This is a genomic window from Pseudomonas spartinae, from assembly GCF_965197125.1.
Lineage (GTDB): Bacteria > Pseudomonadota > Gammaproteobacteria > Pseudomonadales > Pseudomonadaceae > Aquipseudomonas > Aquipseudomonas composti_A.
This window is the reverse complement of the sequence record NZ_CBDAMB010000007.1, coordinates 56329-110477: the sequence shown is the minus strand read 5'-3', so window position 1 is coordinate 110477 and position 54149 is coordinate 56329. Positions and strand designations below refer to the sequence as shown.

The following is a 54149-nucleotide window of genomic DNA, read 5'->3' as shown; positions in this document are numbered from 1 at the left end:
GATGCCGCCGATGCTCAGCAAAACCCCGCCGGTAACCCCCTGTTGCACCGATAACCCGGACGAAGTGAGCAGCTTGGGCGTCCAGCTCATGATGAAGTAGAAGCCGAACATCACCAGGAAGAACAGCAGCCAGATCAGCAAGGTACTGCGCAGCATGCCCGGCTCGAGCAGTCGCAGTACCGGATTGCCACTGCTCCCAGCCACCTGAACGGGACGAGTTGGCAAGGCACTCAGGCTCGGCTGGTGCAGGCGCGCAGCCAGAGCATTGACGCGTTGCAAGGCGTTACGTGGTTGCTTGCTCAGGAGAAAGTCCAGCGACTCCGGTAGCCACAGCAGCACCAGCGGGATAGCCGCGAAGGTGATCAGCCCGCCGGCCAGGAACACCGAGCGCCAGCCCCAGTGCGACAGCAACCAGACAGCCAATAGACCACCGAGCGTCGCCCCCAGGGCATAGCCGGTTGATTGCAGGCTGACCGCCAGACCGCGCCAGCGCGCGCAGGCATATTCACTGGCGATGACATTGCTGCAGGCCAGGATGCCGCCGATGCCCAGGCCGGTGAGGCCGCGCAGCAGCGCCAATTGCATAGGCGATTGACTCAGCGAAGACAGCACCATGCCGGTACCGGACAGCATCAGGCACAGCAGAATCAGCGCACGCCGACCAACGCGATCGGCCCAGGGCGCGAGCAACAGCGAGCCCAACGCCATGCCGAGCAAACCGGCGCTGAGCAACATGCCCAGCTCGGCACCGCTCAGCGACCATTGCGCCGTCACGGACGAGGCGGTGAAGGCCATGACCAGCACATCGAAGCCATCGATCATGTTGAGCACCACGCACACGGCGATGGCCAGCCACTGAAAACCACGCATCGGGCCATGATCGACGATCTGACGCAGATCGCTCATCGCGCACCAGCCCAGCCGGATACCGGCAGTCGTGCGCCCAGGGAGCAGAATGAGGAAGACAGCCAGGCACCGCCTGCCGTAAGGAAGAAGGCATGAGTCATCAGCGCAAACCCTTGATTGTTCTTATCGGGAAACCACTGATGCGAAGCTCGCAGAGATGGATCCAAAGAACAATTCACCAGCACCTTGGCAGCGACAGATCGAACCGCCTAAAAACGCACCAAAGCCTTATGGATAGCGGCTTTTGACCTAAACAATGGAAGGCAATATTGTGTTCGATGATCGAACACCGGAACTTTACAGAGTCAAACCAGGCATATTTGGATCCATAAACTGACCAAAATGCACTTCGGACCAGGTTCCCGGCCAGGGTCGCTTCAGCCCAGTCGCCTCAACAGTTCAGTGCAATCCTGTGCATGCAGCTCGGTCAGCTCCGGCCAGGGATTGTCCGGCAGGTTGACCAGCACGCCACGCGCGCCTGCAGCCTGGGCGCATTCCAGATCGAAGCGATAGTCGCCGACCATCACCAGTTCGCGCGGCGCCACGCTCCAGCGCTCGGCCAGATGCAGCAGGCCGCCCGGATGCGGTTTGGGCGGCGCCTCGTCACGGCCGAGGACATCCGCCTTGGCGAAGCAGTCATCCAGGCCGATGGCCTGCAGCGTCAGCAAGGCCAGCTCATGCGCGTTGCGCGTGAGGATACCGAGCTGGCAGCCACGCTCGCTCAGCGCGCGCACCAGTTCGACCGCACCGGGCGCCGGGCGCGAAGCCACCGCCAGCTCGCGTTCATGCTCGAGCAACCAGGCATGCTTGGCCGCCGCCTCGTCTGCCGGCAGTGCCGCCAGGTGATGGAGGATGTCGTCCTCCTGCGGGATGCCCAGCGCCCGTTTGATGGCCGGGAAGTCGTGCACCGCCAGGGTCAGGGTGCCGTCCATGTCGAACACCCAGTGGCGCGCTTCGCGCAACGCCTTCATTTCCAGTCCTCGCGCACACGCGTCAGACCTTCCTGGGCGGTCGAAGCCACCAGCTCGCCCTGACGGTTGTAGATGCTGGCGCGAGAAAAGCCACGGGCGTTGCCGGCCCAGGGGCTGTCCATGGCGTACAGCAGCCAGTCGTCCATGCGCAGATCCCGGTGGAACCACAGCGAATGGTCGAGGCTGGCCACCTGCATGAACTTCTGGAACACCGACACGCCATGCGGCTGCATCGACGTGGTGAGCAGGTTGAAGTCGCTGGCGTAGGCCAGCAGGTACTTGTGCAGTTGTGGGTCGTCCGCCAGTTCGCCCGCCGCACGGAACCACACGTACTTCACCGGCTCGCAAGGCTGCGGGGCGAAGGGATTGATCAGGGTGACCGGACGAATTTCGATGGGCTTGTCGCTGACCGCGCGCTCACGCATGCGCTCGGGAATCATCGACGCCACCATGCGCGCCAACTCGGTCTCCGACTTCAGGCCCTCGGGGCCTGGCACGTCCGGCATCTGGCTCTGGTGGTGAAAACCTTCCTCGTCGTATTGGAACGACGCGCTGCAGAAGAAGATCGGCTTGCCCTTCTGCACAGCCACCACGCGACGGGTGCTGAAGCTGCCACCATCGCGGGTGCGCTCGACCTGATAGACCACCGGCAGGCTGGCATCGCCCGGGCGCAGGAAGTAGCCGTGCATGGAGTGCACATGGCGCGCCTCTTCGACCGTCTGGCTAGCCGCGGAAACGCACTGGCCGAGCACCTGACCGCCAAACAGCTGGCGAAAACCGAGATCCTGGCTACGGCCACGGAACAGGTTTTCCTCGATCTGCTCCAGGCTGAGCAGCGCTACCAGATCATCGAGCACCTGAGTCATGGGGTGTGGTCTCCTTGCACGGGGGTATACGCAATTGCGGGTAGGCCGGTAGCGACGTCAGGCGTTCATCCCACACGGCGCGGCCAAGGGTGAAATGGTAAAGGCTTTGCCAGCCATTGTCGGCATCTCCGAGCAATTCGCGCAGAGCGTCGTCGAAATAGCAGCCAATCCCCGTCCCGGAAAGCCCCGCTGCCTCGGCCTCCAGATAGAGTAACTGGCCAATCTGGCCACATTCCCAGTAGAGCCTGGGATAACGCCAGTTGCCATTGGCAACGGCGCGCTCCAGCCGCGCCAGCATGGCCAAGGCGACGCAGCCGTCGGCGGCGATGTCCTGGCCGCAGCTGAGAAAGCCCGCCAGCCCCCGGGCATCACCTTCGAGCAAGCGATACAGCGGCAGCTCGTCGTCGACCCGCTGCCACAGGTAATCCTCGCGCAGTGGCTGCACGCCGCTGCCCGTGCGATCCAGCCAGTAAAGGCCGGGCGCCAGGCCCTGCACACGGTGGACGAACAGCAGCAGGTCGACCTCGCTCGGGTCGCCGCTCACGGCGAACGGCACCGGCGATTGCGCCGGCATCAGGCGGCGCAACCAGGCCAGCAGCAGGTCGGCCTGGATGCCGCTGCGCCCGTCCATGGCCTGCGCGCTGCGCCGGCGATGCAGGATGGGCCGCAGCGGCAGGCCGGGGTTGTCGGCGTGAACACCGGCCGTCTCCACACTCCAGAGCGCACGCGGGCGGGCTGGCGCGCGGCACAGGTCATGCACGCGCTGCAGTTCCGGCCACTGCCGATAGTCGCGCGACAGACGATTCGGCGTGCCGATGCGCTGCAGCTGCACCAACCCCGTCAGCAGCGTCTCGGGCAGCGCGAACTCCATCGCCTGCGCCGGGCCGATCCACAGCAGGCAGTCGCCGTGTTCGGCTTCGTGGAACCCTTCACCATCGAGCCCCAGCAGGCCATCCAGGCGTGCTTCGGCCACGCCATGCAGCATCCGTACTTGCCAACCCTGAACACTGGCGGCGATGGCCAGCGCCGCCACGGCATGACCGAGATCGTGCTGGCAATAACGGTAAGCGCGCTCGCCGTACTTCCAGGCCTCGCGCCAGGCGATGCTGCTCAGGCCGAGGAGAAAACCACCCGGCGGCAGGCTATTCGCCAGCGTCTGGCCCAGCGCCGCCGGCAGCTCGCAGCGCACCTCCAGGGCATGGATATCCGGCGCGTAGTGGGCCAGCACGCCATCGTCGCCGACCACGCCCGGCGCCAATAGCAGATAAGCCTCGGTAGGGTGCAGGTTGCCCGATGACGGGTTGACCCGCAGCGCCCAACGATTGCCCCCGGCCTCCTTCCAGGCGGAAATGGCCAGGCTGTCGTACAGCAGCTGCGAGACGCTGACGCGATCCAGGGCTGCGGGCGCCGTCTGCGGCCCGGCGAATACCCTGTCGTAGGCGGGCCCCTCCTCCAGCGGACGGTGGTACAGCTCGATCAGTCGCGCGCCCTGGTAGCGGCGAAATGGCGCTGGCTGGGTCGCCCAGTCCAGCTGCCCCGGCCCGGGTGCGAAGCGCTCGGGCGCGTGTTTGCTGAGCTGGTGATAGGTGAGCACGTCCGTCATGGCTGCGCTTCCCATTGCTCGCGGCGGATGCGGTAGAGCACGTGCGGCTGCAGGGGATGACCGGCCGGCACCCGTGGATGGAGAAAATCACCACGCTCGTCGCGCTGCATACCGATGCTGCGCATCACCGCCTGCGACGGCAGATTGGCCGGCACGGTGAAACTCAACACCTCATCCAGCCCAAGCCGTTCGAACGCCACGGCCAGTGCGGCGCGCGCGGCCTCGCTGGCGTAACCCTGACGCCAGTGGGCACGCGCTAGGCGCCAGCCGATTTCCACCGCAGGCACGAACGGCGCATCGAAGCTGACCTGCGCCAGACCGGTGACACCGATCAGTTCGCCAGTATCACGCCGCTCCAGCGCCCAGAAGCCAAACCCGTGCTCAGCGAAATGCGCTGTTATGCGCGCCAGCAACTGCGCGCTCTGCTCGGCATCCAGTGGCGCCGGGAAATGCCGCATCACCTCGGTGTCGGCATTGAGCGCGGCCAGCGCCGGCAGGTCACTGTCGCGCCAGGCGCGCAGCAACAGGCGCTGAGTGGAGGTTTCGATCAGGGGCATGGCGATTGTCTCGACGGGCTGCGACCATAGTGATTCGATTCGATGAGCACCCATTGTATGCCGCTACCGCTGGTCTACCACGAGGATTACAGCCCGCCCTTTCCCACCGGGCATCGTTTCCCCATGGAAAAATTCCGCCTGCTGCGCGATCACCTGGTGGACAGCGGCCTGACCAGCGATGCCCAGTTGCAACGCCCCGAACTGTGTCCGGCAGAGATTCTCGCCCTGGTTCACTGCCCGGACTACATCGCCCGCTACATGGCTGGCGAACTCTCCTACGACGATCAGCGCCGCCTCGGTCTGCCCTGGAGCGATGCGCTAGCACAGCGCACCGTGCGCGCCGTGGGCGGCTCGCTGCTGACCGCCGAACTGGCGCTGCGTTACGGCCTGGCCTGCCACCTGGCCGGCGGCACGCACCATGCGCACTACGACTTCCCCTCGGGTTTCTGCATCTTCAACGACCTGGCGGTGATCGCCCGCTACCTGCTCGAAGCCGGCCGCGTGCAGCGCGTGCTGATCTTCGATTGCGACGTGCACCAGGGCGACGGTACCGCACGGCTGCTGGAAAACGAGCCGGATGCGATCACTGTGTCACTGCACTGCGAACAGAATTTCCCGGCGCGCAAGGCGCAGAGCGACTGGGACATCCCCCTGCCTCGCGGCATGGGCGACGCCGACTACCTGAAAGTGGTGGACGACACGCTGAACTACCTGCTGCCAATCTACCAGCCGGATCTGGTGCTCTACGACGCCGGCGTCGACGTGCACAAGGATGACGCTCTGGGCTACCTGCAACTGACCGACGCCGGCCTGGCCGCACGCGACGAAGCCGTACTGCAGCACTGCCTGGGCCGCGACATTCCAGTGCTGGGGGTGATCGGCGGCGGCTACTCCAAGGATCACGCCGCCCTCGCCCGCCGCCACGGCATCCTCCATCACAGCGCAGCGAAGGTCTGGGCCGCGCGCGGCTTGAGTTGACGAGCACGCCTGACGACACCTCGGCATAATCGGGTTTTGTCACTGCATGGAAATAGCCTCATGGACGATTCATTCGAGCTGAACAAGGCCAACTGGAACGAACGCGCGGCTCTGCACGCCGCCTCACCCGACTATCAGGTGCAGAAATTCATCGACTCGGCCGAACACCTGTCCGATGTCGTGCGCTTCGACCTGCCTCGCCTTGGCGACATCCGCGGGCTGGAAGCGCTCCATCTGCAATGCCATATCGGCACCGACACCCTGTCGCTGGCTCGCCTGGGCGCGCGCCTCACCGGCCTGGATTTTTCCTGCGCCTCGCTGGAGCAGGCACGCCGCCTGGCTGAGGCCTGCCAGCAGGGCATCCAGTTCGTCGAAGCCTCGGTCTACGAGGCAGCACAAAAGCTCGGTGAGCAGCGCTACGAGCTGCTCTACACGAGCATAGGCGCCCTCAACTGGCTACCCCGCATCGATGATTGGGCGCAGAACGTCGCAACCCTGCTCAAGCCCGGTGGGCGGCTGTTTCTGCGCGAAGCGCATCCCATTCTGCTGAGCCTGGATGAGAGCTGCGAGGATGAACTGCGCATTGCCCATCCGTACTTCGAACACCGCGAGCCCCAGGTCTGGGACGACGAGCAGACTTACGTGCAAACCGACGCGAAGCTGACCGCCACCCTGACCCACGAATGGAATCACGGCCTGGGGGAAATCATCTCGGCCCTGCTGCGCCATGGCCTGACGCTTACCGCGCTGGAAGAGCACGACAGCGTGCCCTGGGAAGCCCTGCCCGGACAGATGAAGCTGGGCGCAGACGGCGAATGGCGCCTGCGCTCACGGCCCGAGCGCCTGCCGCTGAGCTACACGCTGCAGGCGGTGAAGAGCCGCTGACGGCGCGCGCTGCTCAGCCAGCCAGCACCTTGTCCAGGGCCTGCTCCAGCGTCGCCACGCTGCGCTCGATATGGCCCAGCTTGTCCAGCCCGAACAGGCCCAGGCGGAAGGTCTGGAAGTCCGCCGGTTCGTCGCATTGCAGCGGCACGCCGGCGGCGATCTGCAGGCCGATGGCGGCGAACTTGGCGCCGCTCTTGATCTGCGCATCGTCGGTGTAGCAGACCACCACGCCGGGGGCCTCGAAGCCCTTGGCCGCGACACTCTTGAAGCCACGCGCGGCCAGCAGTGCGCGCACCCGATCACCGAGCGCCTGCTGCTGCTCACGCACCTTGGCGAAACCAAGCGCCTTGGCCTCCAGCATGGCATCGCGGAAGCGCGCCAGAGCGTCGCTGGGCATGGTGGCGTGGTAGGCGTGGCCGCCCTGTTCGTAGGCCTGCATGATCTGCAGCCATTTTTTCAGGTCACAGGCGAAGCTGCTGCTCTGGGTCGCCTCGACGCGCGCCTGCGCCGCCTCGCTCAGCATCACCAGGGCACAGCACGGCGAGGCGCTCCAGCCCTTCTGCGGGGCGCTGATCAGCACGTCGATGCCACAGGCCTGCATGTCCACCCAGAGGGTGCCGGAGGCGATGCAGTCGAGCACGAACAGGCCACCGACCGCGTGCACCGCGTCGCTCACCGCGCGCAGGTAGTCGTCCGGCAGGATCATTCCCGAGGAGGTTTCCACGTGCGGGGCGAACACCACCTGTGGTTTCTCCGCGGCGATGGTCGCCAGCACTTCGTCCAGCGGCGCCGGGGCGAAGGCAGCCTGCGGGCCTTCGGCCACCGGGCGCGCCTTGAGCACGAGGGACTCGGCGGGAATCCGGCCCATGTCGAAGATCTGCGTCCAGCGGTAGCTGAACCAGCCGTTGCGGATCACCAGGCACTTCTGATCGGTCGCCAACTGCCGCGCCACCGCCTCCATGCCATAGGTGCCGCTGCCCGGCACCACCGCCACGGCATGGGCGTTGTAGACCTGCTTCAGGGTGGCAGAGATGTCGCGCATCACCCCCTGGAAGGACTGCGACATATGGTTCAGCGAGCGGTCGGTGTAGACCACCGAATATTCGATCAGGCCATCGGGATCGATGTCGGGGCAGATCTGGGACATAACGGACTCCAGGCAGGAAGATAGCTCCAGAACCTGCCCTAACCCCGGGCAAATGACAAGGCCAGGGCACGGTCGGGTAGAATGCCCAGCCGTTTCCTGACCGTCCTGCCGCCATGACCACAGCCAGTCCGACCAACGCTCCTCACGTCGCCATCATCGGCGGTGGTCCTGCCGGCCTGATGGCCGCCGAAGTACTGGCGCAAGGCGGCGTACGCGTCGAGCTGTTCGACGCCATGCCCTCGGTGGGGCGCAAGTTCCTGCTGGCCGGCGTCGGCGGCATGAACATCACCCACTCCGAAGCCAAGGCCGCCTTCATCGCTCGCTACGGCGAACGCCAGGCAGAAGTCGCGAAGCTGCTGCAGGACTTCGACGCCGACGCCCTGCGCGCCTGGATCCATGGCCTGGGCATCGACACCTTCGTCGGCACCTCCGGCCGCGTGTTCCCCAGCGACATGAAGGCCGCGCCGCTGCTGCGTGCCTGGCTGCGCCGCCTGCGCGAACTGGGTGTGACCCTCCATACGCGCAGCCGCTGGATGGGCTGGAACGCCGACGGCAGCCTGCGTATCACCAGCGTGGACGGCGAGCGCGCCCTGGCCACCGATGCCTGCCTGCTGGCCCTGGGCGGCGGCAGTTGGGCGCGGCTGGGCTCCGACGGCGCCTGGGTGCCACTACTGCAAGCCAAGGGCATCGAGGTAGCGGCGCTGAAGCCGAGCAACTGCGGTTTCGAGGTGGCCGGCTGGAGCCAATACCTGCGCGAGAAATTCGCCGGTGCGCCGCTGAAGAACGTCGCCCTGGCCCTGCCCGACCAGCCCGCTCGCGTCGGCGAATTCGTGCTGACCGCAGGCGGCATCGAAGGCAGCTTGGTGTACGCCTTTTCCGCCGAGATCCGCTGCGCCATCGAAACCGATGGCCAGGCCGTGATCCACCTCGACCTGCTGCCACAGATGCCACTGGCCAAGCTGCAACAGGCGCTAGGCAAGCCGCGCGGCAAGCACTCGATGGCCAAGCACCTGCACCGTCAGGCCGGACTCGACGGGGTGAAGGCCGCGCTGCTGCGCGAGCTGGCGCCCGCCGGAGCCTTCGCCGATCCGGCCGCGCTGGCGCCCTGGATCAAGGCGCTGCCGATTACCCTGCTGCGCACCCGTCCGCTGGACGAGGCGATCAGCAGTGCCGGCGGCGTGCCCTTCGCGGCCCTGGATGACGGTCTGATGCTCAAGGCGCTACCGGGCGTGTTCTGCGCAGGCGAGATGCTCGACTGGGAGGCGCCGACCGGCGGTTACCTGCTCACCGCCTGCTTCGCCAGTGGCCGGGTTGCGGCGCAGGGTATGCTGGACTGGCTCCAGGGCAGCGTGAAAAAGCGCTGAAAAACCCTGTGATGCCGCGCAGGCTGCGACTATGCTCAACCCCAGCGCTCCCCACACAGGTAACCTTGTGCCGTGATTCCTCTGCTGGTCTGCGATGACTCCAACATGGCGCGCAAGCAATTGATCCGCGCCCTGCCGGCTGAATGGCCGGTATCCCTCAGCCAAGCCAGCAATGGCGAAGAAGCGCTGGCGGCAATCCGTCAGGGCCTGGGCCAGGTCATGCTGCTCGACCTGACCATGCCGGTGCTCGACGGCTACCAGACCCTGGCCGCCTTGCGTGCCGAAGGACTCAACAGCCAGGTCATCGTGGTCTCCGGCGACGTGCAGGAAGAAGCCGTGCGCCGGGTGCGCGAGCTGGGTGCCCTGGCCTTCATCAAGAAACCTGCCGACCCCGAGATCCTGCGCCAGACGCTGATCGAGCTGGGCCTGTTCAATCCGCAGGGCACAGCCGTGGCGCAGGCTCAGGCAGCGGCATTGTCGGACCTGAAAATCAGCTTCCGCGACGCCCTGCGCGAAGTCAGCAACGTCGCCATGGGGCGCGCCGCCGCGCTGCTGGCCAAGGTGCTGGGCGTTTTCGTGCAGCTGCCGGTGCCGCAGGTGAACATTTTCGAAGTCAGCGAACTGCACATGACCCTGCTCGACGCCCAACGCGGTGAGCGCTTCAGTGCCATCTGCCAGGGTTTCATCGGCGAAGCCATCGCCGGTGAAGCCCTGCTGCTGTTCCATGATTCGGAAGTGAACGACATGGCCCGCCTGCTCGGCTGGCAACCGAAGAACGAAGCAGAGACCTCGGAGATGTTGCTGGACCTGGCCAGCATCCTCATCGGCGCCTGCCTGGCCGGTATCGCCGAACAGCTCGACCTGCGTTTCTCCCAGGGCCACCCGCAACTGCTCGGCCAGCACGCCAGCCTCGACCAGATCATCCAGGTCAACCGCCAGCGCTGGCGCAAGACCCTGGCCGTGGAAATCAGCTACAGCCTGGAGGGCCACGCCATCCATTTCGATCTGCTGCTGTTGTTCACCGAAGATTCGATCAAACGCCTGACCGGCAAGATCGGCTACCTGATGGAGTAAGGCGATGCCCGCGCAGATCGATATCAAGGAAGTCCATTGGCTGCTCGACATCGTGCAGTGCATCGACGTTGGCGTGGTGGTGCTCGACCGCCAGTACCACGTCGAAGTGTGGAACGCCTTCATGGAAAACCACTCCGGGCTCGGCCCGGACCAGGTGCAGGGACGCTCGCTGTTCGAGCTGTTCCCCGACATTGATCGTCCCTGGCTGGAGCGCAAGGTGGAAAGCGTGGTGCAACTGGGCACCCGCGCCTTCAGCCTGTGGCAACAGCGCCCCTACCTGATGCGCTTCAAGAGCTACCAGCCGATCACCGGCCAGGCTGACTTCATGTACCAGAACGTGACCCTGCTGCCGCTGGCCGGCCAGCCAGTGGAACACGTGTGCCTGGTGATCTATGACATGACCGCAGCGGCCGTGGCGGCGCAGATGCAATCTACGAGTTGAGACTGTCGTAGCCCGGATGCAATCCGGGTCAGGCTGAATACAATGCTCCCCCATTGCATCCAGGCTACGGCGCCAAGGAAAGGGATTTACATGCTGCGCAGCATCGAACTGAAAACCTTCGTCCCGGCACGGGACTTCGCCCTGAGCAAGGACTTCTACCAGGCGATGGGTTTTCGACCAGGCTGGTCGGACGAACAGATGGCCTACTTCAGCCATGGCGAGCACTGCGCCTTCCTGCTGCAGAACTTCTACGTGAAAGAACAGGCGGAGAACTTCGTCATGCACCTGTTGGTGGAAGAAGTCGATGCCTGGTGGGAGCAGATTCAGTCAGCGCGCCTTGACGAGCGTTTCGGTACGCGCCTGATACCGCCACAGGAGCAACCCTGGGGCATGCGCGAGTTCATGGTGTTCGACCCCAGCGGCGTGCTCTGGCGCATAGCGCAGAACATCTGAGCATCATTGGCGGACCAGCTTGGCGTTGTCCGCCCTATGCCCTGTCGCGGCTAAAGCCCCTCCCACAGGTAGAGCGTCTGTGATGTGGGAGCGCCCGCTCTAGCCGCGCGCTTTTCCGACAACTACTTCTTGCCGCCCTTGGGCTTGCTGCCGAAGCTCGGTACCTTGCGCACCGCCTTCGCCTTGGGCTTGGCGTCGTCGTCCTCGAACCAGCGGCCGAGGTGAATATTGCCCTTGCCGGCCGGCTTGGCCGCGCCCGGGATCAGCTTCTGCTTGGGCTTCTTCGGTTTTTTCAGCACCTGGCCACCCACCGCAGTCAGCGGCACGCGGTGATCGGGGATGAAGTCCGGCTCATCGACACGTTTGATCAACTGCTGGGTCAGGTTCTCGATGGCTGCCAGCTGATCCACCTCGTCGGCGCAGACCAGGGAGATCGCCTCCCCCGTGCTGCCGGCGCGACCGGTACGGCCGATGCGGTGCACGTAGTCCTCGGCGTTGATCGGCAGGTCGAGGTTGACCACCAGCGGCAGGTCATCGATATCCAGGCCACGCGCAGCCACGTCGGTGGCCACCAGAATCTGCACCTCGCCGGCCTTGAACCGCTCCAACGCGCGCAGACGGCTCGGCTGCGGCTTGTCGCCGTGAATCGAATCAGCCGCCACGCCCATGGCCAGCAGCTCCTGTTCGAGTTGATCGACCCCCTTGCGCGTCTTGGCGAACACCAGCACCTGGCTCCAGCGCTTTTCCCGCAGCAGGTGCAGAAACAGCTCGCTCTTGCGCTTCTTGTCCACCGGAATCAGCCATTGTCTGACGGTCTTGGCGGCAGCATTGCGCGGGCTGACTTCCACCGACAGCGGGTCGCGCAGCAGCTCGCCGGCCATCTGCCGGATGGCATCGGAGAAGGTGGCGGAGAACAGCAGGGTCTGGCGTTTTTTCGGCAGCGCGCTGAACAGCTCGTCCAGCTCACGGGCGAAGCCCAGGTCGAGCATGCGGTCGGCTTCATCGAGCACCAGGGTCTGCAGCTGGGAGAACTTCACGGCGTTCTGCCGATACAGGTCGAGCAGACGGCCCGGCGTGGCCACCAGCACGTCGACGCCCTTGCGCAGCTTCATCATCTGCGGGTTGATGCTGACCCCGCCGTACACCGCGTAGCTGGTCAGCGGCAGATGCTGGCCGTAGCTCAGAAAGCTCTGCAGCACCTGCTCGGCCAGTTCGCGGGTCGGCGTCAGCACCAGCGCACGCACGCTGTTGCCGGCGACCTGCGGGCCTTCCAGGGTCAGGCGCTGCAGCAGCGGCAGGGCGAAACCGGCGGTCTTGCCGGTGCCGGTCTGCGCCGCCGCCATCAGGTCGCGGCCCTTGAGCACGGCGGGAATGGCCTGGCTCTGTACCGGCGTCGGGGTCTGGTAGTCGAGATCGGCGAGGGTACGCAGCAGCGGCTCGATCAAACCGAGGGAGGCGAAGGTCATGGGGCAACCAGAATGGCAATGGAAACAGTCGCGCAGTTTACCCGTTCACACTCGCCGTAGGAGCGGCTTCAGCCGCGAAATTCCCGAGGTCTGTGCCAGGACAAAACAGTGGGTGGGGCTTTAGCCGCGATAATGGCTCGCCGCTACGACTGCATAAATGCAGAAGGTACAGCGGTAACCTCAGGTAGCCCGGATGAAATCCGGGGCCATTGCCACCGCCTCCCCGGATTGCATCCGGGCTACCAACCCGTAGGAGGGGCTTTAGCCGCGACAACAGGTTCGAGGCAAACTCAGCTGGCAGTGGCCAGCAGCGCCCGCACCTTGGCCGCCGAAAGGCTCTGCAGCTGGCAGAGAAAGGCATGATCGGCCTGGTGCCGGCCATGGCGCTCGCGTAACAAACCGAACAGATGCAAGGTCAGGTTCGCCGCCATCTCGGCATCGGCCAGGGCGCGGTGGGCGCGGCCGGTGTCCGGCAGACCGGCCCAGGTGTTGAGGTTGCCCAGTTTGTGGCTCGGCGCCTCTGGCAGCAGCCGCCGCGACAGCAGCAGCGAGCAGGCGAAGGGCTGCGCACGACGACGGCGCACACGCGCCAGCTCAGCGTCCCAGAACTTCTGGTCGAAGGAAGCGTTATGCGCCAGCAGTGGCCGCTCACCGATGAAGTCGGCCACCTCGTGCATCACCTGATCCGACGGCGGCGCCTTGCGCAGCATGGCATTGCTGATGCCGGTGAGCTGCTCGATGAACGGCGGTACCCAGGCACCGCTGTTCATCAGGCTCTGATAGCGATCGACGATACGCCCGTCTTCGATGATGGCCACACCGATTTCGGTGGCGCGCGCCTGGGTTGGCGAGACGCCGGTGGTTTCGAAGTCGATGACGGCGATGGATTCCACGTAAAACCTCAGAACTTTTGAAAAAGTCGTCGCGAGCGCAGGCAGGTCGTGCCGGGCCTGCGCACAGCAAGCGCAGTGTATTGAAAACCATGAGCCTTGCGAGCACCGCCAACGTGCGAGATTCCAGGCGCAGCGCTTACAAGGGCTCAGTCATTGCGCAACAACAGATCGCCCTCGATGGGCACGTACAGACTGGCCGCGCGGATCAGCGACTGCGCCGTCAGCCCAGGCGCGCCGAAGGCGATAGCTTCCACACCCTGGCTGCGCACGCGCTCGAGCAGCAGGTCGAAGTCACCGTCGCCGGAAGCCAGGACGATCTCATCGACCCGGCCGATGGCGTCGAGCACATCGATGGTGATACCGACATCCCAGTCGCCCTTGGCCGAACCGTCGCTGCGCTGGATGTAGGGCTTGAGCTTCACGGTGAAGCCGAGCTTGCGCAGGATCTGCTGGAACTGCTGCTGCTTGGCATCGCCACGGTCGATGGCATAGGCGTAGGCCTCGACGATCACGCCACGGCGGCTGACCTCGGCCCAGAGCACGCTGTAGTCGAAGTGGCAGCCGTAGACCTGGCGCACCGTGTAGTAGAGGTTCTGCACATCGGCGAATACGGCGATCTTCTTCACCGGGAGTCCTCGGGGAGCAACGAAGGCGCCAGTATGCCAGAGCTGGGCGGCAGGCGCGCCCGGGGCTAGCCCGAGCGCAGCGCAGCCCCTATCCTTGCCGCCATGACGCCTCTACAACAGCTGTGCCAGCGCAATCTCGACCTGCTCCAGCGCCTGGATATCGCCCATCGTCTGGTCGAGCATGAGCCGGTACTGGACTATCCCACCGCCCACGCCGTGCGCCAGCGCTTCGGCCTGCGCGGCGTGGAGAGCAAGAGCCTGTTCCTGCGCACGGGGGCGCAGCGCTACGCCATGCTGGTCACCCTCGAAGGCGCTCGCGCCGACTGGTCGCGGCTCAAGGCGCTGCTCGGCAGTCGCCCGCGCATTGCCAGCGACGAGGAGCTGAGCGAGCACACCGGGTGCGTCCCGATGTGCGCCTGCCCGTTCGGCCATGACGCCAGCATCACCCTGCTGATCGACCGCGCGGTGCTGGCCTGCGACTTTCTGCTGTGTTCACCCGGCCCACCCGAGCTGACCCTGGAAGTGCCCGGCGGCGAACTGCCACGTTTGCTCGGCGCCCTGCCCAACAGCCAGCTGGAGTACCCTTGAGCCCATTCGACTGCCCTGGCGCACGGCCTCAGCGGCCACGCCCCGATACTTGGTAACCTGCCGATGAACCCACTTTCCATCATCCGTGATGCCTGGTTTTTCTCCAGCCACAACCTGGCGGCGATTGCCCGCCTGACCCTGCCGCTGCTACTCATCGAGGCCGTCGCCCAGGCGATACTCGCTGCCCAGCTCGGCGAAGACGCCAACCCGGCCTACGGGGTCCTGCTCGGCATCCTCTTCTACCCGCTGTATGCCGCGCCGTTGATTCTCTTCCTGCATGCGCGCAGCAACGGCCAGACGCCGGGCAGCGCGCAGCTGTTCGCGGCAGGCCTGCAGTTGTGGCCGAGCTTCGCTCTGATGACCGGGCTGAGCACTCTGGCGATCATGCTCGGCCTGTCGCTGTTCATCGTGCCGGGCATCTGGATCATGATGCGCCTGGCGTTCTCCGAACTGATCCTGGTGCTGCGCCAGGAGCCACCGCTGCGCGCACTGCAGGCCAGTTTCACCATGACCGAAGGACGTTTCTGGCCGGTGTTCGCCTGCCTGGTCAACGTGCTGGTGCCGCTGTGGCTGCTCGACTGGTGGACGCTGCCGAGCCAGAGCGACACCCTGCTGTGGGTGCTGCATCAGACCGGCAACGGCTTCCTGCAACTGTTCGCCATCGTGGTGCTGTTTCGCCTGTACATGCTGCTCGAACCGCAGCAAACGGCGAATAGCGAAAACAGCGACTAGGCTTGCAGCTTTGGCCAGAGCACGGAGAGCGTCATGAGCGACACCAACCCCAGCATCCTGTCCCACGTATCCATCGGCAGCAACGACTTCGACGCCGCCAGCGCTTTCTACGCCAAGGTGCTGGCCACTCTGGGTTGCCGAGAGATCATGCGTCACCCCGGTGCCGTGGCGTTCGGCCGCGAATACCCGGAGTTCTGGGTGCAGACGCCGATAAACGGCCAGCCGGCGACACTCGGCAACGGCTGTCATTTCGGCTTCGTCGCCGCGGACAAGGCTTCGGTGCATGCCTTTCACGAAGCGGCGCTGGCCGCCGGGGGCCAGGATGAAGGCCAGCCAGGGCCGCGCCCGGACTATGGCGAGCCCTACTATGGCTGCTTCGTCAGGGACCTCGACGGCCACAAGATCGAGGCGGCCTTCTGGGACATGGAGCTGATGCTGGCCGGTGCAGCGCAGCACAACCACGGCTGAGACGCGGTGCGCCTACTGGTGCGCCACCACCGGCTGATAGCGCAACGCGGCGTTGGCGATCCAGCCCTCACGCAGCAAGGTATCGAGCGCAGCGGCCAACTCCGGCATGCGCTCCAGGCGCTTGCGTGAGAAGCCGATATAGAGTTCGGTACGCGCCTGGGGTTGGTAGGCGGCCTTGACGATACGCCCGGCCAGCTTGGGGTCGAGCAGGGAATAGTCAACCTGGCAGTCGGTGCCGACCAGAGCATCGATGCGGCCAAGCGCGAGCATTTCCAGCAGTTGCTGCTCGTTGCTGACACCGACCTTGTCCAGCGCCTTGTCGCTGTCGAACGGCTGGAAATACACCGACTCCAGCACATAGCCGATACGCAGCCCGCGCAGCGACGCATAGTCGTTCAAGAGCGTGGCCAGCGCCGGGCTGGCGTAGAAACGCGGCGCGCAGGCGTAGTACGGCGCATCCAGGTAGCGGATATAGCGCTCACGTTCGGCGGTCTTGGCCAGGCCGGTCATCATGTCCGCGGAGCCTTGCTCCAACGCAGCCAGGCCCCGTGCCCACGGCGCCCGCCTTACCTCGAAACGCATACCGGTGCGGCGTGACAGCTCGTTGAGCAGATCGATGTCCAACCCCTGCAGATGGCCATCTTCCTTGAGCATGCGAAACGGTGGCCAGAGGTCGGTCATCACTCGCAGCGGCTGCACCTCATCGGCCCGGCACAGAGGCGCCAGCACCAGCAGGATGAACAGCCAGGCACGCATCAGATGCGACCCTGGTTTCGCGGCCTCAGGCCGGACAGCCGTGGCAGCAGCACACGTTCGAACAGCCTGGGGAAGAAACGCGCCAGCACCCGCGCTCGCCAGTCGACATTCGACAGCACCAGCAGTCGGCGACGCTTGAGCGCGCCCTGGTAGATGGCGTCCGCTACGTCCTGTGGCGAGGCCACCTTGCCCATCGCCAGCGGCGGCTGCGCCGCCACCGAACCGTCGCCGACCAGGGCGTTCTTACGCAGATCGGTGGCAGTAAAGCCGGGGCACACCAGCATCACGTTCACCCCCGAACCCTTGAGCTCGTAACGCAGGGTCTCGAACAGCCCATGCAGCGCGTGCTTGCTGGCGTTGTAGGCACTGCGATAGAGCAAGGGCGCGATACCCGACAGCGAGCTGAGCACGATGATCTGGCCACGCCGGGCGATCAGGCTGGGCAAGGCTGCCTGAGTGCAATGCAGGGCGCCGAAATAGTTGACCGCCATGACCCGCTGGAAGACCTCCAGGCTGGTCTCGGCGAAGGTGCTGCGGTGGGTGATGCCGGCATTGTTGACCAACACGTCGATGCCACCGAATCGTTCGACCGCCAGCGCCACGGCGCGCTGCACCGCCTCGGCGTCGGCGACGTCACAGAGCAGGCCGAGCGACTCGGCGTTGTGATGATCGGCCAGATGCTGCACCAGACTGTCCAGCGCGGCCTGATTGAGGTCGAGGATCACCAGCCGCGCACCCGCCTGCGCCATGCGCATGGCCAGCGCCCGACCAATGCCGGCACAGCCGCCGGTGATCAGCACCACCTTGCGGTCGAATACCTTGTTGGCAAATACCTTGCGATACATGCACGGCTCCCGGAAGCCAAGTGTTGGAAGTACCGTCAGCCTTGATCTGCCATAGCGACCGACGGCGCGGCTTGTCGAACCTTTCGGCATGGTACTGCAGCCCCTTGCCGCTGTCCTTGCTGGCGAACGGTGCGGCGAAACGAGTGCGGCGACAATGCCGCGCACATGCCTGGGCCGATCCGGCGCACTCGGGTATTCTCGGCCTCCTTCCAGCATAGTCGTCCGTTTCGCCATGTCTCTGCCTCGCCCTCTTCGCCTGCTCCTGCTCATTGCGCTGCTTACGCTCGCCATGCTGCTGGCGTTGACCTATGCCCTGACCTGGCGTCCGCCACCCCGGGAAGAGGCGGCCGTGTCATGCAACGGCCAGGTCGCACCGCTGCAACCCGGCCAGGCACTCAAGGTGATGACCTGGAACGTGCAGTACCTGGCTGGCAAACGTCATGTGTTCTGGTACGACCTGCCCGGCGGCGATGGCCCGGACGAACGCCCGAGCAGCGAGGACCTGGCCCTGACGCTGGATGAAGTGGTGCGTGTGCTGCGTGACGAACAACCGGACGTTGTGCTGCTGCAGGAGCTGCATGACAACGCCAAGGCCAGTGACTATCAGGACCAGCTGGGCCTGTTGCAGGCGCGCCTGGGCGACCTCTACCCTTGCAGCACCCAGGCGTTCTACTGGAAGGCCGGCTTCGTTCCGCATCCGCGCATCCTTGGCAGCGTCGGCATGAAACTCGGCACCCTCAGCCGCTTCCAGATCGCCCGCGCCGAACGCCTGCAACTGCCCATGCCGGAAAGCGACCTGCTGCGCCGCCAGTTCCAGCTCAAGCGCGCGTTGCTGGTCAGTTACCTGCCGATTCGCGGCGGTGACGAACTGGTGGCCATCAACACCCACTTCGATGCCTTCGCCCAAGGCACGGATACCATGCAGCGCCAGGTGGAAATGACCGACGCTCTGCTCCAGCAACTGCAGAACGACGACAAGACTTGGGTGCTGGGCGGCGATCTCAACCTGCTGCCGCCCGGCCAGTTCCAGCGTCTGCCAGAGGCCCAGCGCAGCTGGTACGCACCTGACAGTGAGCTGCAGGCCTTGGCCCGCCGCTATCCGATGATCCCCAGCCTGCAACAGGCCAGCGGTGAGGACCAGGCCAGCTGGTATACCCATTACCCCAACGACCCGGCGGCCAGTGGCCCGGATCGTACCCTCGACTACCTGCTATACAGCCCACGCCTGACGCCGCTCACCAGCCTGGTTCGTCAGCGCGACACCCTGAGCATTTCCGATCATTTGCCGGTGATCGGTCGCTTCTTCCTGCCGAACCAGGAATGAAGCGCGCAGGACTGGACAAGTCCGCCGGGGCTTGCCCATGCTCCCCGAGCACCACTCGATAACAACGACAAGACGGCGAAGAGCCGCGGTACACGGATGCCAACACGCTGCTGCCTGATGTTCATCGCCCTGCTATGGCTGCACGCCGCCCATGCCGCCGAGGCCGAGCGCCGCGTTCACGTGGGTTACTACGAGTTTCCGCCCTACTCCTACACCGACGAGCAAGGCCTGCCCAGCGGCTCGGGCCTGGAGCTGGCCACGCGCCTGCTCGAGGAGGCGGGATACCAGGCGGATTTTCGCTCCTACCCCGGCGCGCGCCTGTACAGCGGGCTGCTCGATGGCAGCATCGCGCTCTGGCTCGGCGCCTCAGGCAAACCGGAGCTGGCCGAACACACCCTCGAAAGCAAGCACCTGCTGGGCGATATCAGCCTCAACCTGTACTTTCGCCCCGACACGCCCACACCGCGCATTCCACAAGACCTGCAGGATCGCGGGGTGATCCTGATCAATGGCTACAGCTATTGGCAGGGCGTCAACCAGTGGCTGCGGGACCCGGCGCGCAACATCACCCTTCACCGCACCTCCAACCACGCCTCGGCCCTGGAAATGCTCCAGCGCCGCCGCGGCGACTACCTGCTGGACTACCAGGCCCCCATCGACCAGGCCAAGCGCACACTCGACATGGGTGAACTGCCCTTCGTCGAGTTGCAGCGCTTGTCGCTGCGGCTGATCTACTCCCGCCACGCGCCTGGAGCCGAGCATCTGCGTGACGACCTCGACCGTGTTTATCAAAGGCTGAAGGATGCCGGCGAGGATCTGTGGCTGTACTGATCCGAGATATCGGCAGCTCTCCAGGGCACGGGTTCAGTCCACCCCTTGCCCGAGCATCACGCCGTTGACGACCTTGCCGTACAGGTTCACACCATCATCGGCGTGGTACTTGTCGCGGGTTTTCTCGATCGAGCCGTCGATCAACCGAGGGTCCTGCGGGCGCTCGTGGCTGTTCATGTAGGCCGCCACATGCCAGGCATCGGCATCGCTGAGCGTACCGCCCTTGCCCAGCGGCATGTTGTGGCGGATAAAGCCGGCAGCGGTGTTGATACGATGCATGCCCGCCCCCCAGTTGTAGGAGTCCTTGCCCCATAGCGGCGGCAGGACATAGTCCTTGCCGACTTTCTGCCCCTCACCGTTATCACCATGGCAAACCGCGCATTGCTGCTGATAGACCTGCTCGCCACGGGCCAGGTCATAGCCCCCCGCCGGTTCCTGCACCACTGGATACAGCCGCCCCGGTAGCGCCTTGCCCACCGGTGCACCGGTCGCCAGCCAGTACGAATAGGCCGTGATGGCGTTGATGATGTGGCTGTCCACCGCTGGCGCGGTGCCGTTCATGCTGAACTGGAAGCAGCCCTGGATGCGTTCGGCGAAGCTGTTGACCTTGTCGTTCTTCTTTCGATAAGCCGGATACATGGTGTAGGCACCCCACAACGGCGCCGAGTTTGCCTTGCGCCCCTGATCCAGGTGGCAGTTGGTGCAGTTCATGCCATTGCCGACATACTCACCGGCCTGGTTGCGGGTATCGACGAAGATCGCTCGCCCCTCACGTACCAGCTGGCCGAATCCATCGTTGGGCAGGTCTTGCTCATGCGGAGGCTGAAACCACTCGCTGTGTTCGGCCTTGACCGGCGCTGCGGGTAGCTGACTCTGGTCTTCCATGGCGATGCTCGCTGCATGAGCGGTGGCAGCGCTGGCCAGGCCAAACGCGAACGGGATCAGGTGTTTCATCGGGCACCTCCGGCAGGCAGGCCGGCAAAGTAGTCGGACACGGCTTGGATTTCTTCTTCGTTCAGGACCTTGGCGATATGCCCCATCAGGTCGCTTGGATCATTGCGGCGCACGCCCTTCTGCCAGTCGTGCAACTGATTGGCCAGGTACGCAGCAGGCTGCCCGGCCAGGGGTGGAAAGGTCTTGCCAACGCCGACACCTCCCGGTCCATGACAGGACACGCACTCGGGAATATTGCGCTCCCAGGCGCCACGCAAAGCCAGGCGCGCACCGAGGTCGCCTGCCGCTGCGGCACGGTTGGGTCTTGCGTACTGAGCCGCTGGTAACGCAGCGAAGAACCGCGTCACGGACTGGATGTCCTGATCACTCAGCCCGGCCGCGAATTGCTGCATGAAGGGATTGGAGCGCTTGCCAGCCTTGAAGTCATAAAGCTGCTTGGCCAGGTAGTCGGCAGATTGCCCAGCCAGGCGTGGAAAACCAGCAGCCGCCACGCCCATCAGGGCATCGCCGTGACACGCCGTGCAAGTCAGCATCACCTGGCTGACGCCGCCTTGCTGCGCAAGCGGCAGCGGCTCGAAAGCGAACACGCTGGACGTCAACACCACACACAGCCCTAGCAGAGATAAACGAGAGGCTCTCATTGGCATCCTCTTCAATAGTTGTTATCAGGCTTTCCAGATGCACAGCCAAGGCTGTGCACCGTCACTCAGGGCTTGGCAGAGCCCATGATGGTTTCCAGCATGTCCGGACGCGGCGCACCGTTCTGCTGCTGCAGACGGCCCGCATCATCGAGGTAGTAGATGGCCGGCGTCGCGGAGGCGCCCATTTCGCCCATCAGCTCCATGTTGGCGCTCAGTTGCTCCGTGATCTTTTCGGGGATCTTGCCCAGTGGTTTGAGCGTGCTTTCGCGCCCGGCCGATTCATGCTCGCCGAGCGCCTTGCGCTGATCGCTGGCAGCGAGCAGCGCCGCCGCCTTGCCAGGGCTGTCCGGGCGCAGCATGCCGACCATGACGTGGCGTACCTGCACACGCCCGGCCTCGACCCAAGGCCGCGCCTGACGCCAGAACATGTTGCAGTAAGGGCAGTTGGGGTCGGAGAACATGTAAACGACGCGTGGCGCCTTGTCGTCGCCGTCAGCGATCCAGGTGCTGCCTTGCAACTGCTGCCACATCTCCTGACCCAGCGGCTGATAGACCAGGCGCTCCAGCGGCGCCTTGGTCAGGTCCTCACCCTTGGCATCGAGCAAGGTACCGATCAGCACATGCTCACCATCGCCCGTCAGGTACAGCGCCAGCCCCTGGCCGTTGTAGCGCGCAGCATAGCCCTTGAGTCCACCAGGCGCGTCGAAGCTACCCACTACCTTGGCCCCACGGCCTTCGACAGCCTTGATCGCCGCAGGCAGCTCAGCGGCCTGGGCCAGTGGCGTCAGCAACAAGCCGAGCAAGGCTAGAGACTTGATTGAGTTCATGATCATTGGTCCGTCTTCAGGGTTTCCAGGGCCCGGGCCAGGCTGGCGCGGGACAGTTCACCGAGGTGGCTGCCAACCTGGCGACCCTCGGCGTCGTAGAACAAGGTGGTGGGCAGCGCCCGTGAGCCGACCAGTTGCCCGAGGCGGCCGCCACTGTCGAGCAGCACGTTGTCCAGTTGCAGCGCCTGGCTAGTGAGAAAGGCACTGACCTCTCCAGCACCCTCGCCCTGGTTGGCGAAGACGAAGGTCACACCCGGATGCTCACGCTGCGCCTCGGCCAGTACCGGCATCTCCCGCCGGCAAGGCGGGCACCAGGTCGCCCAGAGATTGATCACCATGGGTTGGCCAAGCTGTTCGCGCAGCACCACCGACTGCCCCTGGACATCGCGCAGGGCCAGTTCCGGCAGCCGCGTGCCCTGCTCCAGCGTGTGCAGCACCAGGCTGCCCATGCCCCAGATCAGTAGCCCCGTGGCCATGCCACCGCCCAGTGCCACACGCAACTGCGCGTGACGCCACAGATACCAGGCGCCCAGCAGCCCTGCCGCCAGCACACCGCCCCAGGCGATGAAGCCGCCATCGCGGATGTCGATCACGCGCCAGGGCGTCTCCTGATAGTGCTCGTAATACAGCGCGACGAAAGCCAGGCGCGCGCCCAGCAAGGCGGCCAGCAACAGGCGAAAGATCAGTTTTTCCGGATTGACCTGGCGCTTGCGCCCCAGCCACCAGCCGACCAGGGTCGCCAGCAGCAGGCTCAGCAACAGCAATACATGGCCGACGCCCAGCGCCAGCGGACCTACACCTATCGTCAACATCAGCCACGCTCCATCGTGCTATCCCAGACCCGCAAAAACTGCTGTGCATCCGCCTCGCCGGTGATGCGTTGCTGGCGTCGCTCCTCGCCGTCCGGGCCGATCAGCAGCAGGGTCGGCGGCCCCAGTACCTGATAACGGCTGAGCAGTTCACGGCTTGCCGCCCCCGGCGCGGTGACGTCCAGACGCAGCTTGCGCGCATCGGCCAGGCGCGCCTGCACCTCGGTGTTGCCGAATACCTCGCGCTCCATGACCTTGCACGACACGCACCAGTCCGCGTAGTAGTCCACCAGTACCCATTGTCCCTGCGCTTTGGCTGCATCCAGTTCGCGCTGCAGGTGTTCGCTCTCGCGCACGTCGACGAAGCTGGCCGTGCGTACCTCGGCTTGGGGCGCAGCGACAGCAGTGAACACCCCCAGCGGACGTAGCGGATCGCTGCCGCCAGCCGCCGCGCCCAGCAGCATCGCCACGCCCCACAATCCGAGTAACGCCGCGCCGGCATGGGCCAGCGCACGCTGCGCCTGTAGCTGAGCGGCCAGGTGCACGAGGCTGCTGGCCGCCAGGATCAACCAGGCACCACTCAGCGCCAGCCAGATCGACTCGGCCAGCAGTGGCCGCAGCAGGTACAGCGCCGTGGCCAGGAAGAGAAAACCGAACACCGCCTTGACCCGCTCCATCCACAGCCCCGGCTTGGGCAGCAGGCGATTGCCCAGCGTTACCAGCAGCACCAGTGGCGTACCGATGCCCAGCCCCAGCGCGAACAGCACCAGGCCGCCCTGCAACAGGTCGCCACTCTGCCCGATGAACAGCAAGGCAGCCGCCAGCGGTGCGGTCATGCAGGGGCCGACCAGCAGACCAGAAAGCACGCCGAGCAAACCGGCCCCCACCAGGCTACCGCCCTGCTGCCCGCGTCCGACCCGCTCCAGGCGATCGCGCAACGCAGCCGGCAATTGCAACTCGAAGAAACCGAACATCGGCAGCGCCAACAGCACGAACAGCGTCGCGAACGAGCCAATCAACCAGGGTTGCTGCAACAGACTCTGCAGATTGGCGCCGAGCGCTGCCGCCAGTACGCCGAGCAGCGCATAGACCAGCGCCATGCTCAGCGCATAAGTACCCGCCAGGGCAAAGCCACGTGATGGCGAAGCGCGGCTACCCACCACGATACCCGCGAGTATCGGCAGCATCGGCAGTGAACAAGGGGTGAATGCCAGCAGCAGGCCCAGGCCGAAGAACACTGCCATGCTCAGCCACAGCGCCTGCTGCTGCAGACCATCGAGCAAAGCCAGGTCATCGGCCCGACCGGCTTCGTCGGTGCCAGCACCACCAAGATCGAGCATCCGGGTTTGCGGTGGGTAACACAGGCCAGCATCGGCACAGCCCTGCCATTGCACCTCGATACGCCCGCGCGCCTCGGCTGGCAGGGTCAGTTGCAGGCGCTCGCGATAGATCTGCGAGGCGCCGAAATACTCGTCCTCATGAGCCAGGCCTGGCGGTAGCTCTGGCGCCTGTTCATCGCTCAGGCCAGTGAACTTGAGCCGTTGCTGATACAGGTAGTAACCCGGTGCTATGTCCCAGCTCAGCGTCGTTTCACCTTCGCTTTGCTGCTGCACGTCGAGCACGAATGCCTGCTCGGCAGCGAGAAAATTATCGCCCGAGCGCAGGCCGTCGATGGGCAGCGAGGCAAACGCAGCGCTACAGAACAGACTAAGGAGAACAACGAGCGAACGCATGACGGCACCGCACAACTGAGGAGATGTCGAGGATGCCAAAGTGCAATTAACAGCCGATTAACAGCCCGCCAATCAGCGCCAATAATCCTGCCTTAATCGCGATGAGCGATACTGTCGACTCGCCCTCTGCCGCCACTACCGCCCATGCATGTTCTGCTTACCGAAGACAACTCGCTGATCGCCAGCGGCGTGATCGCCGGCCTGCAAGCCCAGGGGTTCACCGTCGCCCATGCTGCCAGTGCGGCGGCGGCGCAAAGCCTGTTGCAGCACAGCCATTTCGACCTGCTGATTCTCGACCTCGGCCTGCCCGACGAAGACGGCCTGGCCTTGCTGCAACGTCTGCGCCGCGACGGCATGGTGCTGCCGGTCCTGGTCCTGACCGCACGCGACGCCATCGCCGAGCGGGTTGCTGGTCTGCAGGCCGGCGCCGACGACTACCTGACCAAACCCTTCGATCTTCGCGAGCTGGCTGCCCGCCTGCACGCCCTGCTGCGTCGCGCCGCAGGCCGGACCACGCACCTGATCGATCACGGGCCATTGCAGTACGACCCGACCACCTGTGCGGTGAGTCTTTGCGGCCAGCCCATCGATCTTTCGCGCCGCGAACAGGCGCTGTTGCAGGCGTTGCTGCAGAATCCGGGGCGCATCCTCAGCAGCGAACACCTCAAGGACTCGGTCTACGGCCTCGATGACGAGGTCGAGAGCAACGCCCTCAACGTGCATATCCATCACCTGCGGCGAAAACTCGGCAACGGCATCGTCGAAACGGTGCGCGGCCTGGGCTATCGCCTCGGCCCTGCCGGACATGAGGAGCAGCAGCCATGACCTTGCGCCTGCGCCTGACCCTCGGCCTTGGCGCCGCCTTCGTCCTGCTCTGGTCGCTGGCCGCGACCTGGATGCTTTATGACTTGCGCAACCAGCTAATGCAGTCACTCGACGAACGCCTGGCCGCCTCCGCGCGCATGGTTGCGGGTTTGCTGGTGCAACTACCGCAGGCACGCACGGCCAATGATGGCGTGCCACATCTGAGCGCAGAGCAGTTGGGTATTCCCAACGGCCTGGCCTGCCAGATCAGCTCGCTGCGCGGCGAGGTACTGGCGCGCAGCCATTCGACACCGGACGACCTGCTTGACGCGGGTCAGAAAGGTTTTCGCGACCAGATCATCGGTGACCGCCCCTGGCGCAGCTTCACCCTGATCCAAGGTGATCTGCGCATCACCACGGCCGATCGCCTGGATGAGCGTGCCACGCTGAAACGCTCGATTCTACTGGCTGCGGCGCTGCCCGTCGTGGTCGCCCTGCTCGGTAGCCTGGCCTTGCTGTGGATCGGGCTCGGTCGCGGCCTGGCGCCACTGGAACGAATCCGCGCCGCACTCGCCGGGCGCAGCGCCAATACCAGCGAGCCGCTGCCCTTGACCGGTCTATCGGAAGAACTGGCGCCCCTGGTCGAGGCGCAGAACCAACTGTTCCAACGCATCGGCGACACCCTGGAGCGCGAGCGCAGGCTGACCGACGACGCCGCACACGAACTGCGCAGCCCGCTGACGGCAGTGAAAACCCACCTGCAAGTGGCGGCGATGACCGAGGGCGACAACGCACGCACGGCCATCGCCATGGCCGAACAGGGCGCCGACCGCCTGCAACGCATCCTCGAGCAGTTGCTGATGCTGGCACGGGTCGAGGGCAACCTGCCGTTCGATGAAGGCCTGCCCTGCCGACCGTTGCAGATCGCTCGTCAGGCTATCGCCGATGCCACGCAGAAAACCGGTGCGGCCATCGAGCTGAGCTGCGCCGACGATCTGCCCGAACGCTGCCTGGCGATGCCACCGGCCCTGGCCATCGCGGCATTGCGCAATCTGCTGGAAAACGCCCGCCGCCATACCAAAGCAGGAACCTCGGTGTCTCTGCACATAGCCCTTGATGGCCCGCATGGCGTGCTGTTCAAGGTACGCGACCAGGGACCGGGCATTACCCCTGAACGCCTGCAGCGCTTCACCGAACGCTTCTGGCGCAGCGCCGACAGCGATGGCAGCGGCCTCGGCCTTTCCATCGTCAAGGCCATCGCCGAACGTTGCGGCTGCACCCTGCAGTTCATCGCCCATGGCGATGGCCTGGAAGTGCAACTGGGCGCAGCGCTACGCCGCGAAACACCCTGAGCCCTCACTTGCGCGGCTTGGCCCGCGCAGTGGGTTCGGCAATCAAGGGATCGTCTGGCCAGTAGTGCTTCGGATACCGACCTTTCAAATCCTTTTTCACATCGATGTAAGTGTTGGCCCAGAAACTGGCCAGATCCTGGGTCACCTGTACCGGCCGGCGCGCCGGTGACAGCAGGTGCAGCTTGAGGCCAAGACGCCCACCAGCGATGCGTGGTGTGGCGGCTAGGCCGAACAGCTCTTGCAGGCGCACGGCGAGTACCGGCGGGTGTTCCGTGTAGTCGATGGTGATGCGCGAGCCGGACGGCACACCCAGCGCACGCGGCGCCAGCTCGTCGAGGCGTTGCGGCAGCGGCCAGGGCAACAGCGTCTGCAGGATCGAAGGCAGGTCGAGGTTGGCGAAGTGGCTGAGGCGATTGACCTTGCCCAGAAACGGCGTCAGCCACTGTTCCAGGCTGGCCAGCAGCGCGGCATCGGACAAATCCGGCCATTCGCTCTGCCCCTGCTGCTCGATGTCCAGCTCACGCAGCAGCGCCACCCGCGCCTGCCACTGACGCAGCTCGGGCGTCCACGGCAGCAGTTCCAGGCCCTTGCGTCGTACCAGGCCGACCAGGGCGCGACCCCGCGCTTCTTCGTCCAGCGCGGCCAGCGCCTGGCGCTCGAGTACCAGTTCGCCGACCTTGCGCTGACGCTCGGCGCGCAGCACGCCTTCGCGTTCGTCCCAGTCGAGCACCTCCAGTACCTCGACCTGCTCGGCCAGCTCACCCGCGAACAGCGCCGGGTCGAGATCGACGGCCAGGTAGATGCGTTCTTCGCGTTGGCCCTGGCGGCTGCCCAGATCGGCCACCACCAGCCATTCATGCTTCATCAATGCGTCGGCTTCGCCGAACTGCGCCGCGCGACCATTGGCCAGGCGATAGTCAGCGCCACCGGCGCGGCGCTGCTGGGCGATGCGATCCGGATAAGCAAAGGCCAGCAGGCAGCCGAGCCAGCGCGGATGCTCGGGCTCGCTTACCGCCTGACCGATCGGCCGGCCTCTCAGCAGCCCCCCAAATTGCCGGGCCAACTGCCGCGCGCGCTGCACGCCACCTTGGGCATTGCGCCCGGCGCGGCTTTCGCCACTGAGCAGGGCCAGGCGGCTGTGCAGATCGGCGCCACCGCCGCGCAGAATGTCGCGCTCCGAGAGCAACGCCGCCAGGTCGCTGGCCAACGCACCAAGGCCCAGCGCCTGGCCGCGTAGCAGCAGATGGGCGATACGCGGATGGCTGGGCAGCTCGGCCATGGCCTGGCCATGGACGTTGAGCGCGCCACGCTCGTCCAGCGCACCGAGACGGGCCAGCAGGTCGACGGCCTGGGCGTATGCCGCAGGCGGTGGCACGTCGAGCCAGCACAGCTCCTGCGGCGTCACGCCCCAGCGCAGCAGTTGCAGGGCCAGCCCGGCCAGATCGGCCGCGAGGATTTCCGCGCCGGAATAGGCGCTGAGCTGTTCATGTTGCGCTTGCGACCACAGCCGATAGCAGGCGCCGGGCTCAAGACGGCCGGCTCGGCCAGCGCGTTGAGTGGCGGAGGCGCGGGAGATGCGCTGGGTGTCGAGACGGGTCATGCCGCTGGCCGGATCGAAACGCGGCACCCGTGCCAGGCCGGCATCGATCACCACGCGCACGCCGTCGATGGTCAGGCTGGTCTCGGCGATATTGGTAGCCAACACCACCTTGCGCTTGCCGGCCGGAGCCGGCTCGATGGCCGCGCGCTGGGCAGTCAGCTCCAGTTCGCCATGCAGCGGGCAGAGCAGGATGTCATCGCGCCCCGCCAGGAGCTCGCCCAGTTGCTCGGCCACGCGGCGAATCTCGGCCTGGCCCGGCAGGAACACCAGCAGGCTGCCAGGCTCGTCGGCCAGCGCCTGCTGCACCGTCTGCAGCACGCGCGGCTCGATCCATTCCCCTGGCTGGAACGGCGCGCCCCAGCGGATATCCACCGGGAACATGCGCCCTTCGCTGCGCAGCACCGGCGCCTCGCCGAGCAGCGCGGCCAGGCGCTCGCCCTCCAGCGTGGCCGACATCAGCAGCACCTTGAGCGGCGCCTCACCGCTGTCGGCCGCACGGAACATGGCGCGGCCGTTGAGCGTCAGCGCCAGGGCCAGGTCGGCATCGAGACTGCGCTCATGGAATTCGTCGAAAATCACCAGGCCGACGCCATCCAGCGCCGGGTCATCCTGCAGGCGGCGGGCGAGGATGCCCTCGGTGACCACCTCGATGCGCGTGTTCGGCCCCACCTTGCTGTCCAGACGAATGCGGTAGCCGACCGTCTCACCGACCCGTTCGCCCAGCTCGCTGGCCAGGCGCTCGGCCGCAGCGCGCGCAGCCAGGCGACGCGGTTCGAGCATGAGGATGGTTTGCCCGGCCAGCCAGGGCGCATCGAGCAGCGCCAGGGGCACACGGGTGGTCTTGCCGGCGCCGGGCGGCGCCTCCAGTACAACTTCGTGACGCTCGGCCAGGGCGTCGCGCAAGGCAGGTAACAGGATGTCGATTGGCAGGCTGTTCATCATTTCTCCACAACAGGCCGCCGATTATAGCGGCGAACCGCCAGCCGACTTGCCGGTCTGAAACAGCGGGCAGCAGTTTTGCAATCATCGCCTTGCTATAGTTGCGCCACTTTATTTATGGAGGTGCCCATGCGCACGAAATCCCGCGTCATCGCCGGCGTTGTCGCCGCCACCCTGCTCGCTCAACTGACCGCCTGCGGCTCGATCTTCTATCCGGATCGTCGGGGTCAGATCGAAGGCAGGATCGACCCGGTGATCGCCGGGGCCAACGCCATCGGCATCCTGTTCTACGTGATTCCGGGGCTGATCGCCTTCGCCGTGGACTTCGCCACCGGTGCCATCTACCTGCCCGAAGGCCAGAGCGCCCAGGTCGACCCGCAACAGCTCAAGCAACTGATCGACGCAGACGGCAAAGTCGACCAGTACGCGCTGAAAACCCTGATCGAAACCAGCACCGGCCACCAGCTGCCACTCGACGATCCGCGCCTGATCCAGCACAGCGGCAGCAGCGAGCAACTGGCCGCGTACGGCCTGCGTCCGGCGGCCTGAGTCGATGCACAACCCGCAGCATGCCAGGCTGATGCGCCTGGCCACCCGCGCCGCGCTGGGCGTGGCGCTGACACTGGTGCTGGCCAAGGCGATTGCCTGGTGGCTCAGTGGTTCGGTCAGCCTGCTGGCCGGCCTCACCGATTCGCTGCTCGACAGCGCCGCCTCGCTGATCAACCTGATCGCCGTGCACTTCGCGCTACGTCCGGCCGACGAGGATCACCGCTACGGCCACGGCAAGGCCGAAGCCCTGGCAGGGCTGGGCCAGGCGTTGTTCATCGGCGTCAGCGCCGTGCTCATTGGTCTGCAGGGCATCGAGCGCCTGCAGTCGCCACAGCCGCTGGAAGGCGAAGGTGTCGGCATCGCCGTCATGCTGCTGTCGCTGGCACTGACCGGCGCCCTGCTGGTGTTCCAGCGCAAGGTGGTGCGCGAGACCGGCTCCACCGCGATTCACGCCGACTCGCTGCACTACCGCTCCGACATCCTGCTCAATAGCAGCATCCTCCTTGCATTGCTGCTGACCCAATTCGGCTGGCTGCAGATGGATGCGATCTTCGCCATCGGTATCGCCTTCTACATCTTCTGGAGTGCCATCAGCATCGTGCGTGGCGCGGTGGCCGTGCTGATGGACGAGGAGCTGCCCAGTGAAACCACGCAGCACATGTACGCACTGGCCAATGCCGTACCTGGGGTACTCGGCTCCCATGACCTGCGCACCCGCATTTCCGGTACACGCTGGTTCGTCCAGTTGCACCTGGAACTGCCAGGCGAGATGAGCCTGTCCGACGCGCATGCACACTGCGAGGCGGTGGAAAAGTCGATCCATGAGCACTACCCGCGCGCCGAAGTGCTGGTGCACGCCGACCCGCAGGAAGTCGTCCAGCACTGAGCGCAACGCCCTTCCCCGCCTTCCGATCCTCGCGCCACAGAAACTCCAGGCAATAAAAAAGGGGCCTTGCGGCCCCCTTGGGGAATCTGTCCGGTACTGGCGATGTTGTCGCCGCTTTCGTCGCCCGCCTGGTTGGGCAGTGCGGACCCGGGTGCCGGTGCGATCCGGTAGGACCGTCGGCGCCGGCTCACCTGGTTGGGCGAGGCCGGTAGGACTTGTCGTCCGGGCCGTGAAACTGAGAGAAAGCTTACGCCCGCCGCACCGAAATAAGATTGCTAATATTGCTTACAAATTTACCAATTGCGCAATTTAAAGCTAAAGGAGCACTATCTAGCGCAATCAAATAATGAGCCAACCAGAAAATGGACAAACTCGACCGCTACGACCTGAATATTCTCGCCGAATTGCAGCGCAATGCTGCCCTGTCCAACCAGGAGCTGGCCGAACGCATCGGTCTGTCCCCCTCGCCCTGCTCACGTCGGGTCAAACAGCTGGAAGACGACGGCTACATTACTGGCCAGGTGGCTCTGCTCGACCGCAAGAAGCTCGGCCTGAGCCTGACCGCCTACGTGCTGATCGGCATGGACCGGCACACCCCGGAGCGCTTCGAGCACTTTCAGGATGAAATCCGCAAATGCCCGGAAGTACTGGAGTGCTGCCTGGTGACCGGGATGGACGCAGACTATCAGCTCAAGGTGGTGGTACCGGACATGGACCACTACCAGAAACTGCTACTGGGCACCCTGACCCGTATCGACGGTGTCTCCAGCGTGCGTTCGAGCTTCGTGCTGCAGCAGATTCTGTCCAGTACGCAGTTGCCATTGCAGCACCTGCGCGACTGAAAGTCGCAGGTTGAGGCGGATCATGCCGCGCACCAGGTCAGGGCGCGTATAATTTCCGCCCTGCGCTTGCCGTACGAACTACGAGGCACCATGGAAACCGAACAATTTGAAGCCCTGATGATGTACGTCCTGGTGGGCGGCCTGATGCTGTTCATGTTCTTCATCATCTGGGACCTCGCGAAGAAGTCCAAGGCAGGCCGCCTCGGCACCGCCATCCTGTTCCTTGGCTTGGGCCTGTGCTTGTTCGCCTTCCTTGCCAAGCCGATCATCACCTATATCATCGAGACCGCGCGCGGCATTCACGGCTGACTGCCCGGCCAACGCGACATATCCGTTCGATGCCAGGTCGCCCAGATGCGGCCTGCAGTCCACTCAAGGAGCTACACATGAGCGCCGCCAATCTGGTGATGCAAAGCTATGGACGCTGCTGCGCCAGCCCGGATTTCTTCGACAGTTTCTACCGCCACTTCCTCGCCAGCTCGCCGCTGATCCGCGAGAAATTCGTCGACACCGACATGACCGCGCAGAAGCAGTTGCTGCGCCAGGGCATCATGAATCTGGTGATGCACGCCCGCGGCATGTCCGACACCAAGCTGCGTGCCCTCGGCGAATCCCACTCGCGCCAGCATCTGGACATCCGCCCGGAACTCTACGACCTGTGGCTCGACGCGCTGCTGCTGACCGTCAGCGAACACGACAAGGAATGCGACGCCGATGTGCGTCAGGCCTGGCGTGAAGTGCTGAACAAAGGTATCGCCGTGATCAAGGCCGGTTATTGACTCAGGTCATGTTCGCCAGGGCCGCCCCTGCGACAAAACGCCTGAGTTCAATCCAGCCTGGCCGGCTCCTCGCGCCATTGGCCGGGCTGCAGCCCATCCAGACGCCAGGGGCCGATGGCCACGCGCACCAGGCGTAGCGTGGGCAAACCGACTGCGGCCGTCATGCGCCGCACCTGACGGTTGCGTCCCTCGCGAATCACCAGCTCCAACCAGGCGGTCGGCACGTTCTTGCGAAAGCGTACCGGCGGGTTGCGTTCCCACAGTTCAAGTTCGTCCAGACGCCGCGCCTCGGCCGGCAGGGTCGGACCGTCATTGAGCGTCACGCCCTCGCGCAACTGCCGCAGCTGCGCCTCGCTCGGCTCGCCCTCCACCTGCACCCAGTAAGTCTTCGGCAACTTGTGTTTGGGGTCGGCGATACGCGCCTGCAGACGGCCATCGTTGGTCAGCAGGAGCAGGCCCTCACTGTCACGATCCAGGCGCCCGGCCGGATAAACACCAGGCACCTCGACGAAGTCCTTGAGCGTCGCGCGGCCCTGATCGTCGTTGAACTGCGTGAGCACGTCGAACGGTTTGTTCAGCAGCAGCAGGCGGGGCTGTGCAGGCGGCGCCTTGGCCACGCGACGGGGAGCGGCTGGACGGCGATTGGCAGGGGAACGAGGGCGTGACATGCAACGGGCTTCGCTGGAACCGGGCCGCGCAGTGTAACCCACGATAAGCGCCGCTGATGGTGCTTCCACGTCCAGCCAGAGCGACTAAGCTGCTGGTTCTACCCTGCGATCAGGAGCCACCGATGAGCAACAACGCCGAACTCGCCACCTTCACCGGCTGGGCCGCCACCACGCCCAAGGCGCCATTGGAACGCCTGAGCTACGATCCCGGCCCGCTCGGCGCCGAAGAGGTGGAGGTGGCGGTGGAGTACTGCGGCATCTGCCACTCCGACCAGTCGATGATCGACAACGAATGGGGCAATGCCCGCTACCCCTTCATCCCCGGCCATGAAGTGGTCGGCACCATCGTCCGCTTGGGCGATCAGGCGCGCGGTCTCAAGCTGGGGCAACGTGTCGGCATCGGCTGGTACAAGGGCAGCTGCATGCACTGCGGCTCGTGCATGGAAGGCTCGCACAACCTGTGCCGCTCGGTGAAACCGACCATCGTCGGCAGCCACGGCGGCTTCGCCGATCGCCTGCGCTCGCACTGGGCCTGGGCCGTGCCGCTGCCCGAAGGGCTCGACCCGGCCCTGGTCGGCCCGCTGTTCTGCGCCGGCTCCACGGTGTTCAGCCCACTGCTGGAGTTCGACATCAAGCCCACCGACCGCGTCGGCGTGGTCGGCATCGGTGGCCTCGGTCATCTGGCGCTGCGATTTCTCAACGCCTGGGGCTGCGAGGTCACCGCCTTCACCTCATCGCTGAACAAGCAGGACGAAGCCAAGCGCCTGGGCGCGCACAAGGTGGTGGCCTCCACCGACAGCGCGGCGATGAAGGCGATTGCCGGCAGCCTGGATTTCCTTCTGGTCACCGCCAGTGCCGACCTCGACTGGGCGGCACTGATCGGCACCCTGGGCGGCAAGGGTCGCCTGCACTTCGTCGGTATCGTGCCCAGTGCCATCCCGGTGCATGTGTTCAACCTGATCCCGCAGCAGAAGAGCCTGTCCGGCTCGCCAGTGGGCTCGCCAAAAACCATGGCGACCATGCTCGAGTTCTGCGCCCGCCACCAGATCCTGCCGCAGGTCGAGCAATTTCCCATGAGCCAGGTGAACGCAGCCATCGATCACCTGCGCAGCGGCAAGGCGCGCTACCGCGTGGTGCTCGACGCCAGCAAATGACAGCACGGGCGCAGAGCTGGCATGCTCTGCGCCCTGCTCTCCCTTGATACCTGCCAGCATGCCAATGATGCTCGATACCCCCACTGCAGCCGACCTGCCCACCCTGGTGGAAATCTGGGAGGCCGCCGTGCGCGCCACCCACCACTTCCTGCCGGAAAGCGACCTGCAGGTGATCAAGCCGTTATTGCGCGAGCAGTATTTCCCGGCCGTGCAACTGACTTGCGCGCGAGACGAAGCGGGACGGATACTGGGTTTTCTCGGTTGCGCAGAGGGCATGGTGGAAATGCTCTTCGTCGACCCGGCCTGCCATGGCCAGGGCGTAGGCAAGCGGCTGATGCGCCATGCCATCGACGAGCTGGGCGCCACCCGCGTCGACGTCAACGAGCAGAACCCGCAGGCCGTGGGCTTCTACCAGCATCTGGGCTTCGTGGTCACCGAGCGCTCGCGCCTGGATGGTGGCGGGCGGCCCTTCCCCATCCTGCATATGACGCTCAGCCCATAGGCCAAGCGGCCACGATCCCTTCCAGCGCCTGCTTGAGCTGCACCCGGCTGGCTGCCGCCGCAAGGCTGATGCGCACGGCGCAGCCCGGATTGGCCTCCACCGCGAACACCTCGGCCGGCACCACCTCCACACCATTTTGCCGACAGGCCTCGGCCAGACCGACCGGCGCCGCAACGTCCAGCCACAAATGCGGCGCCACCGCCCGACCCTGCGGCATGCGCGGCCCGAGCACGCGCGCGGCCAGGCGCCAGCGTTGCTGTAGCTCGTCGAGCTGCCAGGCCAGGCGCTGATCGGCAATCCCGCTTTCGATCCACTCGCAGGCCAGCGCCAGACTCAGCGGCGTCACCGCCCAGCGCGTGGCCTGGGCCTCGGGGTCGATGCGTTCGAGCAGCTCCGGCGCGCCCGCGATAAAGCCCAGGCGCAAGCCTGGCGCGACACTCTTGGACAGGCTGCTGATCAGCAGACAGCGCTCGGGCGCCTGCACTGCCAGCGGCGCCTCACTGCCGAGCACGCCGTAGACATCATCCTCGACGAGCCACAGCCCACGCTGCCTGGCCACCTCGGCAATCGCCGCGCGGCGCTCGGCATTCAGGCTGGCGCCAGTGGGGTTCTGCAGACAGGGCGTGAGCACCGCCACACGCGCACCGGTGGCACGCGCCAGGCGGTCGAAGTCATCGGGCAGAATGCCGTGCGCGTCCATCGCCACGCCGTGCAGCGGCAGACGCAACTGGCGCGCGGCGGCCTTGATCCCCGGCGCGGTGTAGCGCTCCACCAGGATCGGTTCGCCCGCCTCGCACAGCGCCAGCAAAGCAGCGGAGACGCCCTGCTGGGCACCGGCACAAAGCAGCAGGCCACCCGGCGCCAGCAGCAGGCCACGGCGGCGCAGCCAGGTGGCGCCGGCCAGGTGCGCGCGTTCGACCAGCGCCGCCGAGGGGTAGGCCTGCAGCGCATCCAGCTCGCCGCGTGCTGCCAGCGCAGCGAGGCTGGCGGAAAGATCGTGGTTGTCCGGGTCATGCACCGGCACGTTGGTCGACAGGTCGATCAGCGCGCCCTGCGTGGCCGGCTGTTTGAGACGGAACAGGCTCGCCTCGCGGCTGCCAGCGAGCACGTAGGTGCCACGCCCGACCTCACCGGACACCAGATGCCGGCGCGCCGCCTCGCGGTAGGCGAGCATCACCGTGCTCGGATTGATACCCAGCGTCCAGGCCAGGCGGCGCTGCGGCGGCAGGCGCTCACCTGGCTTGAGCTCGCCACGGCCGATAGCCGCAGCAATCGCCTCGACCAGTGCCAGGTAAGTGGGCAGGGAACTGTCTTGCAGATCAGGAAGCCACATTGTTTGCCATGCAATATAAATATTTACCCATACAATGCGCCGCACTAGCATCGGGGTCAACGCCACCCGGAGCATCCGTCATGTTCGACCTCGCCCAACTGCGCCAGAGCGCACAACTGGTTCACCGCCATATGGCACCCACGCCGCAGCTGAACTGGCCGCTGCTGAGTGAGCGCACGGGGTGCGAGCTGTGGGTCAAGCACGAGAACCACGCGCCCACCGCCGCCTTCAAGGTGCGTGGCGGGCTGGTCTATATCGACGCCCTGCTACGCCGCGAGCCACAGGTGCGCGGCCTGGTCACCGCCACCCGTGGCAACCACGGCCAGAGCCTGGCGCTGGCTGCGCGCCAGGCTGGGCTGGCGATCCGTATTCTGGTGCCACATGGCAACGCCCGCGAGAAGAACGCGGCGATGCGCGCCCTCGGCGCCGAGGTGATCGAACATGGTCGCGATTTCGACGAAGCCCGCACCGAGGCCGCGCGCCTGGCCGACCGTGACGGCCTGCACTGGGTGCCATCCCTGCATGAAGATCTGGTGCGCGGCGTCGCCACCTATGCCCTGGAACTGCTGGAGGCGGTGCCGAATCTGCACCGGGTGTACGTGCCCATCGGCCTCGGCTCAGGCATCTGCGGGATGATCCGCACCCGTGACCTGCTTGGCCTCGATACCGAGATCGTCGGCGTGGTCGCCAGCGGTGCCGATGCCTACGCACAGAGTTTCGAGCAGGGCCGCCTGATCGAAACCGAACGCGCCATCACCCTGGCCGACGGCATGGCCTGCCGCCAGCCGCAGCAACTGGCGCTGGACGTGATCCGCGCTGGCGCCGCGCGCATCGTGCGCGTCGATGACGAGGAGATCCGCGCCGCCATTCGCAGCTATCACGAGGACAGCCACAATCTTGCCGAGGGCGCCGGTGCAGCGGCGCTGGCCGCCCTGCTGCAGGAGCGCGAGCTCAACGCCGGCCAGCGCGTGGCCGTGGTGCTCAGCGGCGCCAATATCGACCGCGCAGCGCTGGCCGAACTGCTGAGCGACGCGGCACCGGCGGCCGCCTGAACTCAGGCCATGGCAAGGGGCTCGGCAGGCAGGCGAGCGGGCATCTGCCGCAACCAGCGCGACAGGCCCCACTCTGCCGCGATCACGCTCAGCAGCAGGCCGAGCTGGATCAGCAGCGCGATATAGAAGGGTTTGAATACATGGCCGATCTGCCGCTTGAGCAGACCCAAGAGGAACTCGGCGTGGAAGAGCTGTTCGATACGCGCATCCAGCACCTGCGTCAGCACCTTCTCGTTGAGCCCGCTGTAGCGCGCGGTTTTCTCCACCGCCATCTCACCCAGCGCCTTGCCCAGCAGGCTGGCGCGCAGTCGGTCGAACAGGTCGAAGGCAATGCGCTCGGCGGTAGAGGCCTCGGCACGCGCCTCGGCCTCCATTAGCCGCTCGCTGCGCAGGTAGTCCAGCGCCAGCTGGTTGAGCACCTCCTGCACGCTGGCATCGCGCACCGCCAGGGCGCCCTGCTGGCCCTGCGCCTCGACGTAAGCCTGGAAGTCGCTCCAGATGCCATCGGCCAGTTCCTGCACCACCGGTGCATAGCTGTCGAGATGGCGATTGATCTGCTGCTGGCTGCCGTACAGCAGCCCACCCTGAAAACCGAGAAAACCTCCGGCCAGGGGCAGCAGCAGAAAGTAGAGTTTGAGCAGCCAGTGGTGCCAGCGCTTGTTACGCGCCAGACAGCCCAGGCGCTGCAGCTTGAAGGCCAGCAGCAGGCCGAGCGCAGCACCCAGCGTGAGGGCCAGGCCGGTGTAGAGGAAAAGACTGAAAAAGCTGAAGGGTTCCCACAACGCCGTGAGCAGCAAGCGTGCCTGTTCCATGCGTATCGCCTCGTTCGTCCATGACGGCGCGAGTTTAAACCCGAGCGTGAACGAACGCCGCACAGACGTGGCCGGACTGTGCGCCAGGCCACGCCGTCAGATCATCCCCCTAGCGAAACGGCGGCTCGTCGAAGCTGCGCAACTTGCGCGAATGCAACGAATTCAGCTGGCTGCGCATCAGCTCCAGCGCCGCGATGCCGATGTGCAGGTGCTGGGTCACAGCGCGCTCGTAGAAGGCGCCGGCCGCGCCCGGCAGCTTGATCTCGCTGTGCAGGGGCTTGTCCGACACGCACAGCAGCGTGCCGTAGGGCACCCGCAGACGATAGCCCTGGGCGGCGATGGTGCCGCTCTCCATGTCCACCGCCACCGCACGCGACAGGTTGATCAGCGGTCGCTCCTGGGCCCAGCGCAGCTCCCAGTTGCGGTCGTCGTAGGTCAGCACGGTGCCGGTGCGCAGGCGCTTCTTCAGCTCGTCGCCCTGCTCGCCGGTGACCAGCTTGGCGGCCTCCTGCAGCGCTTGCTGCACTTCGGCCAGCGCCGGTAATGGAATGTTCGGTGGCAGCACGCGGTCAAGGATGCCGTCACGGCGCATGTAGGCGTGGGCCAGCACGTAGTCGCCGATGGTCTGCGACTGACGCAGGCCGCCGCAGTGGCCGATCATCAGCCAGCAGTGCGGACGCAGCACGGCCAGGTGGTCGGTGATGTTCTTGGCGTTGGACGGACCGACGCCGATATTGACCAGGGTGATGCCGTGACCGTCCTCGGCCTGCAGGTGGTAGGCCGGCATCTGGTAACGGTGCCAGACCACGTTCTCGATGATGGCCTGCATCTCGCCTTCGGCCATGCCCCGCTCGACCACCACGTTGCCCGGCAGCACCATGCGGGTGAAGCGCGAGTTGCCCACCAGCATGTCCAGACCATGACGAATGAACTGGTCAACGTAGCGGTGGTAGTTGGTCAGCAGGATCCACGGCTGCACGTGATGCCAGTCGCTGCCGGTGTAGTGCTGGATGCGCTTGAGGGAAAAATCGGTGCGCGCGGCGTCGAACAGCGCCAGCGGCAGCGGGTCGATGTTCTCCCAGTCGTAAAGGCCGTCAGCGGTACCGTCGGTGGCGGCGGACAGGTCGGTGCTGGGGAATACCCGCGCCAGTTCGGCGGCGGTTACGCCACTGCCGGCCAGTTCATCGCCGCCCTCGACCACGTAGGGATAGGGAATGTTCTGCTGGCTGCGACCGACCTCGACACGCAGGGTGAAGTCACTCATCAGCGGGCGCAGTTGCTCGAGCAGGTATTTGCGAAACGCTGCCGGCTGGGTCACGGTGATCGCGTAGGTACCCGGAATCTGCACCTTGGCGTAGGCGCGCACGGTGGTCGGCACCTCGCCCTGGCACAGGTAGGTCAGGCGCAGTTCGGGATAACGGAACAGGCAATGCTCGCTGGCATCCGGGCGGATACGCTCCTTGAGGTAACGCTTGAGCGCCTGGCTCAACGCACCGGTGGCTTCCTGGTGCAGGGCGGCAAGGCGGTCGACTGCCTCTTCGGGGGTGTGGGCAATGATGAAATCATCTGAGCAGGCTTTCACTGTGCATATTCCTGACTGAACGTACGCGCCTATCTTGCCTGCATACGGAGAGGAAAACATAGCGCGACAACCCTCGCCCCTCACTAGCAGCGACTAGTCTTGGATCAAACTGTCAGAGGTCATCTTCATGCGTCGTGCAATCGTTCTGCTGTTGGCCAGCGCCTCATGCGTCAGCGCCTGGTCCGGAGACCTCGATGGGCATTACCGGGCCACCCTCGATGGCCAGCCTACCGAGCTGATCCTGCGCCAGCAGGGCGAACAGGTCGAAGGGCAGTACGTGGAGAATCGCACCCTGCGCCTGAACCTCAGGGGGCGTTACGACGGCCAGGTGTTGCGTGCCGAGATCAGCGATCCCCAGTCCGGCCTGCTGCTGGCCAACATGAACGCCACCTACGCCAATGCCATGCTCAATACCAGTATTGCCGCACGCAACCCTCGCAACGGCGAGGTGCTGGAACGCCAGGCGCTGTTCAAACGCGAAGCCGCAGCAACGGCGGCGACGCCGTCCGCTGCCGGCGCGCAGGACCCGGCGCTGGTCGGCACCTGGGTGCACGAGAAGATCATCAACAGCGGCGGTGCCAACTTTGCCTCGTTCAACACCCTGATGACCCTGCAGCTGAACGCCGACGGCAGCGTCACCCAGTGGAGCCGCTCTGCTGGCGGCGGCAGCGACTGGAGCTACGACAGCCCGGGCGAAGTGCAGTACAGCGGCCACTGGCGCAGCCAGGACGGCATGCTGATGGTGCGCCTGGCAGGCGCCGCCGACTATCAACCCGCCGCCTACTACCGCTTCAGTGACCAGTACCTGGTCACCGAGAGCAATACCGGCAAGATGATCTGGCAGCGCCGCCGCTGAGCGGCGGGGTCAGGCCGCCTGGTGCAGGCGCACGTTGAACAGCGGCCCCTGGCTGAAACGCGACATGGCCTTGGCAGCGGCCAGCACGCCCAGGTCGACCAGTGGCTCGATCAGGATCACGCTCATGTAGGCCAGACCAAAGCTGCCCACTGCCGCCAGGTTCTCGCTGGAGAAACCGTGACCGTAGAAGGCCCAGAACGCGACCCAGGCAACGATGCCGCCCTGATAGGCAGTCGACAGCGCCAGCGCCTGCTTGTAGGAAAGATCGACGTAGGCGGTGCCCGGCGCGACGATGCGTTTGGCCAGCAGGCTGATGCCCCACAGCGGGATCAACAGCGTGGTGACGTTCATGCCGTACTGCGGCAGGTCGAACTGGGCGAACAGCAAGCCCTGCAGCAACAGCCCCGCGGCCAGGCCGATGGCCGTGGCACCGGCGCCGAACAGCAGCAGCAGCGTGGAGCCGAGGATCAGGTGTACCTCGGAAACGCCCACCGCATGATGCGGAAACACCTCGAAGAAGCAGAACACCAGAGCGGTGGTCAGCAGACTGCGCAGCGCCAGGGCGGCGACGCCGCCATTGTTGCGGACGCTGTCCAGGGCGAGTTTGGCGGTCAGGCCGAAAGCGGTGACGGCCGTTGCGTAGCTGAGCAGGATCTTGGCGCCTTCGACGACGCCCGGTTCGATATGCATGCGAGTTCCTTTGCCGCGCCCACCGCGCGACGATTCGGATGAAGGGTAGGCAAAACGCCCGTTGTCGATGGCAGGTCTCCTGGCTCACGGCTTGGCACTTCGCCCGCCTTCCCGACCGAAGTCAGTGGCATGAGGGCATCGTTCGCCGCTTACAGTTGCGGGGGCAGCCAGGGCATTGGCGAGATTCGCCGCACCCTGTTCCCTTTTCATCCGCGTCACAGGCGTGCACGCAGAACCATCGGCCGCAAGATTACTCGCCTGCCCGGCTAAAAAACAGCGCGCCAGGCAATCCGCCCTCGGCACTCGCTCAGGCCAGGTGGGGCGCACTGCGCGCCAACAGCGCCTCGACGTCGACACCACGCGGCAAGGTGCCGTAGACCCGGCCACGCCCTTCCAGGCGGCTGGCGATAAAGGCATCGCTCACCACGCTGTTGCCCGCCTCCAGCAGCAGCTTGGCCTGCAGCGCCACGGCCATGTCTTCGGTGAGTTGGCGAGCGCGGTACTGGATGTCGGCGGTGTCGGCAAAATCGGCCTGCAAGCGCTGGATATGCGCCTTCAGGCGAGCATCGCCGTGGCCATCACCCAGTTCGGCGAACAGCGCGTCGAGCACGCCCGGCTCCTTGGACAGCGCGCGCAGCACGTCCAGACACTGCACGTTGCCCGAACCTTCCCAGATCGAGTTGACCGGCGCTTCGCGATACAGACGCGGCAGGATGGTTTCTTCGACGTAACCGGCGCCGCCCATGCACTCGCTGGCCTCATAGATCATTTCCGGGGCGCGCTTGCAGATCCAGTACTTGCCCACGGCGGTGACCAGGCGAGCGAACTTGTCTTCCTGCGCGTCATGCGCGTGGTCGAGCGCACGGCCCATGCGCATGCACAGCGCCAGCGCGGCCTCGCTCTCCAGCGCCAGGTCGGCCAGCACGTTCTGCATCAGCGGCTGGTCGGCGAGCAGCTTGCCGCCCACCAGGCGATGCGCGCAGTGGTGCGCGGCCTGGGTCAGTGCCTGGCGCATCAGGCTGCTGGAGCCGACCATGCAGTCGAAGCGGGTCATGGCCACCATCTCGATGATGGTCGGCACGCCACGCCCTTCCTCGCCGAGCATCCAGGCGAAGGCGCCACGGTATTCCACCTCGCTGGAGGCATTGGCCCAGTTGCCCAGTTTGTTCTTCAGACGCTGGATGTAGAACTGGTTGCGCGTGCCGTCCGGGCGGTGACGCGGCAACAGGAAGCACGACAGGCCCCTGTCGGTGTGGGCCAGGGTGAGGAAGGCGTCGCACATCGGCGCCGAGCAGAACCACTTGTGGCCGACCAGTTCGTAGCCCTGCCCCGGCCCGCCCAAGCCGATGGGATAGGCGCGGGTGGTGTTGGCGCGCACGTCGGTGCCGCCCTGCTTCTCGGTCATGGCCATGCCGATGGTGACGCCGGCCTTCTGCTCCATCGGCAGGTTGCGCGGGTCGTACTCGGTGGAGAGGATCTTCGGCAGCCATTGCTCGGCCACGTTGGGCTGCAAGCGAATGGCTGGCACCGCAGCGAAGGTCATGGTCAGCGGGCAGCCGCTGGCCGCCTCGGCCTGGCTGTGCAGGTAGGTCAGGCCGGCGCGGGCGACATGCGCACCGGCGCGCGGATCGGTCCAGGGCAGCGACGGCAAGCCATGCTCGACCGCCGTGCGCATCAGCTCGTGATAGGCCGGGTGAAACTCCACCAGGTCAATGCGATTGCCGTAACGATCATGGCTCTTGAACACCGGCTTGTTCTCGTTGGCGAGAAAGCCGGCCTGCATCAGGGCGCCGCCGGTCAGCGCGCCATAGGCGCTCAGGCGCTCGTAGGCCCAGCCGCCGTCGTAACGACGAGTCCACTCCTGCAAGGGCAGGTCGAGGCGATACAGGTTGGCACCGTCCAGGCTCGGCACCTGGTTGAACACCTCGTGGGTTTCGGCATTCAGGCTGTGGTTCATCGCGTGAGCTCCTCGGCGCCGACGGCGCGCAGGCAGAAGGTGGCAAGGCTGGCGCTGACCTGCGCCAGCTCCAGGGTGGGCCTACCCGCTTCGCGAGCGGCGCGGGCAGGTGGCGACAGGGGGCCGACCAGCGCCTCGGCAATCGCACCGACCAGGCAGGCCGCCGTAAGACCGATCTGCTCGAGGCGAAACTCGCCGGCAGCGGCGCCCTCCTCCAGCAAATCGATGAACAGCTCGGCGTAGGCTTCGCGATAGAGCAGGCGCTGCTCGTCGACCTCCGGATCGACCGGCTCGGCGATCAGCGCGAAGGCCAGGCGGCGGCTGTGCCAGGCGCGGGCGGCGAACTGTTCCAGACCGATGCGCAGGCGCTCGCTGGCACGCCCCGGACCACGAAAGGCGGCAGCCAGGGCGTTGACCTCTCGCTGGCTGGCAGCGGCGAAGACTTCGGCGGCCAGTTCGCCCTTGCTGCGAAAGTGCCGGTACAGACTGCCGGTGGCGATACCGACATCATCGGCCAGTGCCTGCATGGTCAGGGCGGCGAAACCACCCGCGGCCACCCGCAGCAAGGCACAATCGAGGATGCGCTGGCGCTGCGCATGATCGCGGTCGAGTCGAGCTTCAGTGATGCGATAAGCCATGGTCTGAATCCTGATTCACATGTATGCAGTGAATCAGGATTCAGACCATGGCTAAAGAGGCTATCCGGCCAAACCTGCCGCTGAATCGGGAAGCAGACGAGCTGGAGCAGGCCGCCGCTCAGGCCGGCGCGGAACCGCCGGAAACCGTAGCGGCATGGCACAGCACCCATTCATGCAGGAGGATGCGCAGCTCCTCGAACTTCACCGGTTTGGCCAGGTAATCGCTCATGCCTGCGGCCAGGCAGCGCTCACGGTCGCCGCTGTGGCTATGCGCCGTGATCGCCAGCACCGGTAACTCGACGCAACCAGGCAGCGCACGGATCGCCCGGCAGGTGGCGAAGCCGTCCATCACCGGCATCTGGCAGTCCAGCAGCACGGCGTCGACGGTTTCGCCGCGCAGCAGCTCCAGCGCCTCGGCACCGTTGTCGGCGGTGCGCACCCGGTAGCCGAGCTTGAGCAACATGCCACGGGTCACCAGCTGGTTGATCGCGTTGTCCTCGACGATCAGCACCGTGCACTGCTGCGCCTGGCGCTGCACCGTGCCAGTCGGTGCGCGCGGCGGACGCGCAGCCGGCGCCGCCTGCTGCTCCGGCAGGGTCAGCGGCACGTTGAGGCGAAAGCGGCTACCGACGCCAGGCTGTGACTCGTGACTGAGGCTGCCGCCGAGCAGGTCGACCAGCTGTCGACAAATCGCCAGGCCGATGCCGAGGCCGCCGTACTTGCGGGTCATGGAGCCGTCGAGCTGATGGAAACGCTGATACAGGTCGCCCTCATGGGTGAAACCGATCCCGCTGTCGCTGACCACCACGCTCAGCGGCAGACTGCTGCCCACGCTGCCGGCACGGCCGACCTGCAGAACCACGCCACCGTCGCTGGTGAACTTGATGGCGTTGTCCAGCAAGTAACCCAGGGCCTGAGCCAGTTTGGCCGCGTCGCCCTCCAGGGTATCGGGCAGGTGGTCATCCAGTTCCAGGGTGAAGGTCAGCCCCTTCTCTTCCGCACGCGGCGCGTACTGGGCGCGCAGGCCGTCGAACAACCCGCGCAGGCTGAACGCCTCACGCCGCGGGTAGAGCTTGCCGGCCTGCAGTTCGGTCAGGGCGAGGATGTCGTTGACCATGCGCATCATGTCGCGTGCGGACGCCGCCGCGGTCTTCTGGTACTGCTCCAGCTCGATGTCCATCTTCACCGTCTGCATCAGCTCCAGCGAGCCGATCACGCCATTCATCGGCGTGCGCAACTCGTGGGTGACGGTGGCGAGGAACTCGTCCTTGAACCGGTTGCTGTCGGCCAGTTCCTGGTTCAACGCTTCGAGCTTGCGGCCGGCTTCCTGCAGGATGCGCGTGCGCTCTTCCTTCATTGCGTTGATGCGATCGGCCAGTGCCAGCGACAGCAGGCCCACTTCCAGCGCCGAACCGATCTGGCTGGCATACATGGTGAAAAAGACGTTGGGCAGATAGCCCAGCACCATCAGGGTGTTGACGATGCCACCGATGAGAAAGGCGCTCCAGGCGAAGATGAAGTAGCGCGCCACACGCATGCCGCGCAGCCAGGCGAGGATGCCGGCGGCGAAGATCACCACGGTGAACAGCAGGGCCAGGTAGGTCGCCAGGCGCAGCGCCGTCGCGTAACTGAGGCACAGCGCCAGGATCATGACCCCGGCGCCACAAGCCATCAGCAGCAGCAACAGGCGGTCGACCCAGGGACTGTGCTCCGAGGTGTGCAGGAAGCTGCGCGCGAACTGACAGCCGAACAGCGCCGCCGAACCGATCAGGAAAGGAGTCGCGGCGTTGGCCCACCAGGGGTTGTCGGGCCAGAAATACTCGATGCCGGCACCGTTGACCGAGATCTGATAGAGGCCGAACGAGGCGATATAGAGAATGTAATAGAGGTAACTGGTGTCGCGGACGCTGAGAAAGATGAACAGGTTATAGAACAGCATCACCAGCAACACGCCGTAGATGATACCGAGCACGTAGATGCGCCCCGGCTGCTCTTCCAGAAAGGCATTGGGTGCCCAGAGGGTCAGCGGCGCCTGGATCGAGCCCTGGCTCTCCAGGCGCAGGTAGATGCGTTTTTCCTGGTTAGGCTCGAGGCTCAACTCGAAGAGGTAGTTGTTCTGGCGGATCTGCCGGCTGTCGAACGGCAACGCATCGCCAGTGCGTTGAGCCAGGGCGAAGCCGCCCGTCTCATCCGGCAGATACAGTTCCAGGTGATCGAGCGGCGGATAGGCCAGTTCCAGCAACCAGTTGCGCGCGCCCCGCGCCTTGTGAGGCAGGTAATGCAGGTCCAGGCGCAGCCAGAATACCGAGCGCGAATAGCCGGCATTGAGCACCGGCTTGTCATGCAGACGGAAGCTGCCTTGCACGGCCGGCGAGGCGATATCGTCGATGCTGGCGTCGCCACGCACGTCCTCGAACACGTACATGCTCTGTCCCAGCGGCAGCGCACGCGTCTGTTCGTCGAAGGTAACGGCGCCCACAAGCGAGGGAAGAACGAGGCTCAGGATGAGCAGGAGCAGCCGGTACATACGACTCCAAAACCCTGTCGAACGACGCCCAGGCCCCCATTAGCCCATCGGATGGCGCCGTCACGCACGGCAGACTTATATTCGAATCGCTCTACTCTAGGGACTGTTGGGACGCTTTTCCAGATTCAGGCGGCAGTTTCAGCAGTGTGTAGACCATAGTCGCAGCCAGGTACGGCCAGGCAGACACCCCGCCACGGCTTCAGCTCGAAGGCACCGAGGCGCGCGCTCCGGCATGGAGCACAGCGCTCGTTCGATGCAACCCGAGGTGGTGGCCCGGAATGATGCCATTCCCAGACTGGCCAGCTTCGATGCCTGCGACAATCACAACGGCTGCCCAGCGCCATGGCATGCAGCGACCGACAGGCGGTTAGTGATAAGCTCGCGCACCATGAAAACGCCAAACTTCCGCCCCGTAGTGCTCTGCATGTCCGGCCACGACCCGAGCGGTGGTGCCGGTTTGCAGGCCGACATCGAAGCCCTGCTGGCCCAAGGCTGCCACGCCGCCCCGACGGTGACCGCCCTGACCGTGCAGGATACCGTCAACGTCAGCGATTTCCGCGTACTCGACCGTGACTGGGTACTGGCCCAGGCCCGCGCCGTGATCGCCGATATGCCCGTCGCAGCCGTCAAGCTGGGCATGCTTGGCTCGGTGGAGATGGTCGACACCGTGCTTGAGGTGATGAGCCAGCTACCCGGCGTCCCACTGGTCTGCGACCCGGTGCTGCGCGCTGGCGGCGGCGGCTCGCTGGGCAAGGAAGACGTCGGCTATGCCATGCGCGAGCGCCTGTTCGCCGCATCCACCATCGCCACACCGAACCTGCCGGAAGCACGTATCCTCGCCGAGTTGCCGCAAGGCAGCGCCGACGAATGCGCCGACAAGCTGCTGCCGTTTATCGAGCACCTGCTGATCACTGGCGGCCACGGTGACGAAGCCGAAGTGCACAACCGCCTGTACTGCCGCGACGGCAGCCGTCACACCTTCACCTGCGCGCGCCTGCCCGGTAGCTACCATGGCTCCGGTTGCACCCTGGCCAGCACTCTGGCCGGTCGCCTGGCCCTCGGACAGGAACTGGTCAGTGCAGTGAAGAGCGCCCTCGATTACACCTGGTGCACCTTGCGTGACGCCGAGCAACCCGGCCACGGCCAGTACGTGCCGCGCCGCCTGCCGTTGGATTACGGCCAATGAGCCTGCGCGGCCTCTACGCCATCACCGACACCCCGCTGCTGGCCGGCGGCAAGCTGCTGCCCTACGCCGAAGCGGCGCTGAGCGGTGGCGCGCGCCTGTTGCAATACCGCGACAAATCCACCGACGCCGCACGCCGCTTCGATGAAGCCCAGGCCCTGGCCGAGCTGTGCCAACGCCACGGCGCCACGCTGATCATCAACGACGACCTGGAGCTGGCCGCACGCCTGGGCGTTGGCCTGCACCTGGGGCAAAGCGACGGCTCGCTAGCCGCCGCCCGTGCCCGCCTCGGTGCCGATACGGTGATCGGCGGCACCTGCCATGCCCAGCTGGAGCTGGCCGAACGTGCAGTCGCCGAAGGCGCCAGCTATATCGCCTTCGGCCGCTTCTTCAACTCCAACACCAAACCTGGCGCCCCGGCTGCCACCGTGGAGCTGCTGGATGAAGCGCGCGCGCGTTTTGCCCAGCCCATCGTCGCCATCGGCGGTGTGACCTTAGGCACCGCGCCAGGCCTCATCGCCCGCGGCGCCAGCATGGTCGCCGTGATCCACGCCCTGTTCGCTGCGGACTCCGCCCTCGAGGTAGAAGACCGCGCCCGCGCCTTCGCCGCGCTGTTCGATTGACCCTTTTGCAGAGAGAACCCGTCATGTCCCGCTCCGAGATCCTCTTCGCCAACGCCCAGAAACACATCCCCGGCGGCGTCAACTCGCCGGTGCGCGCCTTCCGCAGCGTCGGCGGCACCCCGCTGTTCTTCAAGCACGCCGCTGGCGCCTATGTCGTCGACGAAGACGACAAGCGTTACGTCGACTACGTCGGCTCCTGGGGCCCGATGATCCTCGGCCACAGCCACCCGGACGTACTCGATTCGGTGCGCCGCCAGCTGGAACACGGCCTGTCCTACGGCGCGCCGACCGCTCTGGAAACCGAAATGGCCGAGCTGGTCTGCGGCCTGGTGCCGTCGATGGAAATGGTGCGCATGGTCAGCTCCGGCACCGAGGCGACCATGAGCGCCATCCGCCTGGCCCGTGGCTATACCGGCCGCGACAGCATCATCAAGTTCGAAGGCTGCTACCACGGTCACTCCGACAGCCTGCTGGTCAAGGCCGGCTCCGGTCTGCTGACCCAGGGCGTGCCGAACTCCGCGGGCGTGCCGGCGGCCTTCGCCAAGCACACCCTGACCCTGCCGTTCAACGACATCGCCGCCGTGGCCGAGTGCCTGGCCCAGGTCGGCCAGGAAGTCGCCTGCATCATCGTCGAGCCAGTGGCCGGCAACATGAACTGCGTACCGCCAGCGCCGGGCTTCCTCGAAGGCCTGCGCGAGCAGTGCGACAAGCATGGCGTGGTGCTGATCTTCGACGAAGTGATGACCGGTTTCCGCGTCGCCCTCGGTGGCGCCCAGGCGCACTACGGCGTCACTCCGGACCTGACCACCTTCGGCAAGATCATCGGCGGCGGCATGCCGGTGGGCTGCTTCGGCGGCAAGCGCGCGATCATGGAATGCATCGCCCCGCTCGGCCCGGTCTACCAGGCCGGCACCCTGTCAGGTAACCCGCTGGCCATGGCCGCCGGCCTGACCACCCTCAAGCTGATCAGCCGCCCGGGCTTCCACACCGAGCTCAGCGACTACACCTCGCGCATGCTCGCGGGCCTGCAGGAGCGTGCCGATGCGGCCGGCGTTCCCTTCGTCACCACGCAAGCCGGGGCCATGTTCGGCCTGTACTTCAGCGGTGCCGACGACATCGTCACCTTCGCCGATGTGATGGCCAGCGACAGCGCGCGCTTCAACCGCTTCTTCCACCTGATGCTCAATGGCGGCGTGTACCTGGCGCCGAGCGCCTTCGAGGCCGGTTTCACCTCCATCGCCCACGGCGACAAGGAGCTGGAAATCACCTTCGCCGCTGCCGAGCGCGCTTTCGCCGAGCTGAAAAAAGCCTGATGCAATACAGCACCGCCTTCACCGATGCCTTGCTGGCACTGGCGTGCGCCGCCTGCGCCTGGCTGATCGGCCGGGCACGCGGGCGCTACGGCGAGGGCGATCAGCCAGCACTGTTCTGCGCCCTGCTCGGTTTTCTGCTGCCAGCAGCGGCCGCTAGCGTCGGCGTGATTCGCTACGGTTTCGACCCAAGCTGGCAGCCCGCACATCTGTGGCTCACGCAAGCCAGCAGTTTTCTCGGCCTGCCCCTGCTCGGCGCCGCCGCCCTGGCGCTGGGCCGCGGCTGGGCCTGGAGCCGACCGAACTGGGGGCGCATCCTGCTCGGACTGTGCGCGTTCTTCGAGCTGTTCCGTCAACTGGGTTATCTGGAGGACTACCGCCTGGCGCTGAACCTGGCCACGCTGGTACTGATCCTCTATGCCGGCGCCGTGCAATGGCCACGCCGTGCACCTGCGATCATCGCTGCCGTGGCGGCGGGCCTGTTTCTGCTGGCTGGCCTGGCAGTTGGCAGCGAGGGCATGATCGGGCCGCTGCGCCGCGTCGACCTGTTCCATCTGCTGCTGGCACCGGCCTACCCGCTGCTGGCCTGGCTGCTGCTGAGCCTGCCGGCAAGCGCAAAGCGACAGCCCGGTTAACAGACCGCTGAAAAACGTCGGCGACGACTGCATGGATGCAGGCGGCAGAGCGAAGCAGGAAGCCAAAAAACAGCCCGGTAAAGCCTTTGTAACAAGCCCCCGGTTTATTCCATAATGCGACGGCCGGCACACCTTGCGCCGGCCGGGCACGTCACCCGCCCTGAACTGCCGAGGTCCCGTTATCCAGATGAACCGCACCGGCCGCACCCTGTCCCTGGGCTGCCTGTTGCTTTTCCTCCCGCTGTTTGCGTTCGCAGGCGGCAACTCCCTGCTGATCCCGGCCAGCGGCAGCTGTGCCCTGAACGCCTCCCCCGAAGAGATGCCCGACGCCCTGGCCAGTTGCCAGGAAATGGCGCGCGCCGGCAGCATGCAGGCGGCCTATGAGCTGGGTGAGTACTACTACGACGGCAAGCGTACCCCGCGCGACCTCAAGCAGGCCCTGACCTGGTTCGAACGCGCCTCGCTGCAAGGGCACGCCGAAGCGCAACTGCGCCTGGGCACCATGTTCTTCCGGGGCGAAGGCGTACCGGCCAACAATGTGCAGGCTTACATCGTGCTGAAGATGGCGTCGGTCAATGGCTCGGACGAAGCCATGGACAGTGCCGACCTGGTATCGGCACAGATGCGTCGCGACGAACTGGAAATCGCCAGCCAGGTGCTGGGACAGATCTTCCGCAGCTACCTGCTGGAACTACAGACCGCCGAAGGCCGCTCCCCCTTCTCGCCGCTGCCCTAAAAACGCGGGCGCGCGCGGCGCACCCTAGGGCTCCGGGCTTACTTGTCCGGCATCGGCATGGGGAACGGCATCACGTTGCCGCCGCCCTTGGCTTCGCTGATCTTCGCCGTGCCCAAACGCTCCACCTCGTCGATACGGATGATCGCGTGCATCGGCACGAAGCTGCGCACCACACCTTCGAACTGCGCCTTGAGCTTCTCCTCGCTGGGGTCGACCACCAGCTGGCTGCGCTCGCCGAAGACGAATTCCTCCACCTCCAGAAAGCCCCACAGATCGCTCTGATAGATCTGTTTGGCATACATCTCGTACACCTGGCCCTGGTTGAGGAAAATCACCTTGTAGATGGGATCGCGCTTGCTCATGAAGACTCGAAGTCAGGAAAAACGGGGCGCGCAGGATAGCACAGCACAGCCGAACGACACCGCGCACCCGCAACTGGAATAACATGCAACGACGATCAAGGATGAGCCCCATGCCACACCATCGTATTTCATACGCCTTGCTGCTCAGCGTCGCCCTGGCACTGCCCGCGTACGCCACAGAAAAGGATTGTTCGACAGAGGCGCTGCGCCGCCCACTGGTCGACGCCCTGGTATCCAGGGGCGATTACGAGAGTGCGATTGATCGCCTGGAGCAGGTCAAACAGCGTCAGGATTCCTGCAATCCCGAGACCCTGGATGCCAATTGGTATTGGCTGCGCAGCGATCTGTCTTTCACCTACCTCAAGGCCGGCCGCGAACAGGACTGCCTCGCCCTGCTCGCACCACTGATCGACAACCCGGCCAGTTCCCAGAACATCATCCAGCAGAATCTGGAGGACGCGGGCCGACTGCAGCACGCTCTGGAAACCAACCAGCGGTTATGCACCGCGGCTCATGAGGCACGGCTTGGCGCTTATGCATCAACGCCTTGCCCATACCCCGTAAGCGGCGCACTGGCCAGCGTTGCCACCGCTGCAGGCGGTTGCCTGGCGCTCATTCCTGGCGCAGAAGCGGCAAACTGCCCTCGGCTTGAGCAATGGCAACAGGGAAAACCTATCCGCCAGATTCGCTCCGTAAAGACCGATATCGATAGCCCGCTCGTCGATACGTCGCGCTGCTGCAGTATCAAGGAATTGCGCGTGGCAGAGAATGACGGTCAATACCGCCTGCGCCTGGCCGGTGAAGGGCGCGACTGCTATGGCGGCAGCGCCTACGACCTGATCGACACTCTCTATCTGTTGCAGGACAACGAACTGATACCCGAACGAGATTTTTCGCGCACGCGCTGAGCGGTGGCATCGCCCTTGGCACACGCCTATAATGCGCGGTCATTTTTTAACCACCTCAGACAGTGCCATGACCAAGAAGCTCTATATCGAAACCCACGGTTGCCAGATGAACGAGTACGACAGCTCGCGCATGGTCGACCTGCTGGGCGAGCATCAGGCCCTGGAGGTCACGGAAAAACCCGAAGAAGCAGACGTGATCCTGCTCAATACCTGCTCGATCCGCGAGAAGGCGCAGGACAAGGTGTTCTCCCAGCTCGGCCGCTGGCGCGAGCTGAAGCAGGCCAACCCGGATCTGGTGATCGGCGTCGGCGGCTGCGTGGCCAGCCAGGAAGGCGCGGCGATTCGCGACCGCGCACCCTACGTCGACGTGGTGTTCGGCCCGCAGACCCTGCACCGCCTGCCGGAAATGATCGACGCGGCGCGCACCACCAAGACCGCCCAGGTGGACATCAGCTTCCCCGAGATCGAGAAGTTCGACCGCCTGCCCGAGCCGCGCGTCGACGGCCCCAGCGCCTTCGTCTCGGTTATGGAAGGCTGCAGCAAGTACTGCACCTTCTGCGTGGTGCCCTACACCCGAGGCGAGGAAGTCAGCCGCCCGCTGATCGACGTGCTGATGGAAATCACCTCCCTGACCGAGAAGGGCGTGAAGGAAATCACCCTGCTCGGGCAGAACGTCAACGGCTACCGTGGCGAAGCGCCGGACGGCCATATCGCCGACTTCGCCGAGCTGCTGCATGCCGTGGCAGCCCTCGATGGTGTGGAGCGTATCCGCTACACCACCAGCCACCCGCTGGAGTTCTCCGACGCGATCATCGCGGCCCATGCCGAGATTCCGCAGCTGGTGAAATACCTGCACCTGCCGGTGCAATCCGGCTCGGATCGCATCCTTGCGGCGATGAAGCGCAACCACACCGCGCTGGAGTACAAGTCGCGCATCCGCAAGCTGCGCGCGGCGGTGCCGGACATCCTGATCAGCTCGGACTTCATCGTCGGCTTCCCTGGCGAGACCGAGAAGGACTTCGAGCAGACCATGAAGCTGATCGAGGACGTCGGTTTCGACTTTTCCTTCTCCTTCATCTACAGCTCGCGCCCGGGCACGCCGGCTGCCGACCTGGTCGACGACACCCCGGACGAAGTGAAGAAGCAGCGCCTGGCCATGCTGCAGCACCGCATCAGCCAGAACGGCTTCGAGAACAGCCGACGCATGGTCGGCACGGTTCAGCGCATCCTGGTCAGCGACTATTCGAAGAAGGACCCGGGCATGCTCCAGGGCCGTACCGAGCAGAACCGCATCGTCAACTTCCGTTGCGACAACCCGCGCCTGATCGGCCAGTTCGTCGACGTGCACATCGACGATGCCCTGCCGCATTCGCTGCGCGGCACTCTGCTGGATATCGGCACCCTCCACTAATGTAGCGGGCGCCCCCACTTGCGTTGTGGGCGCCCGGCGTTATGCTGCCTTTCAACCCCCAGACAAGTGACGATCACACCATCACCTTGAACGCCTCTCTAGAACCTCATCGCTTCACCCTCGAACCTTTCGAGGCCCGCCGTTTCGCCAACCTCTGCGGCCAGTTCGACGAGCATCTGCGCCTGATCGAAGAGCGCCTCGGCCTGGAAATCCGCAACCGTGGCAACCAGTTCGAGCTGCTTGGCGGCGCCGACAAGACCCAGGCCGCCGAAACCCTGCTGCGCAAGCTGTACCGCGAAACCAAAGCCACCGAGCTGTCGCCCGATCTGGTGCACCTGTATCTGCAGGAGTCCGGTGTCGAAGAGCTGGTCAACCCGAGCAACCTGCCTCAGGTGACCCTGCGCACCAAGAAGGGCGTGATCAAGCCTCGCGGCGCCAACCAGCAGCGCTATGTCAAGGCGATCCTCGACAATGACATCAACTTCGGCATCGGCCCGGCCGGTACCGGCAAGACCTACCTGGCCGTGGCCTGCGCGGTGGACGCGCTGGAGCGCGAGCAGGTGCGCCGCATCCTGCTGGTGCGCCCGGCGGTGGAGGCCGGCGAGAAGCTCGGTTTCCTGCCCGGCGACCTGGCACAGAAGATCGACCCCTACCTGCGCCCGCTGTACGACGCGCTGTACGAGATGCTTGGCTTCGAGTACGTGGCCAAGCTGATCGAGA

General features: G+C 65.4%; 56 protein-coding genes and 1 riboswitch (2 of these 57 only partly in view). Of the genes, 30 read left to right on the top strand and 26 right to left on the bottom strand.

Annotated features, from left to right (window positions below):
- The 5 genes from ACN8M7_RS16315 to ACN8M7_RS16295 form a co-directional block, all read right to left on the bottom strand.
- Positions 1 to 906, bottom strand: partial view of an MFS transporter gene (locus ACN8M7_RS16315; RefSeq protein ID WP_490261452.1) — the 5' portion only. Its footprint begins 426 nt before the window's first position; only the first 906 of its 1332 coding nucleotides appear in the window; the start codon lies at positions 904 to 906; its stop codon lies off the left edge, out of view.
- 377 nt (positions 907 to 1283) lie between these two features.
- Positions 1284 to 1877: an HAD family hydrolase gene (locus ACN8M7_RS16310; RefSeq protein WP_490261451.1), complete on the bottom strand. Its 594-nt coding sequence runs from the start codon at positions 1875 to 1877 to the stop codon at positions 1284 to 1286.
- On the bottom strand, positions 1874 to 2743 hold the full coding sequence (gene tesB / locus ACN8M7_RS16305) for an acyl-CoA thioesterase II (RefSeq protein WP_061240891.1): 870 nt from the start codon (positions 2741 to 2743) through the stop codon (positions 1874 to 1876). The genes ACN8M7_RS16310 and tesB overlap by 4 nt, the downstream gene beginning before the upstream one ends.
- Positions 2724 to 4346: a SagB/ThcOx family dehydrogenase gene (locus tag ACN8M7_RS16300; RefSeq protein WP_490261450.1), complete on the bottom strand. Its 1623-nt coding sequence runs from the start codon at positions 4344 to 4346 to the stop codon at positions 2724 to 2726. The genes tesB and ACN8M7_RS16300 overlap by 20 nt, the downstream gene beginning before the upstream one ends.
- A complete protein-coding gene (locus ACN8M7_RS16295) occupies positions 4343 to 4903 on the bottom strand; it encodes a GNAT family N-acetyltransferase (RefSeq protein WP_061240889.1) in 561 nt (186 codons plus the stop codon). Before ACN8M7_RS16295 ends, ACN8M7_RS16300 begins: the two co-directional genes overlap by 4 nt.
- 57 nt (positions 4904 to 4960) lie before the next feature.
- On the opposite strand from ACN8M7_RS16295, the gene ACN8M7_RS16290 reads away from it, so the two are divergent.
- Complete coding sequence (locus ACN8M7_RS16290) at positions 4961 to 5881, top strand: histone deacetylase family protein (RefSeq protein WP_490261559.1); 921 nt, start codon at positions 4961 to 4963, stop codon at positions 5879 to 5881.
- A gap of 60 nt (positions 5882 to 5941) precedes the next feature.
- Positions 5942 to 6766: a class I SAM-dependent methyltransferase gene (locus ACN8M7_RS16285; RefSeq protein WP_490261449.1), complete on the top strand. Its 825-nt coding sequence runs from the start codon at positions 5942 to 5944 to the stop codon at positions 6764 to 6766.
- 13 nt (positions 6767 to 6779) lie between these two features.
- On the opposite strand, the gene ACN8M7_RS16280 is transcribed toward ACN8M7_RS16285, so the two are convergent.
- Complete coding sequence (locus ACN8M7_RS16280; protein ID WP_490261448.1) at positions 6780 to 7913, bottom strand: aminotransferase class V-fold PLP-dependent enzyme; 1134 nt, start codon at positions 7911 to 7913, stop codon at positions 6780 to 6782.
- Between the two features lie 113 nt (positions 7914 to 8026).
- Here ACN8M7_RS16280 and ACN8M7_RS16275 point away from each other — a divergent pair, with 113 nt between their 5' ends.
- The 4 genes from ACN8M7_RS16275 (at position 8027) to ACN8M7_RS16260 (ending at position 11246) form a co-directional block, all read left to right on the top strand.
- Positions 8027 to 9277 (top strand): TIGR03862 family flavoprotein, encoded by a 1251-nt coding sequence (locus ACN8M7_RS16275; protein ID WP_490261447.1) that lies wholly within the window; start codon positions 8027 to 8029, stop codon positions 9275 to 9277.
- A gap of 72 nt (positions 9278 to 9349) precedes the next feature.
- On the top strand, positions 9350 to 10351 hold the full coding sequence (locus ACN8M7_RS16270; RefSeq protein ID WP_490261446.1) for a response regulator: 1002 nt from the start codon (positions 9350 to 9352) through the stop codon (positions 10349 to 10351).
- Positions 10352 to 10355: 4 nt separating this feature from the next.
- Positions 10356 to 10793 carry a PAS domain-containing protein gene (locus ACN8M7_RS16265; protein WP_061240883.1) on the top strand — a complete coding sequence of 146 codons (438 nt, stop codon included), beginning with the start codon at positions 10356 to 10358 and terminating at the stop codon, positions 10791 to 10793.
- Between the two features lie 90 nt (positions 10794 to 10883).
- Positions 10884 to 11246, top strand: a complete 363-nt coding sequence (locus tag ACN8M7_RS16260) for a VOC family protein (protein ID WP_490261445.1) — start codon at positions 10884 to 10886, stop codon at positions 11244 to 11246.
- A gap of 122 nt (positions 11247 to 11368) precedes the next feature.
- Here ACN8M7_RS16260 and rhlE1 read toward each other — a convergent pair whose 3' ends face one another.
- The 3 genes from rhlE1 to ACN8M7_RS16245 all read right to left on the bottom strand — a co-directional run bounded on the left by rhlE1 (position 11369) and on the right by ACN8M7_RS16245 (position 14231).
- Positions 11369 to 12712 (bottom strand): RNA helicase RhlE1, encoded by a 1344-nt coding sequence (gene rhlE1 / locus ACN8M7_RS16255; protein WP_061240881.1) that lies wholly within the window; start codon positions 12710 to 12712, stop codon positions 11369 to 11371.
- Between the two features lie 290 nt (positions 12713 to 13002).
- Positions 13003 to 13605, bottom strand: coding sequence for a 3'-5' exonuclease (locus ACN8M7_RS16250; protein WP_490261444.1), 603 nt, complete (start codon positions 13603 to 13605; stop codon positions 13003 to 13005).
- A gap of 146 nt (positions 13606 to 13751) precedes the next feature.
- The gene (locus ACN8M7_RS16245) at positions 13752 to 14231 is read right to left on the bottom strand and encodes a LabA-like NYN domain-containing protein (protein WP_061240879.1); all 480 of its coding nucleotides are present in this window, start codon (positions 14229 to 14231) and stop codon (positions 13752 to 13754) included.
- Between the two features lie 102 nt (positions 14232 to 14333).
- On the opposite strand from ACN8M7_RS16245, the gene ACN8M7_RS16240 reads away from it, so the two are divergent.
- From ACN8M7_RS16240 to ACN8M7_RS16230, 3 genes are all read left to right on the top strand, one after another.
- The gene (locus ACN8M7_RS16240; protein WP_490261443.1) at positions 14334 to 14819 is read left to right on the top strand and encodes a YbaK/EbsC family protein; all 486 of its coding nucleotides are present in this window, start codon (positions 14334 to 14336) and stop codon (positions 14817 to 14819) included.
- A 63-nt stretch (positions 14820 to 14882) separates the two neighbouring features.
- Entirely contained in the window at positions 14883 to 15551 is a 669-nt protein-coding gene (locus ACN8M7_RS16235) for a YciC family protein (protein WP_061240878.1), read from the top strand.
- A 33-nt stretch (positions 15552 to 15584) separates the two neighbouring features.
- Positions 15585 to 16019, top strand: coding sequence for a VOC family protein (locus ACN8M7_RS16230; protein WP_061240877.1), 435 nt, complete (start codon positions 15585 to 15587; stop codon positions 16017 to 16019).
- A gap of 12 nt (positions 16020 to 16031) precedes the next feature.
- Here the strand turns inward: ACN8M7_RS16230 and ACN8M7_RS16225 are convergent, their stop codons facing one another.
- Together ACN8M7_RS16225 and ACN8M7_RS16220 are read right to left on the bottom strand one after the other, a co-directional pair.
- Positions 16032 to 16775 (bottom strand): substrate-binding periplasmic protein, encoded by a 744-nt coding sequence (locus ACN8M7_RS16225; RefSeq protein WP_490261442.1) that lies wholly within the window; start codon positions 16773 to 16775, stop codon positions 16032 to 16034.
- Entirely contained in the window at positions 16775 to 17620 is an 846-nt protein-coding gene (locus tag ACN8M7_RS16220) for an SDR family oxidoreductase (protein WP_490261441.1), read from the bottom strand. Before ACN8M7_RS16220 ends, ACN8M7_RS16225 begins: the two co-directional genes overlap by 1 nt.
- Before the next feature lie 232 nt (positions 17621 to 17852).
- Here ACN8M7_RS16220 and ACN8M7_RS16215 point away from each other — a divergent pair, with 232 nt between their 5' ends.
- Together ACN8M7_RS16215 and ACN8M7_RS16210 are read left to right on the top strand one after the other, a co-directional pair.
- A complete protein-coding gene (locus ACN8M7_RS16215; RefSeq protein ID WP_490261440.1) occupies positions 17853 to 18944 on the top strand; it encodes an endonuclease/exonuclease/phosphatase family protein in 1092 nt (363 codons plus the stop codon).
- Positions 18945 to 19040: 96 nt separating this feature from the next.
- Complete coding sequence (locus tag ACN8M7_RS16210; protein ID WP_490261439.1) at positions 19041 to 19775, top strand: substrate-binding periplasmic protein; 735 nt, start codon at positions 19041 to 19043, stop codon at positions 19773 to 19775.
- A gap of 33 nt (positions 19776 to 19808) precedes the next feature.
- On the opposite strand, the gene ACN8M7_RS16205 is transcribed toward ACN8M7_RS16210, so the two are convergent.
- The 5 genes from ACN8M7_RS16205 to dsbD form a co-directional block, all read right to left on the bottom strand.
- Positions 19809 to 20729 (bottom strand): c-type cytochrome, encoded by a 921-nt coding sequence (locus ACN8M7_RS16205; protein ID WP_490261438.1) that lies wholly within the window; start codon positions 20727 to 20729, stop codon positions 19809 to 19811.
- Positions 20726 to 21370: a c-type cytochrome gene (locus ACN8M7_RS16200; RefSeq protein ID WP_490261437.1), complete on the bottom strand. Its 645-nt coding sequence runs from the start codon at positions 21368 to 21370 to the stop codon at positions 20726 to 20728. The genes ACN8M7_RS16205 and ACN8M7_RS16200 overlap by 4 nt, the downstream gene beginning before the upstream one ends.
- Positions 21371 to 21435: 65 nt before the next feature.
- Positions 21436 to 22197: a thiol:disulfide interchange protein DsbG gene (dsbG, locus tag ACN8M7_RS16195; RefSeq protein ID WP_490261436.1), complete on the bottom strand. Its 762-nt coding sequence runs from the start codon at positions 22195 to 22197 to the stop codon at positions 21436 to 21438.
- A gap of 2 nt (positions 22198 to 22199) precedes the next feature.
- Positions 22200 to 23009 (bottom strand): TlpA family protein disulfide reductase, encoded by an 810-nt coding sequence (locus tag ACN8M7_RS16190; RefSeq protein ID WP_490261435.1) that lies wholly within the window; start codon positions 23007 to 23009, stop codon positions 22200 to 22202.
- Positions 23009 to 24739 (bottom strand): protein-disulfide reductase DsbD, encoded by a 1731-nt coding sequence (dsbD, locus tag ACN8M7_RS16185; protein WP_490261434.1) that lies wholly within the window; start codon positions 24737 to 24739, stop codon positions 23009 to 23011. Before dsbD ends, ACN8M7_RS16190 begins: the two co-directional genes overlap by 1 nt.
- Before the next feature lie 144 nt (positions 24740 to 24883).
- On the opposite strand from dsbD, the gene ACN8M7_RS16180 reads away from it, so the two are divergent.
- A complete protein-coding gene (locus ACN8M7_RS16180; protein ID WP_490261433.1) occupies positions 24884 to 25564 on the top strand; it encodes a response regulator in 681 nt (226 codons plus the stop codon).
- Entirely contained in the window at positions 25561 to 26895 is a 1335-nt protein-coding gene (locus ACN8M7_RS16175) for a sensor histidine kinase (RefSeq protein ID WP_490261432.1), read from the top strand. The genes ACN8M7_RS16180 and ACN8M7_RS16175 overlap by 4 nt, the downstream gene beginning before the upstream one ends.
- 4 nt (positions 26896 to 26899) lie before the next feature.
- Here ACN8M7_RS16175 and hrpB read toward each other — a convergent pair whose 3' ends face one another.
- Positions 26900 to 29434, bottom strand: coding sequence for an ATP-dependent helicase HrpB (gene hrpB / locus ACN8M7_RS16170; RefSeq protein ID WP_490261431.1), 2535 nt, complete (start codon positions 29432 to 29434; stop codon positions 26900 to 26902).
- A 129-nt stretch (positions 29435 to 29563) separates the two neighbouring features.
- Here hrpB and ACN8M7_RS16165 point away from each other — a divergent pair, with 129 nt between their 5' ends.
- From ACN8M7_RS16165 to ACN8M7_RS16145, 5 genes are all read left to right on the top strand, one after another.
- Entirely contained in the window at positions 29564 to 29983 is a 420-nt protein-coding gene (locus tag ACN8M7_RS16165; protein WP_490261430.1) for a polyribonucleotide nucleotidyltransferase, read from the top strand.
- 4 nt (positions 29984 to 29987) lie between these two features.
- Positions 29988 to 30869 (top strand): cation diffusion facilitator family transporter, encoded by an 882-nt coding sequence (locus tag ACN8M7_RS16160; RefSeq protein WP_490261429.1) that lies wholly within the window; start codon positions 29988 to 29990, stop codon positions 30867 to 30869.
- A 362-nt stretch (positions 30870 to 31231) separates the two neighbouring features.
- Entirely contained in the window at positions 31232 to 31711 is a 480-nt protein-coding gene (locus ACN8M7_RS16155; RefSeq protein WP_004424680.1) for an Lrp/AsnC family transcriptional regulator, read from the top strand.
- Positions 31712 to 31801: 90 nt separating this feature from the next.
- Positions 31802 to 32020 carry a DUF2788 domain-containing protein gene (locus ACN8M7_RS16150; protein ID WP_003240295.1) on the top strand — a complete coding sequence of 73 codons (219 nt, stop codon included), beginning with the start codon at positions 31802 to 31804 and terminating at the stop codon, positions 32018 to 32020.
- A 77-nt stretch (positions 32021 to 32097) separates the two neighbouring features.
- Positions 32098 to 32490, top strand: coding sequence for a globin (locus tag ACN8M7_RS16145; RefSeq protein WP_490261428.1), 393 nt, complete (start codon positions 32098 to 32100; stop codon positions 32488 to 32490).
- A gap of 47 nt (positions 32491 to 32537) precedes the next feature.
- On the opposite strand, the gene ACN8M7_RS16140 is transcribed toward ACN8M7_RS16145, so the two are convergent.
- Entirely contained in the window at positions 32538 to 33107 is a 570-nt protein-coding gene (locus tag ACN8M7_RS16140; RefSeq protein WP_490261558.1) for a pseudouridine synthase, read from the bottom strand.
- Positions 33108 to 33280: 173 nt separating this feature from the next.
- Between ACN8M7_RS16140 and ahr the strand changes: the two genes are divergently transcribed.
- Both ahr and ACN8M7_RS16130 read left to right on the top strand, forming a co-directional pair.
- Positions 33281 to 34312 (top strand): NADPH-dependent aldehyde reductase Ahr, encoded by a 1032-nt coding sequence (ahr, locus tag ACN8M7_RS16135; protein WP_490261427.1) that lies wholly within the window; start codon positions 33281 to 33283, stop codon positions 34310 to 34312.
- A 58-nt stretch (positions 34313 to 34370) separates the two neighbouring features.
- Positions 34371 to 34814, top strand: coding sequence for an acetyltransferase (locus tag ACN8M7_RS16130; protein WP_490261426.1), 444 nt, complete (start codon positions 34371 to 34373; stop codon positions 34812 to 34814).
- On the opposite strand, the gene ACN8M7_RS16125 is transcribed toward ACN8M7_RS16130, so the two are convergent.
- Entirely contained in the window at positions 34804 to 36147 is a 1344-nt protein-coding gene (locus tag ACN8M7_RS16125) for an aminotransferase-like domain-containing protein (protein WP_490261425.1), read from the bottom strand. The two genes, ACN8M7_RS16130 and ACN8M7_RS16125, sit on opposite strands and share 11 nt — an antisense overlap.
- Before the next feature lie 80 nt (positions 36148 to 36227).
- Here ACN8M7_RS16125 and ACN8M7_RS16120 point away from each other — a divergent pair, with 80 nt between their 5' ends.
- The gene (locus ACN8M7_RS16120; RefSeq protein ID WP_490261424.1) at positions 36228 to 37199 is read left to right on the top strand and encodes a threonine dehydratase; all 972 of its coding nucleotides are present in this window, start codon (positions 36228 to 36230) and stop codon (positions 37197 to 37199) included.
- A gap of 2 nt (positions 37200 to 37201) precedes the next feature.
- On the opposite strand, the gene ACN8M7_RS16115 is transcribed toward ACN8M7_RS16120, so the two are convergent.
- Both ACN8M7_RS16115 and amn read right to left on the bottom strand, forming a co-directional pair.
- Positions 37202 to 38011, bottom strand: coding sequence for a hypothetical protein (locus ACN8M7_RS16115; RefSeq protein WP_490261423.1), 810 nt, complete (start codon positions 38009 to 38011; stop codon positions 37202 to 37204).
- Between the two features lie 109 nt (positions 38012 to 38120).
- Entirely contained in the window at positions 38121 to 39653 is a 1533-nt protein-coding gene (gene amn / locus ACN8M7_RS16110; protein ID WP_490261422.1) for an AMP nucleosidase, read from the bottom strand.
- Between the two features lie 67 nt (positions 39654 to 39720).
- Between amn and ACN8M7_RS16105 the strand changes: the two genes are divergently transcribed.
- Complete coding sequence (locus ACN8M7_RS16105; protein WP_490261421.1) at positions 39721 to 40449, top strand: hypothetical protein; 729 nt, start codon at positions 39721 to 39723, stop codon at positions 40447 to 40449.
- 9 nt (positions 40450 to 40458) lie between these two features.
- Here the strand turns inward: ACN8M7_RS16105 and ACN8M7_RS16100 are convergent, their stop codons facing one another.
- The 4 genes from ACN8M7_RS16100 to ACN8M7_RS16085 all read right to left on the bottom strand — a co-directional run bounded on the left by ACN8M7_RS16100 (position 40459) and on the right by ACN8M7_RS16085 (position 46261).
- Positions 40459 to 41139, bottom strand: a complete 681-nt coding sequence (locus ACN8M7_RS16100; RefSeq protein ID WP_490261420.1) for an energy-coupling factor ABC transporter permease — start codon at positions 41137 to 41139, stop codon at positions 40459 to 40461.
- Between the two features lie 52 nt (positions 41140 to 41191).
- A riboswitch (cobalamin riboswitch) is annotated at positions 41192 to 41394 on the bottom strand.
- A gap of 52 nt (positions 41395 to 41446) precedes the next feature.
- On the bottom strand, positions 41447 to 43096 hold the full coding sequence (locus ACN8M7_RS16095; protein ID WP_061240854.1) for an acyl-CoA dehydrogenase family protein: 1650 nt from the start codon (positions 43094 to 43096) through the stop codon (positions 41447 to 41449).
- Positions 43093 to 43734: a TetR/AcrR family transcriptional regulator gene (locus ACN8M7_RS16090; RefSeq protein ID WP_061240853.1), complete on the bottom strand. Its 642-nt coding sequence runs from the start codon at positions 43732 to 43734 to the stop codon at positions 43093 to 43095. The genes ACN8M7_RS16095 and ACN8M7_RS16090 overlap by 4 nt, the downstream gene beginning before the upstream one ends.
- Positions 43735 to 43852: 118 nt before the next feature.
- The gene (locus ACN8M7_RS16085; RefSeq protein ID WP_490261419.1) at positions 43853 to 46261 is read right to left on the bottom strand and encodes a hybrid sensor histidine kinase/response regulator; all 2409 of its coding nucleotides are present in this window, start codon (positions 46259 to 46261) and stop codon (positions 43853 to 43855) included.
- Between the two features lie 388 nt (positions 46262 to 46649).
- On the opposite strand from ACN8M7_RS16085, the gene ACN8M7_RS16080 reads away from it, so the two are divergent.
- From ACN8M7_RS16080 to ACN8M7_RS16060, 5 genes are all read left to right on the top strand, one after another.
- Positions 46650 to 47447: a hydroxymethylpyrimidine/phosphomethylpyrimidine kinase gene (locus ACN8M7_RS16080; RefSeq protein ID WP_490261418.1), complete on the top strand. Its 798-nt coding sequence runs from the start codon at positions 46650 to 46652 to the stop codon at positions 47445 to 47447.
- On the top strand, positions 47444 to 48067 hold the full coding sequence (thiE, locus tag ACN8M7_RS16075) for a thiamine phosphate synthase (protein WP_490261417.1): 624 nt from the start codon (positions 47444 to 47446) through the stop codon (positions 48065 to 48067). Before ACN8M7_RS16080 ends, thiE begins: the two co-directional genes overlap by 4 nt.
- Positions 48068 to 48090: 23 nt before the next feature.
- A complete protein-coding gene (gene hemL, locus ACN8M7_RS16070; RefSeq protein ID WP_490261416.1) occupies positions 48091 to 49380 on the top strand; it encodes a glutamate-1-semialdehyde 2,1-aminomutase in 1290 nt (429 codons plus the stop codon).
- Entirely contained in the window at positions 49380 to 50012 is a 633-nt protein-coding gene (locus ACN8M7_RS16065) for a DUF6962 family protein (protein WP_490261415.1), read from the top strand. Before hemL ends, ACN8M7_RS16065 begins: the two co-directional genes overlap by 1 nt.
- Positions 50013 to 50199: 187 nt before the next feature.
- Positions 50200 to 50748, top strand: coding sequence for a tetratricopeptide repeat protein (locus ACN8M7_RS16060; protein WP_061240848.1), 549 nt, complete (start codon positions 50200 to 50202; stop codon positions 50746 to 50748).
- Positions 50749 to 50786: 38 nt separating this feature from the next.
- Here ACN8M7_RS16060 and ACN8M7_RS16055 read toward each other — a convergent pair whose 3' ends face one another.
- Positions 50787 to 51110 (bottom strand): DUF1820 family protein, encoded by a 324-nt coding sequence (locus tag ACN8M7_RS16055; protein ID WP_013717157.1) that lies wholly within the window; start codon positions 51108 to 51110, stop codon positions 50787 to 50789.
- 110 nt (positions 51111 to 51220) lie between these two features.
- On the opposite strand from ACN8M7_RS16055, the gene ACN8M7_RS16050 reads away from it, so the two are divergent.
- From ACN8M7_RS16050 to ACN8M7_RS16040, 3 genes are all read left to right on the top strand, one after another.
- A complete protein-coding gene (locus ACN8M7_RS16050) occupies positions 51221 to 52018 on the top strand; it encodes a hypothetical protein (protein ID WP_490261414.1) in 798 nt (265 codons plus the stop codon).
- 67 nt (positions 52019 to 52085) lie between these two features.
- Positions 52086 to 53429, top strand: coding sequence for a tRNA (N6-isopentenyl adenosine(37)-C2)-methylthiotransferase MiaB (miaB, locus tag ACN8M7_RS16045; protein ID WP_490261413.1), 1344 nt, complete (start codon positions 52086 to 52088; stop codon positions 53427 to 53429).
- Between the two features lie 86 nt (positions 53430 to 53515).
- Positions 53516 to 54149, top strand: partial view of a PhoH family protein gene (locus ACN8M7_RS16040; RefSeq protein WP_061241599.1) — the 5' portion only. It continues 359 nt past the right edge of the window; the window shows 634 of its 993 coding nt (coding positions 1-634); it begins with the start codon at positions 53516 to 53518; the stop codon falls past the right edge of the window.

What these genes read in the sequence shown, in the direction of transcription:
- ACN8M7_RS16145 (WP_490261428.1), top strand. Translation starts at nt 32,098, where the DNA reads ATGAGCGCCGCCAATCTGGTGATGCAAAGCTATGGACGCTGCTGCGCC.
- ACN8M7_RS16200 (WP_490261437.1), bottom strand. Translation starts at nt 21,370, where the DNA reads ATGAGAGCCTCTCGTTTATCTCTGCTAGGGCTGTGTGTGGTGTTGACG.
- hemL (WP_490261416.1), top strand. Translation starts at nt 48,091, where the DNA reads ATGTCCCGCTCCGAGATCCTCTTCGCCAACGCCCAGAAACACATCCCC.
- ACN8M7_RS16190 (WP_490261435.1), bottom strand. Translation starts at nt 23,009, where the DNA reads ATGTTGACGATAGGTGTAGGTCCGCTGGCGCTGGGCGTCGGCCATGTA.
- ACN8M7_RS16100 (WP_490261420.1), bottom strand. Translation starts at nt 41,139, where the DNA reads ATGCATATCGAACCGGGCGTCGTCGAAGGCGCCAAGATCCTGCTCAGC.
- ahr (WP_490261427.1), top strand. Translation starts at nt 33,281, where the DNA reads ATGAGCAACAACGCCGAACTCGCCACCTTCACCGGCTGGGCCGCCACC.
- ACN8M7_RS16105 (WP_490261421.1), top strand. Translation starts at nt 39,721, where the DNA reads ATGCGTCGTGCAATCGTTCTGCTGTTGGCCAGCGCCTCATGCGTCAGC.
- ACN8M7_RS16175 (WP_490261432.1), top strand. Translation starts at nt 25,561, where the DNA reads ATGACCTTGCGCCTGCGCCTGACCCTCGGCCTTGGCGCCGCCTTCGTC.
- ACN8M7_RS16120 (WP_490261424.1), top strand. Translation starts at nt 36,228, where the DNA reads ATGTTCGACCTCGCCCAACTGCGCCAGAGCGCACAACTGGTTCACCGC.
- ACN8M7_RS16090 (WP_061240853.1), bottom strand. Translation starts at nt 43,734, where the DNA reads ATGGCTTATCGCATCACTGAAGCTCGACTCGACCGCGATCATGCGCAG.
- ACN8M7_RS16220 (WP_490261441.1), bottom strand. Translation starts at nt 17,620, where the DNA reads ATGTATCGCAAGGTATTTGCCAACAAGGTATTCGACCGCAAGGTGGTG.
- miaB (WP_490261413.1), top strand. Translation starts at nt 52,086, where the DNA reads ATGACCAAGAAGCTCTATATCGAAACCCACGGTTGCCAGATGAACGAG.
- ACN8M7_RS16060 (WP_061240848.1), top strand. Translation starts at nt 50,200, where the DNA reads ATGAACCGCACCGGCCGCACCCTGTCCCTGGGCTGCCTGTTGCTTTTC.
- hrpB (WP_490261431.1), bottom strand. Translation starts at nt 29,434, where the DNA reads ATGAACAGCCTGCCAATCGACATCCTGTTACCTGCCTTGCGCGACGCC.
- ACN8M7_RS16155 (WP_004424680.1), top strand. Translation starts at nt 31,232, where the DNA reads ATGGACAAACTCGACCGCTACGACCTGAATATTCTCGCCGAATTGCAG.
- ACN8M7_RS16235 (WP_061240878.1), top strand. Translation starts at nt 14,883, where the DNA reads ATGAACCCACTTTCCATCATCCGTGATGCCTGGTTTTTCTCCAGCCAC.
- ACN8M7_RS16295 (WP_061240889.1), bottom strand. Translation starts at nt 4,903, where the DNA reads ATGCCCCTGATCGAAACCTCCACTCAGCGCCTGTTGCTGCGCGCCTGG.
- ACN8M7_RS16130 (WP_490261426.1), top strand. Translation starts at nt 34,371, where the DNA reads ATGCCAATGATGCTCGATACCCCCACTGCAGCCGACCTGCCCACCCTG.
- dsbG (WP_490261436.1), bottom strand. Translation starts at nt 22,197, where the DNA reads ATGAACTCAATCAAGTCTCTAGCCTTGCTCGGCTTGTTGCTGACGCCA.
- ACN8M7_RS16310 (WP_490261451.1), bottom strand. Translation starts at nt 1,877, where the DNA reads ATGAAGGCGTTGCGCGAAGCGCGCCACTGGGTGTTCGACATGGACGGC.
- ACN8M7_RS16240 (WP_490261443.1), top strand. Translation starts at nt 14,334, where the DNA reads ATGACGCCTCTACAACAGCTGTGCCAGCGCAATCTCGACCTGCTCCAG.
- ACN8M7_RS16215 (WP_490261440.1), top strand. Translation starts at nt 17,853, where the DNA reads ATGTCTCTGCCTCGCCCTCTTCGCCTGCTCCTGCTCATTGCGCTGCTT.
- ACN8M7_RS16165 (WP_490261430.1), top strand. Translation starts at nt 29,564, where the DNA reads ATGCGCACGAAATCCCGCGTCATCGCCGGCGTTGTCGCCGCCACCCTG.
- ACN8M7_RS16055 (WP_013717157.1), bottom strand. Translation starts at nt 51,110, where the DNA reads ATGAGCAAGCGCGATCCCATCTACAAGGTGATTTTCCTCAACCAGGGC.
- ACN8M7_RS16290 (WP_490261559.1), top strand. Translation starts at nt 4,961, where the DNA reads ATGCCGCTACCGCTGGTCTACCACGAGGATTACAGCCCGCCCTTTCCC.
- ACN8M7_RS16065 (WP_490261415.1), top strand. Translation starts at nt 49,380, where the DNA reads ATGCAATACAGCACCGCCTTCACCGATGCCTTGCTGGCACTGGCGTGC.
- ACN8M7_RS16180 (WP_490261433.1), top strand. Translation starts at nt 24,884, where the DNA reads ATGCATGTTCTGCTTACCGAAGACAACTCGCTGATCGCCAGCGGCGTG.
- ACN8M7_RS16115 (WP_490261423.1), bottom strand. Translation starts at nt 38,011, where the DNA reads ATGGAACAGGCACGCTTGCTGCTCACGGCGTTGTGGGAACCCTTCAGC.
- ACN8M7_RS16080 (WP_490261418.1), top strand. Translation starts at nt 46,650, where the DNA reads ATGAAAACGCCAAACTTCCGCCCCGTAGTGCTCTGCATGTCCGGCCAC.
- thiE (WP_490261417.1), top strand. Translation starts at nt 47,444, where the DNA reads ATGAGCCTGCGCGGCCTCTACGCCATCACCGACACCCCGCTGCTGGCC.
- ACN8M7_RS16265 (WP_061240883.1), top strand. Translation starts at nt 10,356, where the DNA reads ATGCCCGCGCAGATCGATATCAAGGAAGTCCATTGGCTGCTCGACATC.
- ACN8M7_RS16050 (WP_490261414.1), top strand. Translation starts at nt 51,221, where the DNA reads ATGCCACACCATCGTATTTCATACGCCTTGCTGCTCAGCGTCGCCCTG.
- ACN8M7_RS16230 (WP_061240877.1), top strand. Translation starts at nt 15,585, where the DNA reads ATGAGCGACACCAACCCCAGCATCCTGTCCCACGTATCCATCGGCAGC.
- ACN8M7_RS16150 (WP_003240295.1), top strand. Translation starts at nt 31,802, where the DNA reads ATGGAAACCGAACAATTTGAAGCCCTGATGATGTACGTCCTGGTGGGC.
- ACN8M7_RS16125 (WP_490261425.1), bottom strand. Translation starts at nt 36,147, where the DNA reads ATGTGGCTTCCTGATCTGCAAGACAGTTCCCTGCCCACTTACCTGGCA.
- ACN8M7_RS16260 (WP_490261445.1), top strand. Translation starts at nt 10,884, where the DNA reads ATGCTGCGCAGCATCGAACTGAAAACCTTCGTCCCGGCACGGGACTTC.
- rhlE1 (WP_061240881.1), bottom strand. Translation starts at nt 12,712, where the DNA reads ATGACCTTCGCCTCCCTCGGTTTGATCGAGCCGCTGCTGCGTACCCTC.
- ACN8M7_RS16205 (WP_490261438.1), bottom strand. Translation starts at nt 20,729, where the DNA reads ATGAAACACCTGATCCCGTTCGCGTTTGGCCTGGCCAGCGCTGCCACC.
- ACN8M7_RS16160 (WP_490261429.1), top strand. Translation starts at nt 29,988, where the DNA reads ATGCACAACCCGCAGCATGCCAGGCTGATGCGCCTGGCCACCCGCGCC.
- ACN8M7_RS16275 (WP_490261447.1), top strand. Translation starts at nt 8,027, where the DNA reads ATGACCACAGCCAGTCCGACCAACGCTCCTCACGTCGCCATCATCGGC.
- ACN8M7_RS16210 (WP_490261439.1), top strand. Translation starts at nt 19,041, where the DNA reads ATGCCAACACGCTGCTGCCTGATGTTCATCGCCCTGCTATGGCTGCAC.
- ACN8M7_RS16225 (WP_490261442.1), bottom strand. Translation starts at nt 16,775, where the DNA reads ATGCGTGCCTGGCTGTTCATCCTGCTGGTGCTGGCGCCTCTGTGCCGG.
- amn (WP_490261422.1), bottom strand. Translation starts at nt 39,653, where the DNA reads ATGTTTTCCTCTCCGTATGCAGGCAAGATAGGCGCGTACGTTCAGTCA.
- ACN8M7_RS16280 (WP_490261448.1), bottom strand. Translation starts at nt 7,913, where the DNA reads ATGTCCCAGATCTGCCCCGACATCGATCCCGATGGCCTGATCGAATAT.
- ACN8M7_RS16300 (WP_490261450.1), bottom strand. Translation starts at nt 4,346, where the DNA reads ATGACGGACGTGCTCACCTATCACCAGCTCAGCAAACACGCGCCCGAG.
- dsbD (WP_490261434.1), bottom strand. Translation starts at nt 24,739, where the DNA reads ATGCGTTCGCTCGTTGTTCTCCTTAGTCTGTTCTGTAGCGCTGCGTTT.
- ACN8M7_RS16095 (WP_061240854.1), bottom strand. Translation starts at nt 43,096, where the DNA reads ATGAACCACAGCCTGAATGCCGAAACCCACGAGGTGTTCAACCAGGTG.
- ACN8M7_RS16085 (WP_490261419.1), bottom strand. Translation starts at nt 46,261, where the DNA reads ATGTACCGGCTGCTCCTGCTCATCCTGAGCCTCGTTCTTCCCTCGCTT.
- tesB (WP_061240891.1), bottom strand. Translation starts at nt 2,743, where the DNA reads ATGACTCAGGTGCTCGATGATCTGGTAGCGCTGCTCAGCCTGGAGCAG.
- ACN8M7_RS16285 (WP_490261449.1), top strand. Translation starts at nt 5,942, where the DNA reads ATGGACGATTCATTCGAGCTGAACAAGGCCAACTGGAACGAACGCGCG.